Source organism: Pseudomonas sp. ITEM 17296, assembly GCF_028895205.1.
GTDB classification, from domain to species: Bacteria; Pseudomonadota; Gammaproteobacteria; order Pseudomonadales; family Pseudomonadaceae; genus Aquipseudomonas; species Aquipseudomonas kermanshahensis.
The window spans coordinates 1-57,671 of record NZ_WJRS01000030.1 but is presented as its reverse complement, the minus strand read 5'-3'; the positions used below and the strand labels follow the sequence as shown (position 1 = coordinate 57,671).

Genomic DNA, 57,671 nt, shown 5'->3' with positions numbered 1-57,671 from the left:
TGAGCACCACGCCAGCTACACGTGCGCGTACTTCCGCAGTCCGCGGTGCCAGGATACGGCCGCTGAGTTCGCTACTGATGGCCAGCGGCTGCAGTTGCAGGGTTTCGACGCGCACCTGCGGGGTGGGCTCTTTTTCGTCCTGCTCGGCGCTGTCGCCACAGCCGGCCAGGGATATGCTCAGAAACGCCAGAAGCGCCACGGGGCGCAGGCGAGGGGGGAGGCTAGTAGGCATACGGATCTTCCGATGATGACGCGGTGTATGCTACGGCAGGCGTTCCCTTGGTGGCTGTTAATACCTGTAGGGCGAGTGTGAAAAAGTGTGAAGAAGCGTCCTGCCTCGGCGTAGGATTCTATATCCTGCCTGGACTTCCTCTTGTGTCAAAGCGCTTATGCCAAACCTTTTATTGGTCGAAGACGACAGTGCCTTGTCCGAACTGATCGCCAGCTACCTGCAACGCAATGATTTCCATGTCCAGGTGATCGCCCGCGGCGACCACGTGCTGGACGCGTTTCGCCGGCAAAAGCCTGACCTGGTGATCCTCGACCTGATGCTGCCCGGCATCGATGGCTTGCAACTGTGCCGCTTGCTGCGCCAGGAATCGCAGAGCCTGCCGATCCTTATGCTGACCGCCCGTGACGACAGCCACGATCAAGTGCTGGGCCTGGAAATGGGCGCGGACGATTACGTGACCAAGCCCTGCGAGCCCCGTGTGCTGCTGGCCCGTGTGCGCACGTTGTTGCGCCGCAGCAGCGTCAATGAGCCGCGCCTGGACAGCGATTTGATCCAGATCGGCGGCCTGCGCATCGACCTGGCCGAGCGCACCGTCAGCTGGCGCGGCGAAGAGGTGGAGCTGTCCAGCGGCGAGTACAACTTGCTGGTGGTGCTGGCGCGCAACGCGGGCGAAGTGCTGAACCGCGACCGCATCCTGCAGCAACTGCGCGGCATCGAGTTCAACGGCACCGACCGTTCGGTGGACGTCGCCATCTCCAAGCTGCGCCGCAAGTTCGACGACAGTGCTGGCGAGGCGCGCAAGATCAAGACCGTGTGGGGCAAAGGCTACCTGTTCAGCCGTGTCGAGTGGGAGTGCTGACCGAGCATGCTGAAGATCCTGGTGCGCCTGTACCTGCTGATCATCGTCGCCTACGCTGGTGCGCTGCTGTTCATCCCTGACTCCATCGTCGGCCTGTTCCATGAACGCTTCATGGCGTACAACCTGGACCAGACCAAAGGCGTGCAGTCGCTGATCGTCCGCCAGTTCCACCAAGCCCCGCAAGAGCAGTGGCCAGCGGTGGAGCGAGACCTGGCCAATGCCTTCGCACCGCTTGAGGTCAAGCTGCTGCGCATGGACCAGGCCGACCTCAGCGCGGATGAACAGGCCCGGCTGGAACATGGCTTGTACGCCGTGCGCATCGCAGACTGGGGTTATTACGAGACGGTGCTGGCACCGCTCGACAAGGACTGGCTGGTGCGCCTGCATGCGCCGCCTGATCCACTGGACATCAACGTGCTGTCCTGGGGCGTGACGGTGTTGATCGGTGCAGCCATGCTAGGCTGCCTGCTGCTGTGGGTGTGGCCGCACTGGCGTGACCTGGAGCGGCTCAAGGAAACCGCTCGACGCCTGGGTCAGGGGCAGATGGCAGAACGTACGCACATCTCGCCGCACTCGAACATCGGTGAGCTGGCCGGGGTGTTCGACACCATGGCCAGCGACCTGGAACGCCACGTCAACCAGCAGCGCGAGCTGCTCAATGCCGTGTCCCACGAACTGCGCACCCCACTGACCCGCCTGGACTTCGGCCTGGTGCTGCTGTTCGACGAAGTGCCGGCTGCCAGCCGCAAGCGGCTGTTGGAGCTGGTCGGCCATGTGCGTGAACTGGATGAGCTGGTGCTGGAGCTGTTGTCCTACAGCCGTTTGTACAACGCCGACCAGGCGCGCGAGCGGGTCGAGGTATCGCTGCTGGAGCTGGTAGACAGCGTGCTGGGCAGTTTTGCCGAAGAGCTCGACAGCCGTGGCATCCAATGGGAAGTGCGGGCCGAGCGTGAACTGCCACGCTTTGTGCTCGACCCCCGGTTGACCGCGCGGGCCGTACAGAACCTGGTGCGCAACGCGATGCGTTATTGCGACGAAAGCCTGTTGCTGAGGTTGCGGCTCGAGGATGACGGTGCCTGCCTGCTGACGGTCGAGGATGACGGGATTGGTATCCCGGTCGAGGAGCGTGAGCGGATTTTCCAACCGTTCTACCGGTTGGACCGTAGCCGTGATCGCAATACCGGCGGGTTTGGCTTGGGGCTTGCAATCAGTCGACGGGCCATCGAAGGGCAGGGCGGGACATTGACGGTGGCGCAATCGGCGCTGGGTGGGGCGCAGTTCAGGATTCGTTTGCCGGCGGGTGGGTAGATTGGCTGTGCCGGCCCGCGAAAGGGCCTAGCCTGCTAGCTGCTGCTTTCGGCGAAACGACTCGTCCACAGCACGAACCGATCCTTGCCGCTAGCCTCACGCCCATGCGCCGCAGTGCCGGTTTGCCCGCGCGCATCGCACTGGTACTCTTGTGGGCCAAATCTTGTCGTTTGGCAGATCGTATTTCAGGGAGTTGAACATGCAAGGCAAGGCCCGCAAGATCGTCCAGGCCATTCTTTACGAAGCCATCGCCGTTGCCTGCGTGGCACCCGCGCTGGAACTGGCGTTTGGCGCCGGGATGGCTCAGTCGGCGGTGTTGTCCGTCCTGATGTCGGGGATCGCCATGAGCTGGAACATGGCATTCAACTGGGGTTTCGAGCGTTGGGAGGCGCATCAGCCGCAACGCGCACGCACCTTCATGCGCCGGGTCTTGCATGCCTTGGGCTTTGAAGGCGGGCTGGTGGTGATTTTGTTGCCGCTGGTGGCGTGGTGGCTCGATGTCAGCCTGTGGGCGGCCTTCTTGACCAACCTGGCCCTGTTCGTGTTCTTCTTCGTGTATGCGTTCGTTTTCCAGTGGGGGTTCGACAAGGTGTTCGATGTGCCGCTTTCGGCGCAGCAGGCAAAGTGTTGACTTGCTGCCCTGCGGCGGGATAAGTTCCTACCCCATGAATACCTTCCCGCACGTGAACGCCATTATTATTACCGCCATTATCAGTTTGGCGGGCTAGCGCTTACGTGCACCTAACCCGCCCTGGAGGCGGGTTTTTACTCTCTGACTCCTGGGCAACGTGAAAATAGCCAAGGAGTCATCGATGACCAGCTTCAGCGCCAACCTGCGTACCCCTGTCACGCCACAGCAACTGCTGTCGGAGCAGGTACGGCGTATTCTCGCCGCACCGGTGTACGACCTGGCCATCGAAACGCCGCTGCAGGCAGCGCCAGCACTGTCCGCCAGCCTGGGCAACCAAGTGTTGCTCAAGCGTGAAGACCTGCAACCCACCTTCTCATTCAAGATCCGCGGTGCCTACACCCGCCTGTCACGGCTGACGCCCGCCCAGCGCGAACGCGGGGTGATCACCGCGTCCGCCGGCAACCATGCCCAAGGCGTGGCGCTGGCGGCTTCGCACCTGGGGCTGAAAGCCACCATCGTCATGCCAACCACCACGCCCTCGTTGAAAGTGGAGGGCGTGCGCTCGCGTGGTGGCCATGTGGTGCTGCACGGTGAGAGCTTCCCCCATGCACTGGCCCACGCCCTGCAATTGGCCGACAGCGAAGGTGCCACCTTCGTACCGCCGTTCGATGACCCAGACGTGATCGCCGGTCAAGGCACCGTGGCCATGGAGATCCTGCGTCAGCGCCCAGGTGCACTGGATGCGATCTTCGTCCCAGTGGGCGGTGGTGGGTTGGTGGCGGGCATTGCGGCCTACGTGAAATACCTGCGGCCCGAGGTCAAGGTGATCGGCGTCGAGCCGGAGGACTCCAATTGCCTGCAGGCGGCCTTGGCCGCGGGCGAGCGGGTGATCCTGCCGCAAGTCGGCACCTTTGCCGATGGCGTGGCGGTGGCGCAGGTCGGTGCTCACTGTTTTGAGCTGTGCAGGCACTTCGTCGATGAAGTGATCACCGTTAACAGCGACGAACTGTGCGCAGCAATCAAGGACATCTACGACGACACCCGCTCGATCACTGAACCTTCCGGTGCCCTGGCTGTGGCCGGCATCAAGAAATACGTGGCCCGCGAAGGCGTGCAGGGGCAGACCTTGGTGGCGATCGACTCTGGTGCCAATGTCAATTTCGACCGCCTGCGCCATGTGGCGGAGCGGGCCGAGCTGGGTGAACAGCGTGAGGCGATCATCGCCGTGACGATCCCTGAGCAGCCAGGCAGTTTCCGCGCATTTTGCCAGGCACTGGGCAAACGCCAGATCACCGAGTTCAACTACCGCTATTACCCGGGCAAAGAAGCGCGTTTGTTTGTCGGGGTGCAGACACACCCGCTGCACGACCCTCGGGAAAACCTGCTGACCAACCTCGCCGAGCAGGGTTACAGCGTGCTCGACCTGACCGACAACGAACTGGCCAAGCTGCATGTACGCCACACTGTAGGCGGGCATGCGGCGCCGGGAGCGGATGAGCGTGTGCTGCGCTTCGAGTTCCCGGAGCGGCCAGGGGCGCTGTTGGGGTTCCTGGAGCGGTTGGGCAAACGCTGGAACATCAGCCTGTTCCATTACCGTAATCATGGTGCAGCGGAGGCGCGCGTATTTGCTGCGCTGGAAGTGCCAGGGGATGAGCTGGCGACGTTGCCGCAGACGCTGGATGAGATGGGCTACCGTTATTGGGATGAGACCGAAAACCCAGCGTACAAGCTGTTTCTGGGGTGACCTGTAGGAGCAGCCTTGCGCTGCGAAGAGGCCGGTGAAGACACCATTAATCTTCGCTGCTGCCACTGGCCTCTCCGCAGCGCAAGGCTGCTCCTACAGGTTGCGCGTAGCGCTGGGGTGCTTAGCGCTCACGCATAAAGAAGCCCGCCACATACTTGCGGAAGGTTTCCAGGCTCTTGAAGTCGGCATAGCGCTTGAAGTTCTCGGCATCCGGCTCCGGGCCAATTGGCTGCTCCAGTAGCGACACCGAAAGCACCCGGTCCTGATCCGAGGTCAGCACCAGCTCATCCATCACCTGCCCGCCGATCACCGGTCGACGCATCTGGACCTTCACGCCTTTGCTGGCCATCCAGTCGATCAGCGACACCAACGCCTTGAGTGGCTCACGCTCTTCGTCGCGGTACACCGGGAACAGGTGGGCGCGTGACAGCACGGGCACGCTGGCGACATGGATCAGCTCGTAAAAGTGGCTGCCAGCACTAGCAGGCGAATACAGCGCCAACGCCAAGAGCGGCCCGGCTGCACGGCTGCCTCCCCAATACAGGTGGTGGCCCTGGAAGTCGAACCCGTCTTCGCTGCGGCTATTGAACAGCTTGCGCCCTTTGATCTGGTCGACGCAGTCCAGCATCAGGCCATGCCGACGATGATTGCCGAACACCGTCGCCTCGCGCAGGCGGGCCTTGAGCATCATCATGTGCTTCATGTCCAGCCGGGTTTCCAGGTAGTTGCTGGCCGGTACCCGCTCCAGCAGCGGGTAGCGGCTGGCAACGCTGCGCAGCTCGGCAAACTGCCCGGTGAGGTCTTTTTTCAGGTGGGTGGCGTAGAGGTTCAAGCCGCTGATCTCGATCCAGGTCAGCAGCAGCGACAACAGCCGTTGTTGTTCGCGCCGGTCAGTGCCCTCACTGCCACTGTTGTCCTGGGCCGGGCGAAAGTCACCGATCAGGCGCAATGGCGTATCGGGTGGCAGCCAGGCCGCAGGCGGGGCAGGGTCGTCTTCGCGTTCTGCGGCTTCACGCTCGTCCTTGGTGAACGGGCAACCAGGCGCATGCTCGGCAGTGCCTGGGTTGTTTTTCAGGAACAGCGTGCCGGTGTTGCCGTTGAGGGTCACGTTCAGCACCGGCAGCGCGTCCTTGCGGCAGTCGCAGGCAAGCCATTGGTTGGCGTTACGCACCTTCATCAGCAACTGGTTGGCCTGCAGCAGGCGAGGGCCAGCGAGCGTGCCTGTGTTGAAACCGACCAGCAGCTCTTCTTCAGCGGGGGTCAGGCTGCGGACCTGCGCGGCGGTCTTATCGATGATTCGCATTAAGGGGCAGCTCCAAGCTACGAGCTTCAAGCTTCAAGCAAAGTTGAGCCGCTTTCAACCAGTTAAGTCATGTTTGCTAGTCTGGCTGGCGTCGCGGTGGACGTTCCTTTGGCCGGAGCTCCTCGCAATAGCAGTCCAGTGTCGCTTGACTAAAGTCAGAATTGGGTACTGTCAATTCTGCCAGTTGAAGATGAGCAGGTGCTGCTCCAGCATACAGCCTAAGCAAACGAACTAATCAGAGACGTTTGCGATGCTCCGATTGGACGATAAACGAACGTTATGATAGGCGCATGGCCAAATGAAAAGAACAGCAATGTTTGCATTAGATCAGCACTTATCCATCCTCATGACCCGCGGTATCCAGTCAGATGGCCCATTTTGCTACACACTTTATGGAGGGCTTTGGCCATCTGTAGATCTTTTACTGGCTTACAACGGTGAACGCTTGGACCCCGTGACGGAAAGTTATCCCCTGGGAAACGGCTACCGAAACTACAACCCTCGGATTATGCGGTTTACAAGCCCCGACGGGCTCAGCCCTTTTGGCAAAGGGGGGAGAAACGCCTATGCATACTGCGAGGGAGACCCAATGAACAACGTTGATCCGTCGGGACACTCCATTGTGGGAATACTGATGCAATTTCATCGCTTTACAGCCTGGGTAGCTGGCGCTTTAGGTTATAGGGCTATTACTAGTGGTATCAACCCCTCCGCTGTGAGCTACGGTGCTCTATCTATTGCGGCCGCAGCGGCGGCGGAAATAGCAGATGTTAATCCTCTGACGCAAACTACCTTGCGAGCTGTAGCAGTCGTTAGCGGTGCTTTAGCTAAATATAATGAGAACGTCGTACCAACGATAAGGGAGGACCTCGGTCGCATACGCGACACTATGGCTGCTGCAGCGCCTGTTGCCGAACAGCTTGGGCAATCGATGAGGGCTGTCCGTGATGTACTCGGTTAACGATGTGGTTGGCCGATCAGAAGGGTACTGAAAGTAGAAGTGTTTAGCTGTTCGCCTGTATCCGGTGAGGGCAAAAGGCCCTCCGCCGGATGTTTCCCGCAGGCGCATCACAAGACAGAGGCGCGCCCAATCAGAGCGGGTACAAAACGCGCCGCTCAGTTACCACTGAACATCTGCGCGGCGCGGGCGCGAATCTCGTCAGGGCTGAGGTCCTCCTTGTGGGTCGAGACGAACCAGATATTGCCGAACGGGTCCTTGAGGGTGCCGCTGCGGTCGCCATAGAACTGGTCCGTCACTTCGCGCAGCTGGGTGGCGCCGCAGGCCAGGGCCTGGGCATAGACCTTGTCGCAGTCTTCGACATACAGGTGCAGGCCTACAGCCGCGCCCGCGAGTTTCTGGCTGGCGGTAAGGCCACCTTCCATGTCGCAGGGGTCGCCGAGCATCAGCGACGAATCGCCGATTTTCAATTCAGCATGCCCCACGCGACCGCCCGGTGCGTCGAGGCGGAACATCTCGACCGCGCCAAAGGCTTTCTTGTAGAACTCGATGGCCTTGGCGGCGTCGTTGATGCCCAAGTAGGGCGTGATGCTGTGCTGGCCTTCGGGGATGGGTTTGGCTGCCATGTTCGCTCTCCTTTGAAACGGGCGCCGGTTGGCGCCCTTTTGCTTAGAGTCGTTTGCACAGATGGAAAATCGACAGCGGCGCTAGACCGATTTTCTATAACGGCGGCCGTCAGAAGATGTAATCGGTGGTCAGGAAGCTCGATTGGCGATTGCGGATGATCTCGCTGATCAGCGTCTTGTTGGCCTCCTGGAACTTGGTCGCCACCAACGTGCGGATCGAGAACACGCGCAGGGCGTCATGCACCGACAAGGTACCTTCGGCACTGTTCTTGCGGCCGTTGAACGGGTAGGTGTCTGGCCCGCGTTGGCACTGGGCGTTGATATTGATGCGGCCGACCTGGTTGGCAAAGGTGTCCACCAGGCTGCCGATGGTCGCCGGGTCGTTGCCGAACAGGCTCAGTTGCTGGCCGTAGTCGGAGTCGAGCACGTAGTCAATGACGGTTTCCAGGTCGCGATAGGGCACCACCGGCACCACTGGGCCGAACTGCTCCTCGTGGTACACGCGCATGTCATGGCTCACCGGGTACAGCAGGGCGGGGTAGAAGAACGACCCGCGGCTTTGCCCACCGCCTTCGTTGATGACCCGTGCCCCCTTGGCTGTGGCATCGGCCACCAGGCCATCGAGGTAGTCGACCTTGCCCGGTTCCGGCAGTGGTGTCAGCGCCACACCGGGTTCCCATGGCATGCCAGGTTTGAGCGCGGCGAGTTTGCGCTGGAATTTTTCCAGGAAGGCGTCGATCACATCTTCATGGACGAACAGTACCTTCAGCGCCGTACAGCGCTGGCCGTTGAATGACAGGGCACCTGTCACGGCCTCTTCGACCGCGTTATCCAGGTCGACCTGGGGCAGCACGATGCCGGGGTTCTTGGCGTCCAGGCCCAAGGCCGCGCGCAGGCGGTGTGGGCGCGGGTGCAGTTTTTTCAGGTCGCTGGCGGCCTTGTGGGTGCCGATGAAGGCGAACACATCGACCAGGCCGCTGGCCATCAGCGCGCTGACGGTTTCGCGGCCGCGGCCATAAATGACGTTGATCACCCCCGGTGGGAAGCTGTCGCGGAAGGCTTCGAGCAACGGGCGGATCAGCAATACGCCAAACTTGGCCGGTTTGAACACCACGGTGTTGCCCATGATCAGCGCCGGGATCAACGTGGTGAACGTTTCGTTCAGGGGATAGTTGTAGGGCCCCATGCACAATGCCACGCCCAGCGGTGCACGGCGGATCTGGCCGAGGGTGCCCTGTTCGAGCTCGAAGCGGCTGGAGCGGCGGTCGAGGTCTTTGAGCGCATTGATGGTGTCGACGATGTAGTCGCAGGTGCGGTCGAACTCTTTTTCCGAGTCCTTGAGGTTCTTGCCGATCTCCCACATCAGCAACTTGACCACGGCCTGGCGCTGCTCGCGCATGCGCGCCAGGAAGCTTTCGACGTGCTGTATGCGTTCGGCAACGCGCATCGTCGGCCAGGCGCCACGGCCCTTGTCGTAGGCCTGCACGGCAGCGTCGAGCGCGGTGAGGGCGGTGTCGGCGTCAAGCAGCGGGGCACTGCCGAGAATGACCTGGCGCTCGCCGTCGGCTTCCTTCAGCCAGACCGGGCTGCGCACCGTGGCCAGAGGGCCGTCCCAGCGCCTGAGCTGGCCGTTCACCAAATAGTCGCGTTGTTCCAGGGGAGCTTCCAGGCGCCAGGTGTCGGGGATGTTCTCGGCGGTCGGGAAAAGTGAATCGAGCAGACGGTCCATGGGTACTGCACCTCACATATCTGAGCGGAGTTCGTGCCAGGTGAAACGCTTCAGCTTCGAGCATGCACCGGTCACAGGAAAAACACCAGTCTGGCTCAACATTGCCTGCACTGCGCCGATACAGAGCTAACCCAGTGCGTCAGCAGGCCTATGATCACTTTCATTCCCCCAAGCGACGATACACAGACGGCCGCACTGCTGGCTTCGCCCTTGTTCTGGTTGGCGTTGGCCGCCATCGGCCTGCTCGGCCTCTGTGTCGTGCGGCTCAACGGCAAGCAGCGCCAGCTGCAGCTGCATAACCACGAACTGCGCCGGTCACAGGCACAGTTCGAACGCCTGGCGCACTACGACACCATTACCGGGTTGCCTAACCGGGTGCTGTTCCAGCGGCAACTGGCCGAGGCCATCGACAAGGGGCATGGCCTGGCCGTGCTGATGCTCGATATCGACGGGTTCAAACAGGTCAATGACAGCCTTGGCCACGCGATGGGCGACCTGCTGCTGCAGCAAGCGACCGCGCGCTTCCTGCAGGAGCTGGACCTGCACGACCGCGTCTGCCGCCTGGGCGGTGACGAGTTCGTGTTCATGCTCCAGGGCACACAGGGCCAGGTAACCCACCAGTTGCGCCATGTGCTGCGGTGCCTGCAGCGGCCGTTCGACCTCAAAGGTAACGCTGCATTGGTTACCGGCAGCATTGGCCTGGCCTGGTGCCCGCAGCATGGCGAGGATGTCGACAACCTGCTGCGCCACGCCGATACCGCCATGTACGCCGCCAAGGAAAGCGGGCGCAACACCTGGCGGGCGTATCACCCGGACATGACTGCGCGCTTGCAGCAACGCCTGGAATTGGAGCGCAACCTGCGGCGTGCGCTCAACAATGATGAATTCGAACTTTGGTACCAGCCCAAGGTGGACCTTTTCAGCGGCAAGCTGGAAGGTGTCGAGGCGCTGCTGCGCTGGCGCGACCCGCAAGCAGGCCTGGTGTCACCGGCCGAGTTCATCCCCTTGGCAGAGCGTACCGGGTTGATCATTCCCTTGGGCGAGCGCGTGCTGGAGCTGGCCTGTGCGCAGCTGGCAACCTGGCGTCGGGATGACTGCCTGCCCGGGCCGTTGGCGATCAATGTCGCGGCATTGCAGATCGAGCGCAGCGACTATGTATCGAGCCTGGCGATGGCCCTGGAGCGTCATGGCCTGGCCGCCAATCTGCTGGAGGTGGAGATTACTGAAAGCCTGTTGATGGAAAGCCAGCAGCAGGCCTGCGCGGTACTCGCGCAACTGCAGGCCATGGGCGTGGCCACTGCGGTGGATGACTTCGGCACCGGTTATTCGTCGCTGGCCTACCTGCGTGCGCTGCCTATCGACCACCTGAAGATCGACCGCGCGTTCATCAAGGACCTGCCCGCAGACGATGATGCGGTGGCCATTGCCCGTGCCATCATCGACCTGGGGCATGCCTTGGGTTATCGCATAACTGCCGAAGGCATCGAAACTCAGGAGCAGTACGATTTTCTGCGCAATGCCGGCTGCGATCAGGGGCAGGGCTACCTGATGGGGCGGCCGATGCCGGCCGCCGAGTTGCAAGGCTGGATAGCGCGTAACCCGCGTAGGCAGCGCCTGTCACCTGGGTAACAGACGCTTTTTCGCCGCTCTCTACAGGGGTAGGCGGAACAGATTGTGCGGCGGGTGCATCAACCACTCCTGGCGTAGCACGGGGTCAGCATCGATGGCTGCCAGACGCCGCCAGAACTCCGCGCGGGCTTGTTGCGGGCGGGCTATGAAGAAATCGTTTTCAAGCAGCGGCCTGAGGTCGCGGCGGTACTGAAGTGGCAAACGCTGCCACAGCGCAGCCTGTTCCGGGCCCGTTCCCTCGAAAAACTCTGCATAGTCCCCCTCGCACACCAGCAAATCGACTTCATGGGCGACATTGTAAGCATCGACCTGGGCGAGCATGCCTTCGCTCAGCCACTCACTTTCCAGGCACAGGGCTTCGGCGGACGGGCCGGGGAGGTTGAAATCCACCCGCAGCCGCTGGAACTGGTTGCCAGACAGGTCCAGGACGAGAGGCTCGGCAACGACGTCCAGGCCTAAGGGCAGTTCGACCAGCCCACACTCGGACAGGAACAGGGTTTTCAGGTGGTCAAGCCCGTGCAGGTCTGGCGCCTCCAGCAGCGGGTTGCCCGACAGGTCCAACACGATAAGCCCGGCGCACTGGTTCAGCGCTACCTGGTTGCGGTTGTCCCAGGTGATGCGGTTGTTGTCCAGATCAAGCCAGGTCAATCGATCGGGGTTGGCCACATACGGCAGGGCGTCGAACCGGCAATTGGACAGTAACAAGCGTTTCAATTTGGGAAAGCGCTCCAGGAACTCTGCAGGGAGCTGGCTGAGTGAAGGGTTGCTGTGCAGCGATATGTGCTCCACATGGGTGAAGTCGTCCGGCAGGGCCAGGCTGGCCAGGTCCTGGTTTTCCAGTTCGAGGCCGGAGAGGTCGAGGCTGGCGATCCGGCCACCGCCTGCGAGTGGCACGCTCGAGAGGCGCCGCCAGGCGTTGATGATTGGGCGGATCGCCCGCTGGCGTTGGTGCGGGCGTTGAGGGTCGGGGCGGGCCCATTCCTGCAGGTTGCGGCGCAAGGTATCCAGGCGTTGTTGCAGGTCGCGCAGCCTTTGTGTCGGTGAGCGAAGGTCATTGTCTTCAGGGTCGCTTCCGAGTACATCTTCGATTTCCGAATCAGTGGCATCGGGGTACAGGCGGCGATAGGCGCCGGCCAGTGAACCTGTGTGGCGCGGGTGCGGGGCTTGTGGGGCGAGTGGGCGACCTCCACGCAGCTGGACTGGGCGGGCGCGACGCCTGGCGCGTGGCCCCCACAGCCGTTGTGCAAGGTCATCTCGGTTGTCGTTGACCCAAGCCAGGACGCGCTGGCGTAACGTACGCCCATCGGCCTGGACAATCGCCAGCGCGTCGCGCTGGATGTGCGGCAGTGCCTGCTCCACAGCGCGGCACAGGTCCATGTCCCGCGTGGTGGGGGCAGGGCGCTGCCCCAGGTCCGCCTCATAGCCTTCTGCGCTTTTGATCACCCGGCAGACACGGCCTGCTGAGCTGCTGCCGATATGTTCAAGCAGAGGGCCTTCGGGGCTACCCGCACGCAGCTCCAGGCGCACATCGCGCGGCCAGTCGGGCAAGCCATCGAGGGCACTGAACAGCAAACGTTCGCTATCGGCACCGGCCCGAGCGGGAACGAGCACGCCTTCCACGGCACGTACCAGAGGCAGTTCGCTGTGCGTGTGTTCAACCTGCTGACGCAGCCAGGCCGGTAACACCGCGTCGTTTTCCCAGGCGAGGGATTGCGCGGCGCTTAGGGGCGCCAGTAGACGCCTGGCGAGTACGGCCGACAGGCGAGGGTAGGCTTCCAGCAATCTGCGTGTTGCCGGTTCGATGGGCGCATCGCCGTTATACAACCGTTCGAACAGGTTGCCCGGCGCGTCGTTGCCCAGCGCAACCACCTTCGCTTGCGCGGCCATACGTTGCAGGGTGTCGAGCAGCAAAGCCGGTGGCGGCTGCCCTTCGAGGTGCACGCGGCGCAGGTACGCGGCGTCGGTCCCACACATGCGGCCAGCCAGCTCAAGTTGTTCGGGTGTGAACGCTGCGTAGTTTTCCCCCAAGCGGCGAGCCAGTATTGCGAAGGACCACTGTGATGGCTGTTCATGGCTGGCGCGCCAGGCACCCTGTTGATTGTGCTCCAGAGGCGGCTGCCAAGCGTCCTGCGCGTGTGGGTGCACAAGCCGCCACTGTTGTGTCTGCGTGTCCAGGCGCTGTTCGTAGAGGTGGCCATCCATGCGAATGAAATACCGGCCATCGTGCAGGTACTGGCCTTGAGCATTGGCGTGCACGCTCTGTGGCAAGTCCAGGGGGCTGCGATAGGGTGTGAGGTCTGCCTGCCAGAGCCGGTAGCGGCCATCGGGCTTGCGAACTTCCTGCAGGCTCTCCAGCAGCGGGCTTTTGAACAACTTCGGCACCACGTGGCCAGCGACCACCAGCCCGCCGATCAGGGCCAGGTTCAGGCCGACCGCCTCCAGGTGACGCAATGCCAGGTGGCGGTCACCCTGATGCCAGGCCTCATAGCCTTCGTACACTTCGCCAAGCAGTTGGCACGCCGTCACCGCCAGCATCAGCGTGCCCACGGCGGGGATGAAGAAGCCGGCCAAGTTGAGCGCGTCCATGCCGAGGTCTTCCCACGCTTGCAGGCGGTTTGCCCGCGCCGTGGCGTCGGCTTCGGCGGTCGGCACCGCCAGCTGGCGAGCTTCGCGCTTGAGGCGGTCAAGGTGCAGCGCCTGATAAAAAGCAAAAGGTTCCTCGGTGATTGCCAGCCGTGTGGGGCGCAAGTCCGCCTCAGGGGCCCGCTGCCATGCCTTGTCGTTGGCAGAAGCGCCTGAGGCGTCAAGGTTTTGGTGCAGCAAGTCAAGAAAGTGTTGCTGCTGACCCTGCTCCACGTACGCCATGAACGCCTGCCGGTCGGTGGGTTCCAGCAGCAGGGCCGCCAGTGCCTCGTGTACAGCCTCAAGGTCGGCGCATTGACGCAGGGCCTGGTCGTGGCCTGGCAAATAGAGCAGCAGCCCGCTGATGCCGGTGTCGATCAGCATCACCTCATGCAAGGTGATACCGAACAGTGCCAGTTGCCAGCAAGGCATCTCGTTGCCCTGCAGAAACAGGTCGACTTGGTCGCGCGCGGTGCCGGTGAGCACATGCCGTAGGTAAGCCAGGTCGGCCGCCAGGCGCAGCCTATCCTTGTACACGGCGATCGCCTGTTCGCGTACGTGTGGCTTAGCGAAGTGGTGCTGCAGATGGGCCTGGTATTGCTGCCCCAAATCGAGCGAACGGCACAGTGCGGCGAAGCCAGCGGGTGTGAGCGGCAGCCGCTCCACCTGGTAGCGCTCCGACACCAGCGGGAAGTGCGCTGGGGGTGTTTGCGGGCCCAGTACTGCGGTGCCCCGTACCTGAACGGGTGTGACCTGGATCGTGTGGCTTGGTGCAATGGCGCTCTGGGCGCTGAAGCGTTCGTCATCGGTGAAGTTCTGCAGCGCGGCCTGCAGCAGCGTGTCACGACGATGACTGTTCAGGTAACGCATGCCTGCCCAATGCCAGGTGCTTTCTACCCGAAGCAGTTCGGTGCCACGAAGCGGGGCGCTGCACCCGTGTTCGGCAAGGCGTGCCGTCAGCCGGGGCTCAGCGAACGCAGTGATTTGCTCAAGCCCCTCAAGGGCCCGGGCCAAGGTGCTTTGCGAGCGCAGCAGGCGCGACTGGCTACGGTGCACGGCCTGGCGAAGATCGGGGGCGGCGTTGGCAAACCAGGCCTGCGTGTAATAGGCCGGTAGTTGGCTTTGCCTCAAACTGTGCCATTGAGGCGGGGCTATTGAGTGTGCCCAGGTGGGCAATTGTGTTTCCAATAGCGTTTGATGCGGTTCGAGCGTTGAAAGGGTTGGCATGTCGATGCTCCTTTATGAGGAGAGAGCATCAAACGGTATTGGTTAATAACCAGGTGGTAACCCGGTATTGCCTGCAACTCAACAGGCGTCATGTGTTAGCGTCACACGATCATCAAAATAAAAGCGTTTTTTGACGTCATAAAATAGATTGGCATGCTGTCAAAGTGCCGCTTGCCAAACCGTTGCCTGGCATCTTAAATTGTTACTGAATGTGAGAGTGAAGTTTCGATAGTAATCTTTTGTATATCAGTGCGTTGGGTGTGTTTATTACAGCTAATTATGATCTTGTTCTGATCTGCCCATAGACAACATCAAAGGACGTCGAAGAAGAATGAAACAGCACTTGGCAGCGGTGGCACGAAAACTCATCTCTCCTTCGACGCGCTACGAGATCAGGCTGCTTGCCAGCCAAGTCCGCGAAGTGCTTGGCCGAGCCTGTGTCTGGCGGTGGGAGGTCGCCAGGTTCAGGCTGCAGCAGGAAAGCCCCTACGAAATCCTCTACATCGGGCGCAAGCAGCAGCGCGAGATGGCCAAGCTGCTGATTGGTGGCAAGGCTCCGGGCAATGCTCCGGTTGCCGGCAGCAGTGCAGAGCCAGACGCGTCGAACCATGTGGTGGTGGTAAGTGAAATGCCCACCACAGGGGCGTTGTCCGTGCCGCACTACCTGAGTGCCGTGGTACCACTGGGGCGAACGCTGGATGACATTACCGCCCGCTACGACAGCGAGTTGCGCCGTAGCATTCGCAAGAACCGGCCGCTTTATCAGATGAGGCAGACGCTGTCGGATGAAGAAATCGCAATGGCTGACAGCCAGTTACTGCGCCCCTATGCCACGGCCAGGCAGGGTATTCATGCTGCGCAGTTTCCCACGGACGATGTGTTCCGCATTGCCAAGAGCGTTGGGCGCCTGGACCTCATCACCTTGGGCGACGAAGTGATCGGTTGCCACCTGGGTTGTGAAGTCACGCGCGGTGGCAAGCGCTACTGGAGCACCCTGCGTTTTGGTTATAGCGAAGCGGTGTTTTCAGATGCGAAAAAACTGCGTGAGGTGAACTCCATCACCACCTTCATGGCGCTGGAGTGGGCGTTGCAACATGGCTTCGATTATTACGACATTGGCCTGTGCCTGGCGCGGCCGGATGACGGTTTGCTGAAGTGGAAAAGAAGGCGCGGTGGCGACATTGATTCGTTGGGCAACCACGCCTACCTGTTCGTGCGGCTACCCAAGACCGGGACGGCGAAATTTCTATGGGAAACGCCAATGTTCGCGGTTGAAGGCGACAAATTGACACTGCACCTGGGCTTGCCGGACGGGCCGAGCGATGAAGAGGTCGCCAGCCGGTACCACGAGATGGTCTTTGGCGGCCTGCACAAGATCTACCTCTATGGTGACCAACGTTCGGGCGAGTCGTTTATCGAGTCCTTGCGCACGCGTTACGCCAATTTACAGTCGCCGCCGACGATGGAAAGGATCACATCCAACTGAGTCGTTCAAAGGCTTGTGACCACGCCACCCCGGGGAGCACTTCATGGGCAGCGATATCTCCAAATTCAGCGCACCGTCTGCCGGTAAACGGCATAAGTGGACCCTTGCCGCGTACAAATACATGGCGCGCAAGCGGCTCGCACGTAATTCTGCCATCGACCTGAAAAGCATCGCGTCAAAAAGCTGGGATATCGCGCCTGGTGAAACAACGGTTTCCCCGCCCGCCTTCTATTTGCCCAATCAGCTGGAGCGGGTGACGGGGTGGGAGGCAAAGCGCTTCTACCCCTACGTGCATCCCGCCCGCACGATGGAGGGTGGGCTCAGCGTGGCGCAGGGCCCTACACGTGGGTACCTGATCAAGGACGTATGGTTGGTCGATGGCGCGCTCTACAAAGGCAAGGCCAGCCACTGGTTATCCTTGAAACCGAGCACCTTCCCGCGGGTTGTGGTGGAGCACGAGATCGAGCGCGCGGCCATCTACTGCACGCAAAATGGCAACTCCTGGTTTGGCACCTGGTTGATGGAAGACTGCGTCACCTATGCCCTGGCCTGCAACGAGGGCGTACCGGTGACCACTGCGCCCTCTGCGCGCTACCCACTGTTTACCCAGGCGCCGGCTTATGAAGACTGGCTGGGCATGAAGCCCCTTCGTTTGCGCAGTGCGTTTTTCCGTGAGCTGGTGCTGTTCGACGACCAGAGCAACAACCAAAGCCGCCACTTGCGCTACCGAGCCATGGGCGAAAAGCTGCTGTCGCATGTGCCCCACGAACCACACCCCGGTGTGTTCATATTGCGTGGTGGCGACGGCGACTTGCGCTTCCTGCGCAATGAAATGGCCGTAGCAGAGCACTTGCGCACGCACTGGGGCTTTCGCATTGTCGACCCGCTGAAAACCGACGTGCCGAGCATTATCGCGGCGTGCGCCGGTGCCAGGGTGGTGGCCGGGGTCGAAGGTAGCCAGCTGGTTCATGGCGTGAACGTGCTGCAGGCCGGTGGCTCAGTATTGACGTTGCAGCCACCGAACCGTTTTGTCAGTTATTACAAATACCTGACAGACCGCGACCAGCAGCACTTTGGCTTTGTGGTGGGCATGCCGGAAGGCGACGGGTTCAGGATCGACATCGATGAGGTGGAGCGCACCCTGGATTTGATGCCGGTGTAGCTACCGGCCAAGCCTCAGGTAAACGCGCCAGATTTCGGTTCGGAAGGCCAACCATTAGCATTTGGTTTCTCAGCGATGAAACGCAAGGGCTTGCCTCCTTCACATCTTCGATTGATGAGCAATCACGATAGCGTCAGCCGCCGGGGTCTCCTGTGCGGCTTCTATCGCAGAAAAGTTCGCTATATCAGCGCCTTACACTTAATTGACCATTATTTAGCAGTACCGAGAAATGCCTGCAGTTTATGTGTGACGGCATTTTGACGAAGCCACCCCTTGCTCATTGAATTTTATTATGGTGTCGGATCATTGACGTAGTGTCATTGTGCCCATAAGCTCAAATCAACAGCGAGGAAGTCTCCCGCTAAACCCACCAATAAATATTTTTATTATCCTCTTTATAGGAGGGGGTTATGCGCTCGACACTGTTCATTAAATCAATCTTCTTGTTGGTGCTTTTAAGTGGCGCGGCGCGCGCTGCTGATTCGTATGTCAATCAAAACAGTGTCATTCCTGTCGCAACGGCAGGGTGGTTCTTCGCCTTTGCAGTCATCGGTTTTGTTGCCGTTGCCAATAGAAGAAAGATTTAAACGTTCTCGCGTGGCAAAGGTAATAGGGGGCTTTAACAGTTGATCAATTACGGGGCTTTTTTGGGCTGTCGGTAAATTGACGTCTGAGGTTTGTTGTTGATGGCTTCGCAGCCGCTGACAGCTTGTCAATTTTCCAACTGTTGCTATATTCCAGTGGCGACTCATCGCCATTAGCCGTAGGGTGTCGCAGCGGACGGGTCAGGCAGGGTGTCGAGGTGTCAAGGTACAGGGCCTCCAGGAAGGTTGAGGCCATCGCAGCAGGCAGTGCGGTTGCGAAGTGGAGCGAGAGTTGGTGTGCCGTTCTCATTTAGTGCTCTTTGTCAGGCCAGTAGGCCGGAGGGACCCTCATGGTACGTTCATTGTGTTCCGCTTTTTGCGTGCTGATGCTGTGGTCTGGTACCGGCAACGCGGTCGAAAATAGCGCAGCTTATCGGCTCAGCCCTGGCGATGTGGTGATGGTGTCCGTCTGGCAAGAGGAGAGCCTGCGTCAAGAAGCCACCGTGCTACCCGATGGCAGTATCACCTTCCCCTTGGCAGGGCGGATCGATGTCGCCGGCCTTGATGCCACGGCCGTTGAAAAACAGGTCGCTGCCAAACTCGAAAAATTCCTCCCCGACCCGAACGTCAGCGTTGTCGTCAAAAGCATCGCCGGCAACCTTGTGTACGTGCAGGGCAAAGTGATCAAGCCTGGGCCCGTACAAATGGCGGGGCCCACGGCCGTATTGCAGGCGTTGAGCATGTCGGGTGGTTTGGACAAATTCGCTGACGAAAGCGACATCAAGGTGGTTCGCGGCCAGGGGGCTTCCCAACGGATTCTGCCCGTGAGATATAAGGACCTGGTTTCCGGGCGTGACATGTCCACCAACATTCAACTTCAGGCTGGCGATACGCTGGTCGTTCCTTGATCTTGCCTTAATAAGAACACTTAATGCCTCTTCTTAGAACAACTAGCATTGCAACGGCAATCATGGTCTTGCCGTTTACGGACGCGGTCCAGGCAGCAAATTGGCAGTCATCGGTGGTGGTACCGACCTCGGTCGAATACGACAGCAACCCGTTGTTGCTGTCGTCTGAAGAAAAGGGTGTGACGCGCACCATCATTGCGCCCGACTACACCCTTGTCGGTACCTTCGACCGCGACGAATTACGGTTGGGTCTTGGCATGCACGTGTTGCGTTCTTCAGACACGGACATCGTCGACGACCGCGAAGACCCCAATGTAAGCCTGGGCTGGCAACGCGACACCGAGAAAGGGCGTTTTGGCCTGGTGGCTCAGTACAACGAAAGCTCTACGTTGTCCGGCATTGTCCAGGACACCGGTGTGGTAACCACCGACGGCACGCAGAAGCTGTATACGCTGGCAGGCAATTGGAGCAGCGCCATCACCGCCCGCAGCACGTTGTCCAACGAAACCAAGTACAGCCGAGCGCGATACGACATCAACACGCTGACCGGCTACAACGAGCTGGGCAACGTGACAACCTGGACCTACGCCTGGAACGAGCGGGCCGATGTGTATACCCGGTTTGGGGTGAGGCGCTATGAGCCCGAACAGGACCTTACTGCGACCGCCTCTAACAGCTACACCCCTGCAGTTGGGGTGAAGTATCAGTTCTCCGAGCGCCTGAGTGCCGATGCGCACGTTGGCGTCAACCAGGTGTCCGGCTCTGAAGGCGGTCGGCGCGGGGAGGGCGGGGCCTCGCTGCTGTATACCGGGGTGCGTTCCGACCTCAGCTTGAGTGCCGAACGCAGCACGGTCGCCAGCGCGGAGGGTGGTTTTGCCGAGCTCGACATGGTGCGCGGTATCTACAGTTACGCGGTCAACGAGCTGACCCGCGTCGGCGCCGATGCCACTTGGCAAGACAGCAAAGGGCAAACACCCAACACACTGCAAATGTACAGTGTCTGGGCCAGCCGGGAATTTTCGCCTTTTTGGGATCTGCGCCTATCGTTGATGTACAAGGAGCGGCGGCAGGACGATGCACCCACTGCGGACGCAACAATTGTTGGTTTGACGTTGACGTATAGGTACCCCGACCTCTGAACTTCAGCCTGGTGGCCTTTATGAAGTCTGACTACGAGCTTTCCCTTAAAGATTACATCGCCATCATCAAGGATAGGGCCCTGTTATTAGGGATCAGTATCGTAGTCATTCTTGCCGCGACCGTGGTGGTCGCGGTCAGCGTGCCACCGATCTATCAGTCCACCGGGACCATTCTGGTGGAGTCGCAACAGATCTCCCCCGAGCTGGTATCGGCGAACAACAACAGCTTTGCCGATGAGCGCATCGAGGTCATTCGCCAGCGCGTCATGACCCGCGAGAACCTGCTGCGGATCATCGACAAGTACAGCCTGTTCGCTGACAAGCGGCTCAGCGAAAGCGACAAGATCGACCAGATGCGCAATGCCATCGTGGTCGCTACCCTCAGCACGTTCGTCAGAGGGCGGGGTGAGGCCACAGTCGCATTCAATGTGTCCTTCGAGCACAAGCAAGCGCAGGTGGCCAAGGATGTCGCCAACGAACTGGTAACGCTGTTCCTCAACGAAAACCTCAAGCAGCGCACCGAGCGCGCCAACGAAACCACCGAATTCCTGACCCAGGAAGCCAACAAGCTGGGTGCCGAGCTTGCCAGCCTGGAAAACCAGCTGGCGGACTTCAAGCAAGCCCACGCCAATGCCTTGCCTGAGCACCAGTCGCTGCGCATGAGCATGTTGTCGCGTTCGGAGCTGGAGTTCAGGGAGGTCGACCGCGATTACAAGACCGCGCAAGAGGAACTGCGTTACCTGGAGCTTGAATTGTCGGCGGCCAATGCCGGCTTGACCACCAAGGCTGACGGTACCCGGCCGTCCAGTGTCGACCAGCCACAAGACCTGCCCAGCCTCAAGGCCGAGTACGCCCGGCTGCTGACCAAATACAAGGACGCGCACCCGGACGTAGTTGCGGTCAAGCGCAAGATCGATGCCCTGCAGGCCAGCGGCGGCGGCAGCAAGGCTGCGTCGTCGGTCAGCCTGGATGTGGCGCGGGTGCGTGCGCGGATTGGCGCGGCCCAGGAGCGCATCACCTCACTGGCGGAGCAAAAGCGTGAGCTGGTGAAGAAAATGGAAGGCTACGAGGCGGAGATTCTTGAAGCCCCGCAAGTGGAGCGTGGCCTGGTCACCTTGATGCGCGACCACGACAACGCGCGCAAGAAGTACGAAGAAATCCGTGCCAAGGAAATGGGCGCGAAAATTACCGAAAGCCTGGAACAGGAAAACAAGGCAGAGCGTTTTGTGCTGCTGGAGCCACCGCTGCTGCCTGAGAAGCCGATCAAACCCAACCGCAAGAAAATCGCCGCCCTGGGCCTGGTGCTGGCACCGGCAGGCGGTGGCGCGTTGGTGATGCTGCTGGAAATGCTCAATCAGCGGGTACGGGGGGTAGGGGCGTTGGAGAGCGTGTTGGGCAAGCGTGTGCTGGTGACGGTGCCCTTCATCACCACCCAGGCGGAACTGGCAAAGCGTAAACGCTGGCGCAACCTGCTGATCCTGGCGGTGCTTGTGCTGATTGCTATGATGGTAGTGCTGGTGCACGTGTTCTACATGCCGTTGGATGTGTTGCTGTTCAAGGCTATGGCGCGGTTTGAATAGGGAAAGCAGTGATGGACAGGATCAAGCCGGTAGTTGGCAATGGTATTCATCAAGTTTCTCCAGGTGCTGCCCAGGCACCGCAAACCGCCCACGGGGCGGAGCCTCCAGAAGTGCCAGGGCAATTCGATTACGTGAAGACCAAGGTGGTGCCGTTGCGTGCGGAGCACCTTGAGCGCAATCGGATTGTCGCGTTCAACAAGAACTCGAACATGAGTGGGCCGATCGACCTGTTGCGCACGCAGGTGCTGCAGGCGATGGAGGAAAACGGCTGGCGTACCTTGGCCATCACCTCGCCAACGCCCGAGGCGGGCAAGACGGTGCTGGCGATCAACCTGGCCATGAGCATCGCGCACCATACGACCAAGACGGCGCTGCTGGTGGACTTCGACCTGCGTCGCCCCAAGGTCGGCAGCAGCCTGGGCTTGCCGATGGAAAAGGCCCTCAACGAGTTGCTGTCTGACCAGGCCGGGCTGGAAGAGGTGCTGGTCAACCCGACGTTGCCGCGTTTTGTCGTGCTGCCGACGCGGGTGCCTATTCCGATGTCTACCGAAATGCTGTCCTCCCCCCGGGTGAACAACCTGATCAGCGACTTGCGCAGCCGCTATGAGTCGCGCATCTGCATTTTCGATTTGCCGCCATTGTTGAGCTCAGACGATGCAATCACCGTGATGCCCAAGTTCGACTGTGTGTTGTTGGTCGTCGGCAACGGCATGAACAGCAAGCAAGAGATCGAGGAATGCCTGCACCACCTGGCGACTGTCAACCTGATTGGTACGGTGTTGAACAAGGCGGATGAAAAGCCGCGCACCTATTACTGACTATTCACTATCGAGTGGAGCAGCCTTGTGCTGCGAAAGGGCCGGTGACAGCAGCGAAGATTCGCTGTGTTTTCACCGGCCTCTTCGCAGCACAAGGCTGCTCCTACACCCGATAGTGAATAGCCGCATGATTACGGCCGAGGCCACGGCTACTGCAATTCCCCCCAGGCATGCGCCACGATCTGCTCCGCGGTATCGATCACTTGCTGCACTGAAAAGCTCAGGCCATTGCCCAGGTTGAACGCCATGCTGGGGCCGCCAGCGACCAGGCACGGTGTTGAACAAGGCGGATAAAAAGCCGCGCACCTATTACTGACTATTCACTATCGAGTGTAGGAGCAGCCTTGTGCTGCGAAGAGGCCGGTGACAGCAGCGAAGATTCGCTGTGTTTTCACCGGCCTCTTCGCAGCACAAGGCTGCTCCTACACCCGATAGTGAATAGCCGCATGATTACGGCCGAGGCCACGGCTACTGCAATTCCCCCCAGGCATGCGCCACGATCTGCTCCGCGGTATCGATCACTTGCTGCACTGAAAAGCTCAGGCCATTGCCCAGGTTGAACGCCGTGCTGGGGCCGCCAGCGACCAGGCACGGTGTTGAACAAGGCGGATGAAAAGCCGCGCACCTATTACTGAGCTATTCACTATCGGGGTAGGAGCAGCCTTGTGCTGCGAAGAGGCCGGTGACAGCAGCGAAGACTCGCTGTGTTTTCACCGGCCTCTTCGCAGCACAAGGCTGCTCCTACCCCCGAGAGTGAATAGCTGAATGATTACGGCCGATGCCACGGGTACTGCAACTCTCCCCCAGGCATGCGCCACGACGTGCTCCGCGGTATCGATCACTTGCTGCACTGAAAAGCCCAGGCCATTGCTCAGGTTGAACGCCGTGCTGGGGCCGCCAGCGACCAGGCACGGTGTTGAACAAGGCGGATGAAAAGCCGCACACCTATTACTGACTATTCACTATCGGGGTAGGAGCAGCCTTGTGCTGCGAAGAGGCCGGTGACAGCAGCGAAGATTCGCTGAGTTTTCACCGGCCTCTTCGCAGCACAAGGCTGCTCCTACCCCCGATAGTGAATAGCCGCATGATTACGGCCGATGCCACGGGTACTGCAACTCCCACCCCCAGGCATGCGCCACGATCTGCTCCAGCGATGCATACGCTGGCCGCCAGCCCAACACACTCAGCGCTTTGCCTGCATCCGCCACCAACCTGGGCGGGTCACCCGCGCGGCGGGGTGCATCGAGTGTGTGGATCTGCCGGCCCGTCACTGTGCGGGCGGTATCGATCACTTGCTGCACTGAAAAGCCCAGGCCATTGCCCAGGTTGAACGCCGTGCTGGGGCCGCCAGCGACCAGGTAGTCGACCGCCAACGCATGTGCCGAAGCCAGGTCGGCGACATGCACATAATCACGAATACAGGTGCCATCGGCGGTGTCGTAATCCCGGCCAAACACCGTGACCGCCTCACGCCTGCCAGCGGCCGCCTGGAGGATCAACGGTATCAGGTGGGTTTCCGGCTCATGGCGCTCGCCCAGCTCCCCGTCAGGGTCAGCCCCTGCGGCGTTGAAGTAGCGCAGGCACACTGACTTCAGCCCGTATGCACGGTCGAAGTCCTCGAGAATTTGCTCGACCATCCACTTGCTGAGCCCATAGGGGTTGATCGGTGCCTTGCCATGCGCCTCGTCGATGGGCACGTACAGCGGGTTGCCGTAAACGGCTGCGCTGGAGGAAAACACCAGCCGCTTGATGCCCGCATTCACCATCGCCTGCAGCAATGTCAGGGTGGCCGCTACGTTGTTCTGGTAGTACTTGCCAGGGGCGCAAACCGACTCGCCCACCTGAATGAACGATGCGAAGTGAAAAACCGCATCGAAGTGGCACTCGGCGAACAGCACATCCAGCGCCGGCTCGTCGGCAATGTCGAGCTTGGCCCATTGCACCCCAGGCCCTGGCGACACAAGGTCCGCCACCACCACATCATGGCCCGCGGCCAGCAAGTGCTTGACCATGTGCGAGCCGATATAACCTGCGCCACCGACAACCAGAAACTTCATCCGTGCCTCCTGGACTCTGCTGTTGTACAGACGCCGCGGGTCGTCCCTGAATCGAACAGGTGGGAGTATCAGCTACAGGTCTCTTGAGACTGTAGATGGCCAAATGCCCTATTTCAAGAACAGCCAGTTGGACATGTACTGGCCATCGAACGTGATCACATAGCGCCCGTTCTGGTACGCCACTGGCAATTCCTTGAGTTGCGCTTGTGCATCGCGCGCGAACAGTTTCAGGCCGGCCGCTGCCTTGATGGCCAGCGTGCCTTCGAAGGGCTCGACATTGAACGGCGTCTTGTCGTCGGCCTTGGGCACAGCCCGGGTGCCCAGTGAGATCAGCAGGCTGCGAGCCTGGCCCAGCGGTTTGGCATCCAGGCTCTGCACGACGACACTGGCATAAGGCGTCTTTGCCTGTACCTCGACCTGCCCAAGGTTGAGGGTTCGACCGCCCAGCCAGCCGGTCGCCGCCTGGGTCAGGGGGGTATCGATGGTGTAGAGGCCTTGTTGCCAGTTGCGCTTGAGCTCCCCGGTATCGGTTACCGACTCGGTGGCGTCAGGGGGCAGCAACGATTGGGCAGGGTCACGCAGCACTTGGGCATCGGCCGGGATGATGCTGGGTTTCAGCCAGGGCAACTCCGGCGTCTGCGGCATGGCGATCTGCAGCCTGCCTTTTTCCATGGCGGTGCGCAGCAGCAGCGAGTTGCGCGGCGTGATGTCCTGGTTGAACAAGGTGGCGGGTGTTGGCGCGAAGACGTAACGGGTGGTGGCTTGCTGCACGTCCGCACGGCGGTAGAGCAGGGCAGCCGCGGGGAGCGTGGCCAGCATGGCCGGGTCGTTGTACGCGTGCCAGTTGTCTGCCGTGCGCCAACCGCTGTTGAAGGCCTGCTGGCTATAGGCATATTGCATCATGGCGTCCCAGCCTTGGTGGCTGGCCGTGCCCGCCACATACAGGGGCAGCGAATGGCGGTCGGGCAGGGGGAAGGGTTCAGCGTTCCATTCGGTGACCGTCAGGGGCAGGCCGACGACCTGGGCCGCGGCAATCCAGTTGATCATCCCGTCGCTGGTCAGCGGGTTCTTCTCGAGCTGGCCGATGGCGCCGTAGCTGTGCGCATCGATCACATCGCCCGAGGTCAGCGCGGGCAGCGCGCTCAGGCCATTGCCGCCCCAGGTGCTGGTGGTGGCAATGGGTACCTTGACCCCCAGACTGCGCAGGTGCGCAATCATGTCGACATCGAAACGGCGTTCCAGATCATTCAAGAAGAGCTTCGACGGGCCATGTTCCCAGGCGCGCCAGGTGCGGTCTGCAGGCAGGTCATTGCGCTTGGCGAAGGCGTCTGCCTGTTCCTGGTAAAGCTTGGTATGTGCGGGGACTTTTTTGTCCGGCATCAGGGCGTTGCCGTAGTGCTGGGTGATGTCGTTCTCGTTGGTGATCAAAACCGCAGCAATGGCCGGGTCGTCTTTGTAGGCAAGGCCGGTGTAGGGGTTCACATGGGTCATGTACTGCTCAATAAAGCGTTTCATGGCCTGTTGAATGCTCTGGTTCACATAGGCGTAGCCTTTAAGGTCGACCCTGGGCTCGCCCTTGGCCAGCTCATCGAAATCTTCGATGTTGTCATTGGCGGTAAGGGCGCGCTGTACGTGCATGTCGAGCCAGACGTAGATGCCCTCGTCCTTGAGGCTTTTGACCCACAGGTCGATCTTGCGCAGCGACTCGGCATTGAGCTGCTGGGTATCGCGAATCAAGGTGCCGTCGCCAAACACGTTCGGGCTGACCCACGGGGAGTCGTGGTGGTGCAGCCGGACGAGGTTGAAACCCAGTGCCGACAGGCGTTTGGCCTGTTTGATGATTTCCTCGTCTGGCGTCTTGAACAGCGAGTACGCAGATAGGTTGGTGCCCCAGAAACGCACGGGGGTGTTGTCCTCGAACGCCAGTTGCTCGCCGGAGGCCTTTACAAAGCCGCGCTTGCCTGCTGGTTTCTCGGGTGCGTTGAGAAAAGACAGGTCGACCGGCGAGGTTTGCCAGTCAAGCTGGTCGTCGGGCCACTGCGCGGGGTCTTGCAGGCCAAAGCGCTCGGTGGGGGTTGGGCCCAGCTCGATATCGCCCGTCACGTTCAACGTCGCCTTGATCTGCTGCTGGCCGGCGCTGATGGGGTCTTTGTAGAAGAACGCGCGGATCTCGGCATTGCTACCCGGTTCGAAGTACACCTTTGCCAGTGCAGGTTCGAAGCGCATCTCGATGCGCCTGCCTTGCGCATCTTTGCCCCAGGACCAGCCACGGTTGTCGGGCAACAGCACGGGCGCGCCCATCTCCCCATTGAACAGGGCCGGGTCGAACTGGAAAACGATGCCGCCGCCCATCACGTTGGACTGCCTGCTGTGTGCGGTCAGGTCGAACGCCCAGGTCAAGGTTTGTGTTTGCGGCTTGCGGATATCCGCCGTCAGGTCGAAGTCCAACTGCTTGTTCTTGCCCTGCAGGGTGTAGCTGTAGGGCGCATTGACCTTCATGGCGGTGTAGAAACCAGTCCAGCTCCAGTTAGCCGCCCAGAAGTCGAACTTGGCTTTCATCACCTGCCCGCCACCGCGTGTCACGCTGGGCAGGCCGTTTTGTTCTTCGACGCTGACGACCCACCCGGAGGCCCAGCCAGCCTGGGACATGACGGCCAGGCCAACGAACAGGGATGCCCGCATGAAGGGGCGCAAAGGGAAACGGCTCATGGGCATCACCTGGTTTGAAGGCCGGCAGCGGGAAGGTCGCTGGCCTGGCTGGAACGGAGCCTGCGCACCCGCTGTATGTAGGCCACCCCAAGCCCTGCGACCGACCAGTACACGGTGGGGATGATAGTGATGCTGCTGACGGTGAAGATGATCACCAAGATCCCCACCAGCGTCGCCAACAGCGCCCGGCCCAGTTGCCGTTGCTCGTCATCCTTGTCGGGGAACGCGCGCATGGCTTTGCGGATGCCCAGCAACACGGTGACGAAAAACGCCACGAACAGCGCGAGCCCGACCAACCCGACCCGCAGGGCCAGGCTGACGTAGGTGTTGACGATGTCGATAATGCCTTCCCCCTGAATCATCGACTGCATTTCAGGGGTGTTACGGAAGTCGAACGATCCGAACAAGGGGTTACGTTGGATCACGATCCAGGAGTTGTCGATCAAGCGTTCCCGGTAGGTGATGTTCTCTTTTTCGATATTGCCGATGAAAGGCAACAGGTCCAGCACCTTGTCGCCCCCAGGTAGCACAGTCAGCAGCGGCAGAGCCAGTACGCCGGCAAGGGCAAGCACAGTCAGGCGCTTAATGGCGCCTTTGCCCATGGCAATGAACACCACGACGATGACCACGGCGCCAATCCAGGGGCCGCGGGACAACGGCGCGAAAAGCCCGGCAGCCAGCAGCAGGGCGCCGAGCACCCGCTGCAGCTGGCTGCGCACATAGCCCTGGACGAACAGGTACAGGCCGATGGCCACACTCATCACGTAGCCCAGTGCAATTGCCTGCCCGGTGGTGGCGCTGGCGCGCAATGAGCCGCCACGGCTCAGGTAGCCGGACATGCTCCACTGCACGCCCATGGCATCGATCAGGGCGTTGTACAGCAGCCAGTGGCGGACGAACTCGGCAACGCCGATCAGTGCCAGGACGAAGGATGCCAGCACGAATGCCAGCATGGCGTCCTTGAAATCACTGATCTCCCTGAGCCCTCGGCTGGCGACGTAGTAGGGCAAGAACACATCGACATACAGGTAGAGCGCCTGGCGCAAGGTGTCGGTCAAGGTAGTTTCACGCAGGTACAGCACACTCATCAGCACCAGGCTGGCCGCCAGCAGCTTGTCGGGCCAGGTGCGGCCAAAGCGCAGGGTATCGCTTTGCCTGCTCAGGGCCAGCGCTGCCGGCAGCAACACGCACAGCGTCAGCAGGCGAACATGGTTGAGGTCGACCAGGTAGTTGACCACGCCAAACCCAGGTATTTGCACTGAGGCCGGCGGAATCAGGAACAGCAACATGAAAAACAGCGCCATGGCATTGCGTTCGCGCCGCCCGGCGATGTACATGATCAGCCCGGCAGCGGCCACGTACACCCAGAAGCTGTGGGAGGCGAAGGCCACCAGCGTCAGGACGAACCACAGGTTACGCCGGCGCTTGAAGTCGCTGTAGGGGATGAGGTCTGTCGCCGGGCGGCGCGCCATGACAAAAACGACGCCTGCCAGAAACAGAATGACGATCAACGCACGAAAATGTTCAGGCATTGGCTAAGGACACCTTTCCCTTGGTGGGCACGGCTAGCATCATGGCTAATTGAAACTATAGTGACTTTTAGCCAATCAGTCAGAGATTGAAGTCATGCCGTCGATTGATGTGTCAGCCTCCGCGAGCCTGCGCAAGCGCGCACTGAAGGCCGGGTCATGGAACCTGGTGTCGCTGGTGGCGTCACAGGTCATGCGCCTGGGCGGCAACCTGATCATGGCCCGTTTGCTGCTGCCGGAAATGTTCGGTGTGATGGTCATCGCCACCACGGTTTCGGTACTCCTGCACTTGCTGTCCGATGTTGGCCTGCGCCAGAACATCATCCAGAGCCACCGGGGCGACGACCCCGAGTTTCTCAATACCGCCTGGACCGTCCAGATCATCCGCGGCTTCGTCCTGTTTGCCCTGACCTTGCTGCTGGCCGCTGCCTCCTGGTTCGCGCAGCTGGCCAACCTGTGGCCGGCGGACTCCACTTACGCCGCCCCTGAGCTGCCGATGGTGCTGGCGGCGACCGGCCTTTCGGCCATCATCTGGGGATTCCAATCGACCAAGATAGATGTCGCCGTACGAACTTTCCAACAGAAGCGCGTGGTATTGGTGGACCTGGCCTCGCAAGTGGTCGGTTTGATCGCGATGCTGGTGATCGGTTATTTCACCCGGTCGATCTGGTCGCTGGTGATCGCCGGCCTGGTCAGCGCCCTGGCGGGTACCTTGCTGGGGCACCTGGCGCTGGAAGGGCCGAACAACCGCCTGCAGTGGGACCGAAGCGCGCTGAACGAGCTGATTGTGTTTGGCCGCTGGATCCTGCTGTCGTCGATGGTCGGCGTACTGGCCATGTACGGTGACCGGATCTGGTTTGGTGCGAGCATGACAGCGGGGCAGTTGGGGGTGTACTCGATTGCCGTGCTGATCCTCGGGTCCGTGCAGACCGGGTTGCTGAAACTGGTGGGCTCGGTGGCGCTGCCCGCGTTCAGCGAAGCCGCTCGGGAAGGTGACAAGGCACGCCTGAAGGCGCTGTACTACCGTTTCAGGTTGCTGGTCGACCTTGTGATGCTGTTCGCCTGCGGGGTGTTCCTGACCGCCAGCCCGTTGTTGATCGGCTGGATGTACGACGCGCGCTACACCGAGGCGGGGACGATTCTTGCGATTCTTTCGCTGTCGTTCTTCACGCTGCGCTATACCTTGGCACATCAGATATGGATTGCCCTGGGCCTGACGAAATACCAGGCCATGGACAACATCATCCGGCTAGTCTCGTTATGGGGGTTGTTGCCACTGCTGCTGGCCATTGGCGGTGTTGACTACGCAATCTGGGGGGTGGCCCTGCATACCTTCCCGACGTTGCTGTTGATCGTCTACGTTAACTGCAAGCTGGATATCTTCAGTGTCAAACGCGAGTTGGTGGTACTGCCGATGGTGGCCGTGGGGGCACTCTGTGGGCTGTTGGCGACCCGTTTCTTCGAGTGGCTGTGATGAGGCCAGAGGCGGGCGATGGTGCAATGTGGGGGCGGTCGAGTGACTGATTGTTAACACTTCATCGAGATAGGTCTGGGGATCATGGGGAAGCTTACGTTGTGTACTCCGCAGTTGGGTCGTAGGGGTTTTCTCCAGAGCTGTGTCCTGCTGGGCGTTGGCGGCGCGGTGTTTGGGGTGGCCGCAGACGTTGCACGCAAACCCGTCGAAAAAACCGGGTTCGTGGTGATCAACGGCTGGGTGTTGCCTTCTCAGTACTTCCGGAACGAGCCAGCATGATCAAGGACTATCAGCAGCAGAAAACGCTGCGTGACGACTATGATTTTTGCATCATCGGGGCCGGCCCCGCTGGCATTACCCTGGGCCTGCGGCTGGCAGCTGCGGGTTGGAACGTGCTGCTGGCCGAGGGCGGTGGGCGTGAGTATTCACCGCACTCGCAAGGGCTGTACACGTGCGCCTCGACGGGGCTCGAACTGTACGCCGCAGAAACACGCCTGCGTTACCTGGGCGGCACGTCCAACCACTGGGCAGGGCGCTGCCGGCCGTTCACCCCCTCAGACTTCGCCATGGCGCCGCCCGGCGACTTGCCCGGCTGGCCGATCCCCTACTCGGAGATCGAGGGCTACCTGGCTGCGGCCATGGACATCGTCGATTTGCCGCCAGGCTCGGAGTTTCACGCGATGAACACCGGGCTTGCGGGTGATGACTTCGAACCCGACCGCTTCCTGCTGAGCCCCCCAACGCGCTTTGCGCAGAAGTACGCGACTGCACTGAACGAAACCCACGGGCTGGACGTATTCATCAATTGCAACTGCGTCGACCTGGAGTTCGACAAAGCGTCGGGCCATGTGGTGGCTGCGGTGGTGTCCGATTACGACCGTCATCGTCAGCGCGTGGTGGCCAGAAACTTCATCCTGGCGACGGGTGCCATCGAGAATGCCCGGCAGTTATTGAACAGTGAATCCCTGTTGGCCGCGGGTATCGTCAACAAGGAAGGGCTGACCGGGTGTTGCTTCATGGAGCACCTGAATATCGACATGGGCACGTTCATCCTGAAGTCGGACCAGGACACCCAGATGCGTCAGTACTACACCACCGACGCCTTTGTTGAGGAATACCAGGCCGGTAAAGGCAATATCACCGCTGCACTGCTCTCGGATGTGCAGACGTATGGCCGCACGGCCGAGGTCAAACACTTTCTGGAAAACCTTGCCTGTGACATGGGCGTTGCCGACAAGATCGCCTTGGTCGCCAAGTTCAGTTGCCCGGGCGACGGTGTGATCGGCACCATGATCGAGCAGTTTCCCAACCGGCAAAGCCGCATTTCATTGCTGAATGAGAAAGACGAGCTGGGGGTGGCCAAGGTCAACGTGCATTGGGCACTGAGCGAAAGTGACAGGCACACCATCAAGTGCATCGGCACCGAACTGGCCAAGCAATTTGCCGACATGGACTTGGGCTTCGTCAAGCTCAACGACTTCGTCTACGACACATCGGTGCCGTTGAAGATGGCGCCACATGCCCATCACATGGGCACCACGCGCATGGCTGCGTCACCTGAGTTCGGTGTGGTCGACGCCAATTGCAAAGTGTTCGGCACCCAGAATCTCTATGTGGCGGGAAGCAGTATCTTTGCCAAGGGCGGCGCGTCCAACCCGACCATGCCGTTGTTGCAGTTTGCCGTCAGGTTGGCGGACCACCTCAATGAAAAGTTGAAATCGGCTACGGGTGCCGCGGTGTAACGCACGTTGTAAACGGGTTGAGTGCGAGGCGGTCAGCACCAAGAAGAATGAGACCGAAGTCGCCTCAGGGACAGTTCAGAATCGCTTTGATTGTGAGGCTCGCAGAATGAATGGATGGATACGGAGTGCACTGACGCGTTATGTCAACTCGACCGGGCGGGGAAGCTCGACGTACAAGAAGTTGTGTAATCCAACGGGGCGAGAGTGGGGGAGCTATCTAACCCGTTGGGGTAAGTTTCATTCGGTAGGGGCCAACTTTCATATGAACCCAGGGTGCAACGTGACCGACCCTGCGCTGGTGCGCATCGGTAACAACGTCGGCCTGTCGGATTGCACACTGATCGGCCACGACGGCGTGGTGGCATTGATCGAGCTCTGCTACGGGAAACACCTCGATTCGGTCGGCTATATCGACATCAAGGACAACTGCTTCATCGGCCATGGCGCGATTGTGATGCCCCGCGTGACCATCGGGCCCGATGCGATCGTCGCTGCCGGTGCGGTCGTCACCAAGGACGTGCTGCCGGGCACCGTGGTGGGTGGCAACCCGGCCAAATTCATCTGCACCACCGAAGCACTGATCAAGAGGGTGGAGGAGCGCTGCGAAAGCTACCCGTGGATAGAACTGGTCAAACAGCGCAAAGGTGCCTTTGACCCGACCGTGGAGCCTGCCCTTGCCGCGCAACGACGGCAGTACTTCTTCGGGGACGGTAACAATGGATAGAAAACCCGTCGATGTGATGGTGGTCAATTTCAATACTGCGTCTTTGCTGCAGCCCATGTTCGATGCGCTGCGCCAGGCCGACAGCGAAAAGCTTGCCAGTTACCTGGTCGTCGACAATGCCTCGGTCGATGATTCTGTGGAACGCATGGCCAAGGTGTGCCCCGAGGCGCTGTTGCTGAGCAACAAGAAGAACGTCGGTTTCGGGCGCGCCAACAATCAACTGCTGGCGCACTTGAAGGGCAAGTACGCACTGCTGCTGAATACCGATGCCTTCGTGGCGGCCGATTCACTGGCCAAGACCCTCGAGTACATGGACAACCACCCCGAGTGCGGCGTGCTGGGCGTGCGCCTGGAGGGCCGCGATGGCGACCTGCAACCCAGTTGCCGCTACTTCCCGACACCCCTGAACGTGTTTGTCGGCCGTACCGGGCTTGGCCGTTTCTTCCCAGGCTTGAAAATGGTCGATGAGATGACCTGGGACCATGGCTCGGTACGTGAATGCGATTGGCTGCCCGGTTGTTTCTACCTGGTGCGTCGCGAAGTGCTGGACCAGGTAGGCCTGTTCGATCCGCGCTACTTCCTCTATTACGAGGAGGTTGACCATTGTAAGCGGGTCAAGGAAGCGGGCTGGAAGGTCGTCTTCTATCCCCATACCACGGTGGTGCATATCGGCGGCGAAAGCTCCAAGTCGGTCAGCGAACTGGAAGCGGCCAGCCGGCAGATTTCCAGCTACCAGATCGAAAGCGAACTGCTGTACTTCCGCAAGCACCACGGCGTTGCCGGGCTGGCGCTGCACATGCTGCTGGTGTGTGTGGGTGACCTGGTACTGGCACTCAAGGCACTGCTGAAGGGGCGAGGTCGCGAGGCGATCCGGGCGTGCTGGCGGCACTGCCAGACTACCTGGTCGCTGTTGTTCAAGACACGGTTCGCAAGCCAACCCACACGGTAGGTGACGTCATGTTCGAGAATATCCGCGCCGACTTGCGTGCACACGGTGGTGATTGGGGCGCCCAGGGGTTTTGGGTATTGCTGGTGTATCGCTTCGGGCGCTGGCGCTATAGCGTGCGCCCGGCACTGTTGCGCAAACTGTTCTCCATCCTCTACAAGATCCTGTTCAAGTTCGTGCAGATCATCACGGGTGTTGAATTGCCCTGCGAGGTCGTGATCGGCCGCAACTTCGTCATCGACCATTTCGGCGGTATCGTAATCAGCGGTTATGCCCGCTTTGGCGATGACTGCCGGATTCGCAACGGCGTGGTGGTGGGGCTGAAGAATGTCAGCGAGCCGATTGCGCCGGTGTTCGGCAATAACGTCGATATTGGCACAGGGGCCAAGGTGCTGGGCAACATCCGCATCGGCAACAACGTGGTCATCGGCGCCAATGCCGTGGTGCTGGTGGACGTGCCAGACAACGCGTTGGCGGTCGGCGTGCCTGCGACCATCAAACTGCGCAACCCCACCGAGGCGGCGCAGTGCACGGTCGAGTGAGGCCCATGGAGACAGGTATCGGCGTTGTAGTGATTGGACGCAACGAGGGCCTGCGCCTGGAGCGCTGCCTGCGTTCGTTGGCGCACGGTGCGGACCGGGTGGTGTACGTGGACTCAGGCTCCACCGACGGTTCCGTGCAGATGGCACAGGCCCAAGGGGTCGAAGTGCTGGCGCTCGACATGAGCCGGCCGTTTACCGCAGCTCGGGCCCGCAACGAGGGCTTCACCCGCCTGCAACGCCTGTTGCCGTCGATGCGCTACGTGCAGTTTGTCGACGGCGATTGCGAGGTGGATGCGGCCTGGCTGGGCAATGCCCAGGCCTTTCTTGATGCACGCCCAGACGTAGCGGTGGTGTGCGGGCGGCGCCGTGAGCGGTTCCCGCAACGCTCGGTGTACAACCTGCTGTGTGACCTGGAGTGGGACACGCCCATCGGGGAAGCCAAGGCCTGTGGGGGGGATGCGTTGATGCGCGTCGATGCCTTCACGCAAGTGAGCGGCTTTCGCCCGGACCTGATCGCCGGCGAAGAGCCGGAGCTGTGCGTTCGCTTGCGCGCGAAGGGGTGGAAAATCTGGCGCCTGGCCGCTGAGATGACCTTGCACGACGCTGCCATGACGCGTTTCAGCCAGTGGTGGCGGCGCAGCTTGCGCGCCGGCCATGCCTATGCCGAGGGTGCCTTTTTGCATGGGCGAGCGCCAGAGCGCCATTGGTTGCGAGAGTCCCGCCGCGCTTGGCTCTGGGGCTTGGGCATCCCCTTGGCGATCGTGTTTGCCAGTGGCCTGCTGGGTGTGTGGGCGCTGCTGCTGTTGCTGATCTACCCGCTGCAAGCGGTGCGCCTGGCGCGTCGCGCTGGCAAGCCGACACGCGAGCGCTGGCTGCAGGCGGTGTTTTTGGTGCTCGGCAAATTCCCTGAAATGCTTGGGCAGGTAAAGTTCCTGATGAACAGGTTCTCTGCCGGCAAAGCCGTGCTGATCGAGTACAAATGAGATTCCTATGATTGCCAGATCGATAGTGAAAAGTGTGCTCACCCTGCAGCCCGGCTACTCGCTGCGGGCCTTGAACAACAAGGTCAAGCTGACGCGGCAGATCACCCGCGAGTGGCCCGCGCTGAAGGCCTTCATGCAGCGCATGTCGACGGCGCTGGGTGATGACCGGTTTGCAAGGCTTGGGGTCGATTGCATTGGCGTCGTGCAGTGGCCCTACATCAGCAAGGGCTGGGAGGCGCAGGAGCGGCTCGGTGTGGTGGCGTCGCATTTTGAGGTGGTTGCCCGGCAGTTTCCCACGTTGCTGCTGCTCGGTCGCGACGAGCGCCTGACCCTGTGCGACCTGTCGGCCTATTCGAAGGGCTGCGCCCTGGTGCTGGACCGGCCGATCTGGTTCAAGCGCGAAGGGGAGCTGGTGCTGAACCTGTTCCAAGGGGATTTGCGCGTGGCATCGCTGGCGTTCAGCCTGTGCCGCCAGCACGGTGAGCTGTGCTTGTTCATCGGCGCCGTGCAGGGCATTCACAAAGGCATCGACAGCGAAACTTCGCTGAACATCTACCGTGACCTGACCAAGGACTTCGAGGGCCTGCGCCCGCGCAGCTTCCTGCTGGAGGCCTTCAAGTGCATCGCCAGAACGCTGGGGGTGGTGCGCATCTACGCAGTTGGCGATGCGCACCGGCATCATCGCCATCCTTACTTTGGCGCTGACAAGGCACACGACCTGGCCGCCCATTACGATGCCATCTGGCTGGAAAACGGCGCCACGCCTTCGGAGCGCGACGACTTCTTCAGCCTGCCGCTGGCCGCTGCCAAACGCGCCGCAGACGACATCGCGCCCAAGAAACGTGCGATGTACCGCCGGCGGCATGCCTTGCTGGATGAGGTATTCGCGCGCGTTGAAGCGGCTTTATCAGGCAGCGAGCCCGTCCATGGGCTACAAGGGATGAAGGGGGATGTGCTTGAACGTGCATCGGCAGGGAGCCCGCCGCCGGCGATCGACAGCCTGAAGTAACGGGTTGCAGTTGGTAAGGCTCATTACGCAGGCATTGATCTGGATTTATATGCGCATTGCTTACTTCATCAATCAGTACCCGAAAGTCAGCCATAGCTTCATTCGACGCGAAATTCTGGCGTTGGAGCGCCAGGGCATGGAGATCCAGCGCATTGCCTTGCGGGGTTGGGATGCCGAACTGCAGGATGACGAGGACATCGCCGAGCGGGGCAAGACCCGCTACGTGTTGCAGCACGGCCTGAAGGGGTTGTTGGCGCCCACGCTGCAGGTGCTGCGTGCCGAGCCACGACGCTTTTTCGCCACCCTGTGGTTGGCCCTGCGCCTGGGCCAGCGGGCGGATCGCGCCTGGCCCTATCACCTGGTGTACCTGGCCGAGGCCTGTCAGGTACTGCTCTGGTTACAGGCCTTTGGCGCGAAGCATGTTCATGCGCATTTTGGCACCAACTCCACCGAGGTGGTGATGCTGGCCCATGCCCTTGGCGGGCCTGCCTACAGCTTTACCGTGCACGGGCCGGAAGAATTCGACAAACCACAGTTTCTGCACGTGGGCGAAAAAGTCCGGCGCGCCGCGTTTGTGGCGGCGGTCAGCTCGTATGGGCGCAGCCAGTTGTTCCGTTGGGTGGCGCACGAACACTGGGAGAAGGTGAAGGTCGTGCATTGCGGCCTGGAGCGCGACTTCCACGCGGTTGCCGCCGTTGCCGCACCGTCGGCGCCACGCCTGGTGTGCGTCGGGCGCCTGTGCGAGCAGAAGGGCCAACTGTTGCTGATCGAGGCGGCCCACCTGCTGGCCACCCAAGCCATTGCATTCGAGCTGGTGTTGGCGGGTGATGGCGAAATGCGCGAGCAGATCGAGGCCTTGGTCACTCGGTATGGTCTGCAGGCGCAGGTACGCATCACCGGCTGGATCAGCAGCGCCCAGGTGCGGGAGGAAATCCTCGCTGCCCGTGCGTTGGTGCTGCCGAGTTTCGCCGAAGGCCTGCCGGTGGTGATCATGGAGGCCATGGCATTGCGCCGGCCGGTGCTGACCACCTACGTGGCCGGCATCCCGGAGTTGGTGCGCCAGGGCGAAAACGGCTGGTTGTTCCCCGCCGGCACGGTAGAGGAGTTGGCTGAGGCAATGGCCGACTGCCTGTCGCAACCGGCCGACGTGTTGCAGCGCATGGGTGAAGCCGCTTACCAGCGGGTGCTGCAACGCCACGATATCGACACCGAGGCCGCCAAGCTGGCCCGCTACTTCAAGGCATCCGCATGATCAGCATCGTGGCGTGGTTATTGAGCCTGGTGGCGTTTTGCATCTTCGTGCCCGCGCTGGTGCTGTTTGCGCAGGTACTGCTGGCGTGCCTGCCGGTGCGATCACGACCTGGGGCGGATGGCAGGCGCCCGCGCGTGGCGGTGCTGGTGCCCGCGCACAACGAGGCCTTGATCATTCGGTCGACCCTGGCCAGTGTCGGCCCGCAAATGCTGGCGCATGACCGCTTGCTGGTGGTGGCGGACAACTGCACCGACGACACCGCGCAGTTGGCACGCAGCGCGGGCGCTGAGGTGGTGGAGCGCGACAGCGACCTGTTGCGCGGCAAGGGGTATGCGCTGGATTTCGGTGTACGGCATCTGGCGCAGCGTCCACCCGAGGTGGTCATTATCGTTGACGCCGATTGCCAGGTGGGCGAGGGCGCCATTGACCTGCTGGCACGCCGTTGCCTCGAAGCTTCACGGCCGGTGCAGGCGCTGTACCTGATGCGCGCGCCCGCCGGCGCGGGCCTGAAGGTGCAAATCGCGGAATTTGCCTGGCGGGTCAAAAACCTCGTTCGCCCGCGTGGTTGGGCACGCCTGGGCTTGCCCTGCCAGCTGATGGGCGCGGGTATGGCCTTCAGTTGGCGCGACCTGGTTGCGGTCGACCTGGCCAATGGGCACCTCGTCGAAGACTTGAAGCTTGGCCTGGACTTTTGCCGAATCGGCAAACCGCCGCTGTTTTGCCCGGATGCGCAGGTCACCAGCCAGTTTCCGCTTAGCCAGGAAGGCTTGAGCAGCCAGCGCACCCGCTGGGAGCATGGCCACCTGGGGGTGATCCTGGCCGAGGTGCCCAAGCTGCTGGTGAGCGCGGTCACTCGGCGTAACGCGCCCTTGCTGGCCATGACCCTGGACCTGCTGGTGCCGCCATTGGCGTTGCTGGTCATGGCCCTGGTAGGGGTTGCATGTGTTGCCTGGCTGGCCGCGCTGCTGTTCGGTATCACTGCACCTGCATGGGTCGCCACGGGTGCCCTGGTCATGCTGGGTGTTGCAGTTCTGCTGGCGTGGGGCCGGTTTTCTCGTGAATTGATCCCCTTTTCGGTCTTGCTTTACGCCCCGTTCTACGCCGCGAGGAAGATACCCCTGTACCTGGGGTTCTTGATCAAGCGACAGGTGGAGTGGGTGCGCTCGAAACGGGATGACAGCTAATGGGCGAATGGCAAAGCAGCTGGAAAGCGATTATCGGCAAACTTCAGACCGTGAGTGACCCTGCACACGAGCAGCGCTTGCTCGAGGCCCTGTGCCAACCTGAGGCGCCCACGGTGCTGGGTTTCGTTAACGCCCACGCCATGAACCTGGTCGCGAGCAATGCCAATTACTGCCAATCGCTGGCCTCGGCCGATGTGCTGCTGCGCGATGGTGCCGGCATGTCAATCCTGTATCGCCGCCTGGGGCTGGCTCCTGGGCTGAACATGAATGGCACGGATTTCATCCCCAAGCTGCTGGCGGCCTTCAAGGGGCGGCGGGTGGCATTCTGGGGCACTCAGGAGCCGTTCTTGAGCCGGGCCGTAGCGTGCAGTGAGGCGCGGTTTGGCGTGTTGCCGGTGTCGGTTCACGACGGGTTTGCTGAAATGGCCACCTACCTGGAGCTTGCGCGGGTAACGCAGCCAGAGCTGATCGTGCTGGGCATGGGGATGCCCAAGCAAGAGGCGGTTGCTGCCCGCCTGGCTGCCAGTGGGGGACCGTGCCTGATCGTGTGTGGCGGGGCGATTCTGGATTTTCTCGGCGGCAAGGTCAGCCGGGCACCGCAATGGCTACGGCGATTGGGCGGGGAGTGGGTCTACCGCTTGCTGAGGGAGCCCAGGCGCTTGTTCATGCGCTACGTGGTGGGCAACCCGCTGTTCCTGTTACGCACCCTGTTGTGCACCAAGGCAATGACGCTCGAGGCCCGAAACACCCCAAGGCGCATCTGATGATTCTGCCACCTGAATCGTCTGAAACGGCCAAAAGCCAGGGCAGGGGTGATTCTGCCCGCTGCGTGGGCGGGCGACTGCTACAGTAATAGCAAGCGCCCAGGGGGGCGGCGAAGACCATTCAGTGTACAGGATTATATTTTAAAGGCTGGTATTGATTGACTGAATAAGCTGCCGGGCATTTGCTACGCGCTAATTAATGAGGTCTGAAATGGTTCTCGAACCCAGAAGCAGTCGTTCCTTACTTCAACGAAGAAGCAGCGTAAGTAACGCCATTCAAGCCGGCCTTGATGGGATTGCAGTCACCGGTGTCGCCTGGTACTTGATCTACGATCAGTTTGGTCACATTACTTCGGATTATGTGATCATGCTGCTCTTGTTGATTGGGGCGCTGGCCGTTATTTATGATCATTATGCGATCTATCGGACCAACGTTGGCTTGTCCATCAAGGCGTTCAGGTTATTCAAGGCCTGGTCAGCAACGTTTTGTTTTCTGGTGGTCATGGCGTTTTTGACCAAACAGAGCGAAACCTATTCGCGGTTGTTGGTGGTGCAGTTGTTTGTCATTGGTTATGTCGTGCAGTTGTTTTTGCATTTTGCAGTGCGTGAACTGCAAAAACGGTTTACCGCGCACGCCCGGCTGGACAACGCACTGATTATTGGCGCCGGCGACCTGGCCAACTTCCTGCACCAGAAGATCAGCAACAACCCGTGGTTCGGTGAGCGTGTGCTGGGGTGTGTGCTGATAGACGATGTGGCTGAACAGGGCGCGCCTGATGCAAAGCAACGCCTGCCTGTGCTGGGCCACGTCGCTGACCTTGACGAGATCGTTGCCAAACATGCCATTCGCACGGTGTACTTGGTGACGCCATTAGGCGGCTCGGCGGTCATTAACGAAGTGTATTTGAAGTTGCTCGACAAGTGCATTGCAGTGAACTGGGTGCCGGATATCTTCTCGCTGCGTTTGATCAACCACAGCGTCCGCGAAATTGCCGGTATCCCGGTATTGACGTTGTCAGAAACGCCGTTGACCGGCATGAGCCTGTTCCTTAAAAACCTCGAAGACCGAGTACTCGCCGCACTGATATTGCTGTGTGCATCGCCGGTGCTGTTGGCAGTGGCCATTGCAATCAAACTAGACAGTCGCGGCCCGGTATTCTTCAGGCAAGAACGCATGGGCTGGACCGGTGAATCGTTCCGCATCTGGAAGTTCCGCAGCATGCATGTTCACCAACCGGAAAACGGTGTGGTCAAACAGGCCCAGAAGAACGACCCGCGGCTGACCCGCGTTGGGGCTTTTATTCGCAAGACCAGCCTGGATGAACTGCCGCAGTTGTTTAATGTATTGACCGGCGAAATGTCGTTAGTGGGGCCGCGCCCGCATGCGCTTCAGCACGACACGCTGTATTCGCAGGATATTGTCGACTACTTCGCGCGACACAACATCAAGCCTGGCATGACAGGCCTGGCACAGGTCAGGGGGTTCCGGGGTGAAACCAAGGACATCGAGCAGATGATCCAACGGGTCGACTCGGACATCGAGTACATCAACAACTGGTCCTTGTGGCTCGATTTCGTCATTTTGGTGCGCACGCTGAATGCTTTTACCGGCAAGCAGGCCTATTAGCCGGGGCCGACCAGCGGCCCCGTGGCAGGCACTCAACCCAGCGGGTGCAATTCCCTGAACCCGCGGGCCTCTTCCACCAGCCAGTCATGCACCGCGCGGGCACCGGGCTGGGTCAGCCCGCCCGGCGGGTAATGCACCACGTAGCGTTTGTGGTTGGCGATCGCCACGCCGAACGGCACGATCAGCGCCCCCCGTTCCAGTTCATCGTTGAGCAAGGTCCGCCGCGCGATTGCCACGCCAACCCCGGCAATCGCCGCTTCGATGGTCAAGTGGTTACGGTTGAAGGTGTGGCCCCTGCGCACGTCCAGGCCGCCTGCGCCGATGCCTTCCAGGTAGAACTCCCATTCAGCGTACTCCGAGGCCCCTCGCCAGGCGGTGATGTCGTGCAGCAGCGGGTAATGCGCCAGGTCAGCCGGCCCGTGCAGCGGCGGGCGACCGCGCAGCAGGGTGGGGGAACACACGGGAAAGATCTGCTCGTCCAGCAATGGCGTCGACAACATGCCAGGGTAACTGCCGTCGTTCAGGTCGATGGCCAGGTCGAAGTCGCCCGGGTGCAAAGCTTGCGCACTGTCTTCGGCCACCAGCCGCAACTCGATGTCCGGATACCGCTGTTGAAAGCGCGGCAGGCGCGGCGTCAACCATTTGGCCAGGAAGGAGGGGATCGAGCGCAGGCGCAGGGTGCCGCGGATCTCGCCGGCGTCCAGGCGCAGCAGCTCGGCCTCGATGCTGCCATAGGCCTCTGAAACCGTTTGCGCCAGGCGTTGGCCTTCAGCGCTCAGCTCAACCCCACGGGCGCGGCGCAGGAACACGCGATAGCCCAGCCGTTCTTCCAGCTGGCGCATTTGCTGGCTGACGGCGCCAGGGGTGATGTGCAGTTCTTCGGCGCAGCGGGTAAATGACAAATGCCGGGCCGCACAGGAGAACACATGCAACCAGACGAACATTTGGCCATTGAGTTGTCGTCGCATCGTTTAGTACCACTAAAGGCTTGCTTAGGAAGTTTCGTTGGTCATCCACGCGGGAGCAGGTCAGTATCGCTCAAGTTCGCAGTAGTGTTCAATTTCCCCAGAGAACCGCGCATTGGCGATTCTGCCCAACGCGGTCAGGCATTAGTATGGCTATCAGTGTTTTCGACCTCTTCAAAATCGGCATCGGCCCTTCCAGCTCTCACACCGTAGGCCCGATGCGTGCAGCGGCAACCTTTGCCCAGGCCCTGCGTGAGCGTGGCTTGCTGGCCCAGGTCAGCAGCGTCGAAGTGCGTCTGTATGGCTCGCTTTCGGCCACGGGGGTCGGCCACGCCACCGATCGTGCCTGCTTGCTTGGCCTGATGGGGCAGTGGCCCGACCGGATCGACCCGGCCACGATCGAGCCACGCATCGGCCAGGTGATGCAGGAGCAATGCCTGATGCTCGATGGCAGCCATCCCCTGGCGTTCAATTACACCCGCGACATGCTGCTGCTTGAGCAAAGCCTGCCGTACCACCCGAACGCCATGAGCCTGGAAGCACTGGACGGGCAGGGCAGCCTGTTCAGCCAAACCTACTATTCGGTGGGCGGTGGTTTCATCGTCGAGCAGCAAGAAATCGATGCCCCCCAAGGCGAGGCGAATGCGGTCGAACAGCCGTATCCGTTTGCCAGTGCGGCTGAGCTGTTGGCGCTGTGCAAGGCGCACGGAATGGGCGTGGCGCAGCTGATGATGGCCAACGAATGCGTCTGGCGCCCGGAAGCCGAGGTGCGCGAAGGCTTGATGCGCATCTGGGCGGCGATGCGTGAATGCGTCGACAATGGCCTGCGCAATGAGGGCATCCTGCCGGGCGGGCTCAAGGTCAAGCGCCGGGCTGCACGTTTGCACCGCAGCCTGCAGGAGTTGGGCAAACCAAACGTGATCGGCTCGACCCTGAGCGCCATGGAATGGGTCAACTTGTTTGCCCTGGCGGTCAACGAAGAAAACGCCGCCGGCGGGCGCATGGTGACAGCGCCCACCAACGGTGCGGCGGGGATCATCCCGGCCGTGCTGCACTACTACATGAAGTTCAACCCGGATGCCTGCGACGACGATGTGGTGAGGTTCCTGCTGGCGGCGGCCGCAGTCGGCATCCTGTGCAAGACCAACGCGTCGATCTCCGGTGCTGAAGTGGGTTGCCAGGGTGAAGTGGGCTCGGCGTGCTCGATGGCAGCCGCTGGCCTGGCCGAAGTGCTCGGTGCTACGCCGCCGCAACTGGAAAATGCCGCGGAAATCGCCCTGGAGCACAACCTGGGGCTGACCTGCGACCCGGTGGGTGGCCTGGTGCAGGTGCCGTGCATCGAGCGTAATGCGATTGCCGCGGTCAAGGCGATTAACGCCGTGCAAATGGCCCTGCGCGGTGATGGCGAGCATTTCATCTCGCTCGATCAGGTTATCCGCACCCTGCGCGACACCGGTGCGGACATGCATTCCAACTACAAAGAAACCTCGCGCGGCGGCCTGGCCGTCGCCTTTGTCGAGTGCTGATTCGCAGCCCGAGGTTTATTCAGGGGCATTGACACGCTACCCGGTAGGAGCAGCCTTGTGCTGCGAAGAGGCCAGTGGCAGCAGCGAAGATTGATGAGGTGTTCACTGGCCTCTTCGCAGCACAAGGCTGCTCCTACACGGTCAACGGCTCTTCTGTTTCAGTGTCAGGAAGCTCGCGCGCATGTCTTTGGCCCAGCCGTCGAGCACCGGTTTGACGTCATTGAGGGTGAGTTTCTGGGTGTCGTTCTCCAGCTCCTTACCCGCGCCCTTGCGCACCACCTGAGCGAGCACTTTCTGACTGGCACCGTCCAGGAAGGCCGCCTCTACGCCAACATCTACTTCCTGGTCACGGCCGCCCATGGCGGTATTGACCCCCGCCGAGATCAGCGCAATAGGGATGACCTCATAAGGCTTTAGGCCTTCGTTGCTGGTAGACACCGCGGTGATCGCCGGGCGTACCACGATGGTGCCTGGGCCGGGAGCCTTGGCCAGGGTCAGCACGCTGCCCAATTCACGTCGCATGGCCTCGTTGAAGTAACGGGTAATCTCCTGCAGCGTCTGCGCCGAAATAACCGCTGTCGGTTGCGGCTTGGGGTAGAACTGGCTGGGCTCGATGAACACCTGGCTGTATTGATTGACGTTGACCTTGGGGTCGATCCAGCGCATCACCGGCGCGCCGGATGGGCTTTCAGCGGGCTGCAAGCGGCTGTAGTCCTTCAGGAAACCGGAGTAGTCACTGGGGTCCACGCGGTTGCTGGAGCAGGCGGATACGGCAAGCAAGGCTGCGCACAACAAGGTGATGCGGGGCATTGATTTCATGATCGTGATGCATCCATGAGAGGTCGGCCAGAACAACGCTAGCAGGTGCAGGGCAGTTGGCCAGTGGGCAGTGTATTTCTTGGCGGTGTAGGCGGTAGGCTGCGATGGGTACGGCGGTGGATTTTTAGCGCCTTTGAGTCGAGCGCTACCCCAGCACCTCGCGCAACCGGTACCACAACATCCCCAACGCCAGCAGCGGTGAGCGCAATGCCTTGCCGCCCGGGAAGGTCAGGTGGGGTACCGCACTGAACACGTCCAGCCCTTGGCTGTGGCCCACGGAAATACCCTCGGCCAGCAGCTTGGCTGTCCAGTGGGTCACGTTCAGCCCGTGCCCCGAATAGCCTTGGGCGTAGTAAACGTTAGGGTGCTGGTGCAGCCGCCCGACCTGCGGGAAGCGGTTGGCCGTGATGCCGATCATGCCGCCCCATTGGTAGTCGATGCGTACTTCGGCCAACTGCGGGAACACCTTGAGCACTTTCGGCCGCATGTACGCGGCGATGTCCTTGGGGTCGCGCCCGGAATAGTGGCAGGCACCGCCGAACAGCAAACGACGGTCGGCAGTGAGGCGGTAGTAGTCCAGGCCGACCTTCTGGTCGCAAAGCGCCATGTTTTGGGGGATCAGGCTATTGGCGAGCGCCTCAGGCAGTGGCTGGGTGGCCACCACGTAACTGCCGGCCGGCAGCACCTTGCCGCTCAGGCGCGGCTCCAGTTCATCGAGGTGCGCGTTGCAGCCAAGCACCAGGCTCTGTGCCCTGACCTTGCCGTGGGCGGTATGCAGGGTCACGGTGGGGCCGTGCTCGATGCGCAGCACCGGGCTCTGCTCGAAAATGCGCACGCCAAGGGCAGCGGCCGCACGTGCTTCGCCTTGTACCAGGTCCAGTGGGTGCAGATGGCCCGAGCCCATGTCGACCAGGCCACCGGCGTACTGGTCGCTGGCAACGATCTGGTGCATGTGCTCGGGGCTGACCAGGCGGGTTTCGTGGCGATAACCCAGCGCGGCCAGGTCCTCCTGTTCTGCCTTGAAGGCGGCAAACTGGGCGGGGGTGTTGGCCAGTTCGCAGAAGCCCCACCGCAGGTCGCAGGCAATGCCGTATTGCTCGATGCGCCTGGCCACCAACGCCACCGAATCGATGCCGGCCTGTTGCAGGTAGCGCACGCCGTCCTGGCCGACATAGCGCGCAAAACCACTGACGTCATGGCCGATACCGCGGATCAGTTGGCCGCCATTGCGCCCACTGGCACCCCAGCCGATGCGCCTGGCTTCCAGCACGATCACCGAAAGGCCGCGCTCGGCAAGCTCCAGTGCGGTATTGACCCCGGTCAGGCCACCGCCGACCACGCACACATCGGCGCTCAGTTCGCCGTCCAGGCTGGGGTAGGGCGCCGCGTCGCGTGCCGTGGCAGCGTAGTACGAAGCAGTGTGCAGGGTATCGAAAGGCATGGTGCGTTCTCGGCTCAACGGTTGGACTTGATCTTGCTCCAGGAGCGGGTCATCACGCGCATGATCTTGGGGCTTGGCGTGCTGGAGATGTACAGCTTGTCCAGCACTTGCTGGGGTGGATAGACCTCGGGGTTGTTCACCAGAGACGCATCCATGTAGGCCTGGGCGTCGGGGTTGGCGTTGGCATAGCCGACCGTGGCACTGACTTTAGCGATTACTTGAGGCTCAAGCAGGTAGTTGATGAACGCCAGTGCCTGGTCCGGGTTGCTGGCGTCCTTCGGGATGGCCAGCAGGTCGAACCACAGGTTGCTGCCTTCCTTGGGAATGCTGTAGGCAACCTTGACGCCGTTCTTGGCTTCCACTGCGCGGTTGGCAGCCTGGAACACGTCGCCGGAGTAGCCGAAGGCCACGCAGACATCGCCGTTGGCCAGGTCCGAGACATATTTGGAAGAATGGAAGTAGGTGATGTAGGGCCGCAGTTCGAGCAGGCGGGCTTCAGCCTTGGCATAGTCTTCGGGCTTTTCGCTGCGTGGGTCCATGCCCAGGTAGTTGAGAATGGCCGGGAACAGCTCGTCGGGCGAGTCCATGAAGGCCACGCCACACTGCTTGAGTTTTTTCAGGTTCTCGGGCTCGAACAGCACCGCCCAGGAGTCGATGTGGTCCACGCCCAGCGCGGCCTTGACCTTGTCGACGTTGTAGCCGATGCCATTGGTGCCCCACAGGTAGGGCACCGCGTACTGGTTGCCGGGGTCGTTCTGCTCAAGCTGTTTGAGCAGTTTAGGGTCCAGGTGCTTCCAGTTGGGTAGCTTGCTGCGGTCCAGCGGCAAAAACGCACCGGCCTGGGCCTGGCGGGCGAGGAAGTGGTTCGAGGGCACGACCACATCGTAGCCAGTGCGGCCGGCCAGCAGCTTGCCCTCCAGGGTTTCGTTGGAATCGAACACGTCATAGACCACCTTGATCCCACTGCTGGCCTGGAAGTCGGCCAGTGTCGTGGCACCGATGTAGTCGGTCCAGTTGTACACGCTGACGGTCGGAGCGGCCTGGGCAGCTGCGCCGAACAGTAAGGTGAATGCAGCGGGAACCAGGGATTGCAGATGACGCATGTCGACACCTCGTTGGTCTTGTTCTTGGGTTCGGTGTATTGGGGGCTGCGTTGCAGCCCTTTCGCGACGCAAGGCCGCCCCACAGGAAAGCGTGGCCTTGCGTCATCGCACGGGCAGTGCCCTTGGGTTTAAACGCTGAGCATCAGGAATTCACGTTCCCAGGAACTGATCACCCGTTTGTAGTTCTCGTGCTCGGCACGCTTGACCGCTACATAGCCTTGGACGAACTGCTTGCCCAGGTACTGCTGCACCGTTTCGCAGTCTTCCATGTGCTGCAGGGCATCTTCGATGGTGATGGGCAGGCGCAGGTTGCGTCGCTCATAAGCCCGGCCCTGCACCGGCGCACTCGGGTTGATCTTCTCGACCATGCCCAGGTAGCCACACAGCAGGCTGGCAGCAATGGCCAGGTAAGGGTTGGCATCGGCGCCCGGCAGGCGGTTTTCCACGCGCATTGCGTCGGGGCTGGAGGTCGGCACACGCAGGCCGGCGGTGCGGTTTTCTTCACCCCACTCGACGTTGACCGGTGCCGACGTGTCCGGCAAGAAGCGGCGGAACGAGTTGACGTTAGGTGCGAACATCGGCAGCAGCTTGGGGATGTACTTCTGCAGCCCGCCGATGTGGTGCAGGAACAGCTCGCTCATGCTGCCGTCTTCATTGGCGAACACCGGCTTGCCGGTCGCGATGTCGACCACGCTCTGGTGCAGGTGCATGGCACTGCCAGGTTCGTCAGTGATCGGCTTGGCCATGAAGGTGGCCGCCACGTTGTGCTTGAGCGCGGCTTCACGCATGGTGCGCTTGAACACGGTGATCTGGTCGGCCAGGTCCAGGGCGTCGCCGTGGCGGAAGTTGATCTCCATCTGCGCCGGGCCGTCTTCATGGATCAGGGTGTCCAGGTCAAGGCCCTGCAGTTCGCACCAGTCATAGACGTCTTCGAACAGCGGGTCGAATTCGTTGGCGGCATCGATCGAAAACGACTGGCGACCGCTTTCTGCGCGGCCCGAGCGCCCCAGGGGTACCTGCAGCGGCAGGTCTGGGTCTTCGCAACGCTTGGTCAGGTAGAACTCCATCTCCGGTGCGACAATCGGCTGCCAGCCTTTGTCGGCGTACAGCTTCAGCACCTTCTTCAACACGTTGCGCGGCGACAGCTCGATCGGGTTGCCTTGCTTGTCGAAGGTGTCGTGAATCACGATCGCGGTCGGCTCGATTGCCCAGGGGATCTGGTACACCGCAGTCGGGTCAGGGCGGCAGACCATGTCGATGTCGGCGGCATCGAGCAGGCTGTAGTAGATGTCGTCGTCAACGTAGTCGCCAGTGACCGTTTGCAACAGCACGCTCTCGGGCAGACGCATGCCACGTTCGTGCAGGAATTTGGCGGTCGGTGCGATCTTGCCGCGGGCGATGCCGGTCAGGTCGCTGATCACGCATTCGACTTCGGTGATCCGGTGTTCTTTCAGCCACGTGGACAGCTGATCGAAGGGGGCGTTCATACAGACCTCTTGGTTGGGTTTTTGTGTGCGCGGCGGGAGCGGGTGGCTTCCCAGGTGACGCGCTGGAGACTATCTTGGTCGCAGCCCCCTGGGGCGATCTATCCACTTTCTACGCTAATCAATGCACCAAAAGAGTGCATACAGGACAATGCGTGACAACGCTCAACGCCTTGCAGGTTCAGGCTTTCCACACCACCGACGTCACCGAGCAGGTGCGTGCCACCCCTGGCTGGCAACAGCAATACCGGCAAATGTCGCCCGGGCATTTCAGCGGCGAACTGCGTTGCCTGGGGCTCGATGGCGTGGAGGTTTATGAAGAGCGGCTCAATACCCGTGTCGAGCAGTTCTTTCGCCCCCCCAGTGGATCGCTGGCGTTCTGTTTCGACCGCAGCGAAAACAGCCTGTACCTGCTCAACGAGCAGAGCCGCAATATCTGGATCACCCCGGAGAACTACGAAGAGGTGGCCGTGGTGTTCGACCAGGCGTTTCTGGCCCGTCATGGCCTGGATACGCAGCGCCTGGAAGGCTTGTTCATGGTGCCATTGGGCAGTGGCCAGAACGCCTTGTTCGGCAGTTGGCTGAGCGCCACCCTGACTCGTCTGGGCAACGCCGATTGCCCGCTGCAGGGGCAGGCGCTGGCGGAGCAGTTGCTGGAAGACTGCCTGTTCATCCTCGACAGTGCCTGCCAGCGGCTGGACAGCGGTGCGCTGGGCAGGCGCAGTGAAGAGCGCTCGATCATGCGCCGGGTCAGTGAATGGGCGGCGGACTGCCCCGAAGAAACCCTCAACCTAGTGGCACTGGCTGACGTGGCCGGAGTTTCGCTGCGCCAGTTGCAGCAGGCGTTCAAGGCCTTTACCGGTATGCCGCCGGGGACCTGGCTGCGGTTACGCCGGCTAAACGGGGCGCGACGGGACCTGTTGCGCGGTGGCGAGGTAACGGTAGCGGAAGTCGCCATGCGCTGGTCGTTCTGGCACCTAGGGCGGTTTTCCGAGAGTTACCGGCAGCTGTTCAAGGAGTTGCCGAGCGAGACCCTGAAGCGGCGCAGGGGCTGAGGGCCGGCAGCCGGCACATTGAACCCAGCACCCCCCACGGAAAGTTGCTATCGTGCCGACCTGTTTCCACCCGAGGTCCCGATGTTCTACCTGCCATTGCCCAGCGACCAAGCCGACCGCCTTGCCAGCGAACCCACCGCCAGCGACTTTTTCCCGACTGCCAGTTTGCTGGAGGCCGCAGCGGTGCTGTTCGTGCAAAACCTGCCACGCCAGCCCGCCACTGCAACGGCCGACGCGCAGGAGCGGCGTTTTGCCGAAATCGTGCGCATCGCCATCGAGGTCGAAACGGCCGCGCCTGGGCGCTTTCAAGGCCAGGTGGCGCAGCACTTCGACCGCGAGGCATTCGCCATGGGCCTTGGCATGCTGGGTGAGAATGGCATCGGTTTGCTGTCCGCCGAGGTCCAATACGACGTCGAGGACCTGCACGATGACCAAGGCCAGTGGAGCTTCCAATTTGCCGATACCTACCGCCAACAGGTCACGCCGCTGCATCCCGTCTATCTGCCATCGCTGGCCAGCGACCTGCTGCTGAGCGATCAACAAAACCGCCTGCTGCGCGAGTTTCTGTCAGGTGTTGACGAGTCGGTGGCGGTGCAAGGCTTTGCCGGCACCGGCAAGACGTTCCTGATTCACCAGTTCGCCCGTTTGCTCGACCCCCAGCGCACGCTGCTGCTGGCCTTGACCGAGGGCCAGCTGCGCGCGTTGCAGGCACGCGTCAAGGACGCCCAAGCCTACACCGCACTGACCTTCGGCCAACTGGCAGACGAGCTTCTCAACCGAGACCTCACCAGCAACGGTTGGCGCTTGCGTGATCCGTACCGCACTAAATTGTCCTGGCGCCCGCAGGAGGCGCAGGTGGTGAAGTGGCTGAATATCCCCGATATCGGCCCGCTCGCGGCCCGCGACGTGGTTGCCTTGTGCATCAAGGCCGTGCGCAGTTTCTGCCGCAGCGGCGATGCAGAGGTCCAGCTTCACCATTTGCCCTGGGCCGGGCCGGGCACCTCGCCACTGGACCAGGAAGTGCTGCTGGAAAAGGCCCGGCTGTACTGGCAGGAGCTGATTCGCCCCTCAGCGCGGGAGATTCAACTGCCGGTGCGTGATTACCACCGGGTCAAACTGCTGTCGCTGACCGCTGACATGATCGACAGTCGGTACACCCACGTCATCGTCGACGAGGCCCACGAGCTGTCGGCACCGATGCTCGCCGTGCTGGACCGCAGCCCGCAGTCGATCATCACCCTGGGCGACGAGCTGCAGAACCTCAATGGCCTGAGCCCGCACCACGGTGGCTTCATCCGCCAGCGTTACATCGACCATTCGCTGCGCGCCGGGCCCGCCATGGATAACGTCCTCAACCCGCTGATCCAGGCGCATCCGGCCAAGATCCAGGCGGCATTCAGCGGCAGTGCCGAGCACTACACCCGGGTCAGTTTCTTCGACACGGTCACGGTGCCAGAGCAGCCCACGGCACTGATTGTCGATGACGAGTGGGGCCTGTTTGGCTGGTTCCAGCGCCTTACGCACCAAGGGGTGCCGTTCGTGTTGTTGAAGAGTGCGCGCAAGGATTTCGAGCTGTTCGTCGAAGATTGCATCGAGCTGTACCGCTACGGCACCCGGCCGCGTCACCCCATGCTGTTCCGCTACGCCAGTTGGCAGGCGCTGGAGCAGGACAAGGGCGACGACAAAGCCTTCGTGGCGGTCGCCAACATGCTGCGCAAGGGCTATACGCCAGAGCATTTCGCCAAGGCCAAGAGTCGTTATCGCTGGGACAAGGCGCCCAAGCTGTTCCTGGGGCGGGTGCGGGACGTGAAGAACATGGAATTCGCCCGGGTGATGGTGTCACCGGAGCTGATGGTCGCGCCCGTGGCGGCGGGCAATCGCAACGAACGGGCGCGGATGCTGGCGGGCCTGTATACCGCCTGTTCGCGGGCACGGCATGAACTGATCGTGCCGGGGGGGATGCTGGACTGGGTGAAGGACCAGGTCAGGGACTGAGGAAATCGGGGCCGCCAGGCGGCCCCGATTGTCCCGTCAGTTACGGTCCAGCCACACCGTTTGCGCGTTGGTGAATTCCCGCACACCAAAGTGCGACAATTCGCGGCCAAAACCACTCTTCTTCACGCCGCCAAAGGCGACGCGGGGGTCTGATGCGCAGTAGCCGTTGATGAACACGCCACCGGTATCCAGTGCTGCGGTCATGCGTTCAGCCAGCGCATAGTCGGCGGTGTAAATGGTCGACGCCAGGCCGAATTCGCTATCGTTGGCCAATGCCACGGCATGGTCGGCATCCCGCGCAGTGATGATCGCCGCCACTGGCCCGAACAGTTCCTGCTTGAACGCGGTCATTTCCGGGGTGACGTTGGCAAACACGGTCGGTGCGTAGAAGTTGCCCACGCCTTCGATCTTGTTGCCGCCCAGCAGCAAAGTAGCGCCTTCGGCGAGTGTCGCCTGAACCTGCCCATCGAGTTCATCGCGCAGGTCGTAGCGGGCCATCGGGCCGATGTAGGTGTCGTCTTCCAGCGGGTTGCCAACCTTCAGCTGGCGCGTTGCTTCAACAAATTTTTGGGTGAACGCTTCAACGATGCTTTCTTCGATGATCAGGCGTTTGGCCGCCGCGCAAACCTGGCCGGTGTTCTGGTAGCGACCGATGACGGCCGCCTTGACTGCGGCATCCAGGTCGGCATCGGCCAGTACGATGAACGGGTCCGAACCGCCCAGCTCCAGCACGCACTTCTTCAGCGCGGCGCCGGCTTGCGCACCGATCGCCATGCCAGCGCGCACGCTGCCGGTCAGGGTCACGGCGGCAATGCGAGGGTCGTTGATGGCGCGGGTGACACCGTCCGGCGTGACGTTCAGTACTTCAAAGACGCCTTCCGGCAGGCCGGCATCCTTGAACAGCTCGCCCAGCAAGTAGGCGCTGCCCATGACGTTCGGGGCGTGCTTGAGCACGTAGGTATTACCCGCCAGAATCGCCGGCACAGCACCGCGCAGCACTTGCCAGATCGGGAAGTTCCACGGCATCACGGCCAGGATCGGGCCCAGCGGGCGGTACTCGATGCGCGCTTTTTCGACCTGGGTCGGTTCCGCTGCCAGCATGGCAGGGCCGTGCTCGGCGTACCAACGGCACAACCCGACACACTTGCTCACTTCGCCCCGGGCCTGGGTGATCGGCTTGCCGATTTCACGGCTGATCATTTGCGCGAACGCTTCGGCCTTGGTTTCCAGCGTGTTGGCCAGGGCGAGCAACCACTCACTGCGCTGACCCAGCGACACCTGGCGCCATTGGCCATAGCCCACCTTGGCGCGTTGCAGCGCCGCTTCCAGTGCGGCGTCGGTATCGAACGGGTAGGCGCCAATCTGCTCGCCGCTGTGCGGGTCGAGGGAGATGGCGTGGGTCAGGCTGCTGATCGCGCTCATGGTGGAAACTCTCGCTGTTGTTGATCCGTGACGCCAGACTAGTGGTGTAGGGATTTAATGAAAACTGAATAATAATGAGCGAAACATTCACGTTTGGAGAATGACTGTGGACCTGGTGCAACTGGAAATCTTCAAGGCAGTGGCCGAGCAAGGCAGCATCAGTGCCGCCGCGCAGCATATCCATCGGGTGCCCTCGAACCTGACCACGCGTATCAAACAGCTGGAGGAAGACCTGGGCGTCGAGTTGTTCATCCGCGAGAAAAGCCGCCTGCGCCTGTCGCCAGCGGGCTGGAACTTTCTCGAATACACCCGGCGCATTCTCGACCTGGTGCACGAGGCGCGGCTAACGGTGGCCGGCGAAGACCCGCAGGGCACCTTTGCCTTAGGTTCGCTGGAAAGCACCGCAGCCGTGCGGATCCCGGCCTTGCTGGCGGCCTATAACCAGCGCTACCCCAAAGTCGACCTGGACCTCTCGACCGGGCCGTCGGGGACGATGCTCGAAGGGGTGCTGTCTGGGCGATTGGTCGCGGCCTTTGTCGATGGGCCGGTGTTGCACCCGACGCTGGAAGGCATGCCGGTGTTCGAGGAAGAGATGATGGTCATCTCGCCCCTCAACCATGCGCCGGTAACCCGCGCCCAAGACGTCAACGGCGAGAACATTTACGCATTTAGGGCCAACTGCTCGTACCGCCACCACTTCGAGAACTGGTTTGTGCAGGATCAGGCCGTGCCGGGCAAGATCCACGAGATGGAGTCGTATCACGGCATGCTGGCATGCGTAAGTGCTGGTGCCGGGTTGGCCATGATGCCGCGCAGCATGCTCGACAACATGCCGGGGTGCAGCACGGTGAGCGCCTGGCCGATGTCGGAGGATTTCCGGTATTTGAAGACCTGGTTGGTGTGGCGGCGGGGGGCGGTTTCGCGCAGTTTGAGTATGTTTGTGAAGTTGTTGGAAGAGCGGCAGGGGAGTTTAGGTATGGCTGTAGATACCGTATAGAGCAACCTTCGAGAGCAGGGGCGTAGCTACCGGCGCTTGCCACGACCCGAAGGCTCATATACTCATGTTTGTTATTGATTTCGTCGGGAGGAATTTTGTGTGGAATCAATTGGCTCCAATATTTTTCATGGCTGCGGGTGGATATAATGTATTCGACGCATTCGGATGTATCTGATTTGATTTTGGGTCCAAGCCCCTCAAGTATTAAGTGCATTAAATTAAATAGTCTTGACCTATATAATTTGTCATATGTTTGAAAGTTGCTCAGCTCGTCATCTGTCATTGAGGTAAGTGGGTAGTATAAGTAGTGGATGTGGTTTGTATTAATGGTTTTCATTTTGGTTTTGGAGTCGATTAGGTAGGCTTAGATGCTTGTGCTTTTAATTTTGCACGACCATTAAAATCTGTAAGGCCCTGGCATGTTGTGATCGATTTAGGGTGTGATGCTGTTTCAGCTTGCAGTTTAGGTAGCGCGATTTTAAAGCGCCCAAGCCTCGCGCTTTATTAGGTTTAATGGTTTGCGAGACTTGGTATTTTGGGGTTGTTGGAATTATTGCGTATTGTTAAGATTTGCTTGTGTTTTTTAGTTTGGCTCTAGCTTTCTGGGATAATGATTAGGTCCGTAACAAGAATCCAAGGACTATTTGGTGCTTCATTGTGGCAGCTGAGTCCAAGTTCAGGAATGCTTGTTGAAAACTCGACTAAAACTCGAGTGCCCAGCTTATGTTTGGGAAGGCCGGCTTCGCCTTCTTGAGCGATCACAGTTCCAGTTTGCCCAATAAGCTTCCAGTAGTTTTCGGAGGCTCGTGTCGGTTTTTCCGAAGTGCTTGTGCCGGAGAAAGTGCATAGCTTTACTTTTTCCCCATTTTCTATCTTCATTTCTGTCCTTGCTTTTGTTCTGCTAGTCCACAAGCCCTATAAAATCCGCTCCAATGTAACTTCCCCATATACATCCGTAAGCTCCATGGGGGTGCCCAGCTGATCGCACTGGTACCACGCAAATGCATCAACCGATTTTGGTACAGGCTTGTACTGCCACACGGGATCCCGATCAATGCTGTAAAGGTCCCCATAGCTGGGCTGTGGTGGAAGCTCAAGCGTTGTGTCCCTGACAGCTTGAACTACCTAAATGAACGTCCCAGGCTCGAATACGTAGTGGGTGGTACTGCCATCCCGTTCCTCATCGTGACGACGTTCTCGGCGCCGCGTTTTTTAAAGTGCTGATCAGGGTCATCATAGGTGTGATGATTCGAGGTACCAGTTGGCTGGGTCGAGCGCCTTGAGGAAATGATTGTGGCTGCGGATGTCCGTTCGACTCTCGACCTGATGTAAATGTCGTAGTGGGTTTTAAAAGAACAATGTGTTAGTTTGCGTAATTTTTAGGTTTTCGCTGTCATTTGCTAGTTATTTATCAAGTTTTTCGCTAAATAGTAAGTCGCCATGGTCATTCTCCGCGAGAATCCATGTTAGCTCTTTGTTGACTATGTAGTATTCGAAGTATCTGCAGTCTTCAAGTATATTTGGCACCTTTTCTAGCGGTGCGCTAAAAATTAATTTGCTCTCGTTGTCTTCGTCGACTATGAGCCAGATATCCTTCGTGTTGGCTGGGGCTAGTTCACTTAAGTGCAGGTGTCCAGAGTTATCATCAAAAACCTGAATTATTGGTGTTTTTGAAAATGATAACCACCAGGCTCTGGGGTTGCCTTTGACGAATGTTGATTTAATTTTCGATAATATTGTATCTTTATTTTCTGGCTCTTTGCATGGCAGATGTTGCTTGCTAAAGGCTAGAGATAGCTCGTCCACTAATGATAAATTATTCGTATTCATTTCTTCCTCACTTTTTATCAGGGCGATGGGGGTGCTGAGGGCCAGAGTATGTAATGTTCCCTCTATCACCACATCCACATTTATTTCGTTTTTCTGCCGTTTTCCTGCCGTTTGCCAGGCAATATGGGGCTTGTCATGGCCGCTCTTTGGGTCCATGTCTGTATGGGGAGCGTCATATGCAATCTTACTCCCGCCTGCTCCTTTGAACTCTACTGCAGTGCCAGTTTTATTGGACTGCAGTTTGATCAGGCCTCAATCGTAAGTTGGAAATGGCGGCAACAGACATACTGCCGGGATGTCTGTTGTTCGCCTATTCCACTTTGACCGGTTGACTCAGCGATGGACGCTGCCGTGTGACGCGCTGGCGATCAGGCTTGCGCCGCACGCGGTCTTCATGCCGTCGAGTGCGACGGGGATGCCATTGACGCGGTAGGTGTCACTGCCTTCGATGATTGGGAACTCGCCTTTGCATAGAGGGCAGAAGACCATGTTGCCTTTGCCTGCCATGGGTTTGCCGTTGAGGTTGGTGTACGCTATTGAGTTGATAACTGTACCACCATGGTTTGTGGAATCGCCAAGTCGTACTATTGCTGTCATTTTCTTACCTCTACTGATAAATATTTTTATCGGTTAGTGCCCCTGCGTTGGCCATGTTTATGGTCTCTGAAAAAGATAATTTTAGGTGGTTGATTTTGGAAGTGTCGATATCGCCTAGGTCAAATGTGCAAATTGTTGGCGGGGTGGTTGTGTAGTCTAGTGCTATGCATGTAGAACCTCCATCCGTACCTATTCCGATGTGTTTTGATCCCAGGTATTTAGCTATCTGGTACTCCTGGTTAAGCTTGTTTATGGCACCTGTCGGCCAAAGATCAATATAGATGTTCTTAAACTTGCAGTTGCCTCCGTTTGACCATTGTAGAAAAGACCTTAGGTCGGCAGGTAGCCTTTGATGGATGGATGCTTCAAGGCTATCAATGTCCAGGGTTGGGGCGCCTAATTGTTTTTGCCACTTTGAAGTAATTGCCTTGATTGTTTTACTAATGTCCATGCTATTCACCATAAAAATATCTGTACGCCTGTTTGATTGCTTTGCGCTTGCAGTGTTCGCTGACTCCAGCTGCTCCTAAATCCCTGTAGGCGTTGTTGAACTCATCTGTTAAAGATGTTCCCCATCGCGGCTGGCCTGCCGATAGCCGTTCATCCCTTCTTGCATTTTGTCTGGTGGTTACCGTGGCGTGTTGAGGTGATGCAGTCAGGAGTATAGATGGTGCGGTCTGTTTACCTCCATTGGCATAGCCAGGGATGTTCTCTGTCGCCCAAGCATTTTGAATGATGTGGTGTGACTGCTTCCCTCCCGGCCTTGGGGAAGGTTGGCTGCCGTGGCCCGTTACCTCGCAGGGGTCGCACCGGCATTTTCTAAGTCCTAAGGGGTCTATCCACGATACTGGATTGGGAGTGTACTGGTATAGATTGATAGATCCAGAGAATCCGATGGGGTCTTTTCCAATGAATCTAGTGGAGCGAGGGTCGTAGTATCGATGCCTGTTGTAGTGTAGTTCGGTTTCTGCGTCGTAATATTGTCCTTGGAAGCGTAGTGTGTGTTGAAATTTTGTTTTCGATATTCTTTTTTGGATGACTGCTTTATCACTTTGTCCCCAGGCTTTATAGGTACCCCTCCATATAAGCTTCCCATCTGCGTCCGTAAGTTCCATGGGGGTGCCCAACTGATCACACTGATACCAAGCTAAAGCCTCAATCGGCGTTGCTGTCGGCGTATGCAGCCAGACCGGGTCCCGGTCGATGCTGTAATGATCGCCATAGCCGGGCTGTGGCAGAAGCTCCAGCGTTGTGTCGCTGACAGCCTGAGCTACCGGAATGAACGTCCCCGGCTCGAACACGTAGTGAGTTGTACTCCCACCCCGTTCCTCTCGATCACGACACTCAGTG

Annotated in this window: 47 protein-coding genes and 1 pseudogene (1 of these 48 running past the window's edge); 29 read left to right on the top strand and 19 right to left on the bottom strand. The window is 60.3% G+C overall.

Annotated elements, in window-relative coordinates; translation table 11 throughout:
* On the bottom strand, window positions 1–232 hold the beginning of the coding sequence (locus tag GIB19_RS24355) for an efflux RND transporter periplasmic adaptor subunit (protein ID WP_099429461.1). It extends 956 nt beyond the left edge of the window; 232 of the gene's 1,188 nt are visible here — the first part of the coding sequence; the start codon lies at window positions 230–232; its stop codon lies beyond the left edge, outside the window.
* Window positions 233–389: 157 nt separating this feature from the next.
* Between GIB19_RS24355 and GIB19_RS24350 the strand changes: the two genes are divergently transcribed.
* The 4 genes from GIB19_RS24350 (at window position 390) to ilvA (ending at window position 4,774) form a co-directional block, all read left to right on the top strand.
* On the top strand, window positions 390–1,091 hold the full coding sequence (locus GIB19_RS24350; RefSeq protein ID WP_027596751.1) for a response regulator transcription factor: 702 nt from the start codon (window positions 390–392) through the stop codon (window positions 1,089–1,091).
* Window positions 1,092–1,097: 6 nt separating this feature from the next.
* Window positions 1,098–2,399 (top strand): ATP-binding protein, encoded by a 1,302-nt coding sequence (locus GIB19_RS24345; protein ID WP_238211772.1) that lies wholly within the window; start codon window positions 1,098–1,100, stop codon window positions 2,397–2,399.
* A gap of 199 nt (window positions 2,400–2,598) precedes the next feature.
* Window positions 2,599–3,030 (top strand): PACE efflux transporter, encoded by a 432-nt coding sequence (locus GIB19_RS24340; protein WP_099429459.1) that lies wholly within the window; start codon window positions 2,599–2,601, stop codon window positions 3,028–3,030.
* A 181-nt stretch (window positions 3,031–3,211) separates the two neighbouring features.
* On the top strand, window positions 3,212–4,774 hold the full coding sequence (ilvA, locus tag GIB19_RS24335) for a threonine ammonia-lyase, biosynthetic (RefSeq protein WP_027596754.1): 1,563 nt from the start codon (window positions 3,212–3,214) through the stop codon (window positions 4,772–4,774).
* A 121-nt stretch (window positions 4,775–4,895) separates the two neighbouring features.
* Here ilvA and GIB19_RS24330 read toward each other — a convergent pair whose 3' ends face one another.
* On the bottom strand, window positions 4,896–6,077 hold the full coding sequence (locus tag GIB19_RS24330; RefSeq protein WP_027596755.1) for a hypothetical protein: 1,182 nt from the start codon (window positions 6,075–6,077) through the stop codon (window positions 4,896–4,898).
* 298 nt (window positions 6,078–6,375) lie between these two features.
* On the opposite strand from GIB19_RS24330, the pseudogene GIB19_RS24325 reads away from it, so the two are divergent.
* A pseudogene (locus GIB19_RS24325) lies at window positions 6,376–6,633 on the top strand (RHS repeat-associated core domain-containing protein); the annotation flags it as partial.
* Window positions 6,634–6,666: 33 nt separating this feature from the next.
* A complete protein-coding gene (locus GIB19_RS24320; RefSeq protein WP_225876743.1) occupies window positions 6,667–7,038 on the top strand; it encodes a hypothetical protein in 372 nt (123 codons plus the stop codon).
* 155 nt (window positions 7,039–7,193) lie between these two features.
* On the opposite strand, the gene GIB19_RS24315 is transcribed toward GIB19_RS24320, so the two are convergent.
* Window positions 7,194–7,661 carry a VOC family protein gene (locus tag GIB19_RS24315; protein WP_099429457.1) on the bottom strand — a complete coding sequence of 156 codons (468 nt, stop codon included), beginning with the start codon at window positions 7,659–7,661 and terminating at the stop codon, window positions 7,194–7,196.
* Window positions 7,662–7,770: 109 nt separating this feature from the next.
* Entirely contained in the window at window positions 7,771–9,390 is a 1,620-nt protein-coding gene (locus GIB19_RS24310; protein ID WP_099429456.1) for an NADP-dependent glyceraldehyde-3-phosphate dehydrogenase, read from the bottom strand.
* Between the two features lie 150 nt (window positions 9,391–9,540).
* On the opposite strand from GIB19_RS24310, the gene GIB19_RS24305 reads away from it, so the two are divergent.
* The gene (locus tag GIB19_RS24305; RefSeq protein ID WP_274888328.1) at window positions 9,541–11,019 is read left to right on the top strand and encodes a putative bifunctional diguanylate cyclase/phosphodiesterase; all 1,479 of its coding nucleotides are present in this window, start codon (window positions 9,541–9,543) and stop codon (window positions 11,017–11,019) included.
* Window positions 11,020–11,040: 21 nt separating this feature from the next.
* Here GIB19_RS24305 and GIB19_RS24300 read toward each other — a convergent pair whose 3' ends face one another.
* Entirely contained in the window at window positions 11,041–14,772 is a 3,732-nt protein-coding gene (locus GIB19_RS24300; protein WP_274888326.1) for a dermonecrotic toxin domain-containing protein, read from the bottom strand.
* A gap of 427 nt (window positions 14,773–15,199) precedes the next feature.
* Here GIB19_RS24300 and GIB19_RS24295 point away from each other — a divergent pair, with 427 nt between their 5' ends.
* The 7 genes from GIB19_RS24295 to GIB19_RS24265 all read left to right on the top strand — a co-directional run bounded on the left by GIB19_RS24295 (window position 15,200) and on the right by GIB19_RS24265 (window position 22,545).
* A complete protein-coding gene (locus tag GIB19_RS24295) occupies window positions 15,200–16,354 on the top strand; it encodes a hypothetical protein (RefSeq protein ID WP_274888325.1) in 1,155 nt (384 codons plus the stop codon).
* A gap of 43 nt (window positions 16,355–16,397) precedes the next feature.
* Window positions 16,398–17,516: a glycosyltransferase 61 family protein gene (locus tag GIB19_RS24290; protein ID WP_085273385.1), complete on the top strand. Its 1,119-nt coding sequence runs from the start codon at window positions 16,398–16,400 to the stop codon at window positions 17,514–17,516.
* A gap of 410 nt (window positions 17,517–17,926) precedes the next feature.
* Window positions 17,927–18,103, top strand: a complete 177-nt coding sequence (gene eppA / locus GIB19_RS24285) for an EPS-associated small membrane protein EppA (protein ID WP_077068395.1) — start codon at window positions 17,927–17,929, stop codon at window positions 18,101–18,103.
* Window positions 18,104–18,450: 347 nt separating this feature from the next.
* Window positions 18,451–19,008 carry a polysaccharide biosynthesis/export family protein gene (locus tag GIB19_RS24280; RefSeq protein WP_274888324.1) on the top strand — a complete coding sequence of 186 codons (558 nt, stop codon included), beginning with the start codon at window positions 18,451–18,453 and terminating at the stop codon, window positions 19,006–19,008.
* Window positions 19,009–19,031: 23 nt separating this feature from the next.
* On the top strand, window positions 19,032–20,147 hold the full coding sequence (locus tag GIB19_RS24275; protein ID WP_085273383.1) for a hypothetical protein: 1,116 nt from the start codon (window positions 19,032–19,034) through the stop codon (window positions 20,145–20,147).
* A 20-nt stretch (window positions 20,148–20,167) separates the two neighbouring features.
* Window positions 20,168–21,727 carry a GumC family protein gene (locus GIB19_RS24270; RefSeq protein ID WP_085273382.1) on the top strand — a complete coding sequence of 520 codons (1,560 nt, stop codon included), beginning with the start codon at window positions 20,168–20,170 and terminating at the stop codon, window positions 21,725–21,727.
* 11 nt (window positions 21,728–21,738) lie between these two features.
* Window positions 21,739–22,545 (top strand): CpsD/CapB family tyrosine-protein kinase, encoded by an 807-nt coding sequence (locus GIB19_RS24265; RefSeq protein ID WP_027596764.1) that lies wholly within the window; start codon window positions 21,739–21,741, stop codon window positions 22,543–22,545.
* A gap of 1,088 nt (window positions 22,546–23,633) precedes the next feature.
* On the opposite strand, the gene galE is transcribed toward GIB19_RS24265, so the two are convergent.
* The 3 genes from galE to GIB19_RS24245 form a co-directional block, all read right to left on the bottom strand.
* Window positions 23,634–24,602: a UDP-glucose 4-epimerase GalE gene (galE, locus tag GIB19_RS24255; protein ID WP_099429452.1), complete on the bottom strand. Its 969-nt coding sequence runs from the start codon at window positions 24,600–24,602 to the stop codon at window positions 23,634–23,636.
* 108 nt (window positions 24,603–24,710) lie between these two features.
* Window positions 24,711–27,317 carry a cellulase family glycosylhydrolase gene (locus tag GIB19_RS24250; RefSeq protein ID WP_446731408.1) on the bottom strand — a complete coding sequence of 869 codons (2,607 nt, stop codon included), beginning with the start codon at window positions 27,315–27,317 and terminating at the stop codon, window positions 24,711–24,713.
* A complete protein-coding gene (locus GIB19_RS24245; protein ID WP_274888320.1) occupies window positions 27,317–28,843 on the bottom strand; it encodes an O-antigen ligase family protein in 1,527 nt (508 codons plus the stop codon). The genes GIB19_RS24250 and GIB19_RS24245 overlap by 1 nt, the downstream gene beginning before the upstream one ends.
* Window positions 28,844–28,937: 94 nt before the next feature.
* Between GIB19_RS24245 and GIB19_RS24240 the strand changes: the two genes are divergently transcribed.
* The 11 genes from GIB19_RS24240 to GIB19_RS24190 all read left to right on the top strand — a co-directional run bounded on the left by GIB19_RS24240 (window position 28,938) and on the right by GIB19_RS24190 (window position 41,087).
* The gene (locus tag GIB19_RS24240) at window positions 28,938–30,314 is read left to right on the top strand and encodes an oligosaccharide flippase family protein (RefSeq protein WP_238211729.1); all 1,377 of its coding nucleotides are present in this window, start codon (window positions 28,938–28,940) and stop codon (window positions 30,312–30,314) included.
* 275 nt (window positions 30,315–30,589) lie between these two features.
* A complete protein-coding gene (locus GIB19_RS24235) occupies window positions 30,590–32,056 on the top strand; it encodes an FAD-dependent oxidoreductase (protein ID WP_099429447.1) in 1,467 nt (488 codons plus the stop codon).
* Window positions 32,057–32,162: 106 nt separating this feature from the next.
* Window positions 32,163–32,780, top strand: a complete 618-nt coding sequence (locus GIB19_RS24230; RefSeq protein WP_099429446.1) for an acyltransferase — start codon at window positions 32,163–32,165, stop codon at window positions 32,778–32,780.
* Window positions 32,773–33,729 (top strand): glycosyltransferase family 2 protein, encoded by a 957-nt coding sequence (locus GIB19_RS24225; protein WP_274888318.1) that lies wholly within the window; start codon window positions 32,773–32,775, stop codon window positions 33,727–33,729. Before GIB19_RS24230 ends, GIB19_RS24225 begins: the two co-directional genes overlap by 8 nt.
* Window positions 33,730–33,737: 8 nt before the next feature.
* Entirely contained in the window at window positions 33,738–34,268 is a 531-nt protein-coding gene (locus tag GIB19_RS24220; RefSeq protein WP_027596772.1) for a serine O-acetyltransferase, read from the top strand.
* 5 nt (window positions 34,269–34,273) lie between these two features.
* On the top strand, window positions 34,274–35,251 hold the full coding sequence (locus GIB19_RS24215; RefSeq protein ID WP_274888317.1) for a glycosyltransferase family 2 protein: 978 nt from the start codon (window positions 34,274–34,276) through the stop codon (window positions 35,249–35,251).
* Window positions 35,252–35,258: 7 nt separating this feature from the next.
* Window positions 35,259–36,260, top strand: coding sequence for a VirK/YbjX family protein (locus GIB19_RS24210; RefSeq protein WP_099429444.1), 1,002 nt, complete (start codon window positions 35,259–35,261; stop codon window positions 36,258–36,260).
* A gap of 49 nt (window positions 36,261–36,309) precedes the next feature.
* On the top strand, window positions 36,310–37,512 hold the full coding sequence (locus GIB19_RS24205; RefSeq protein WP_099429443.1) for a glycosyltransferase: 1,203 nt from the start codon (window positions 36,310–36,312) through the stop codon (window positions 37,510–37,512).
* Window positions 37,509–38,696 carry a glycosyltransferase family 2 protein gene (locus tag GIB19_RS24200; protein WP_099429442.1) on the top strand — a complete coding sequence of 396 codons (1,188 nt, stop codon included), beginning with the start codon at window positions 37,509–37,511 and terminating at the stop codon, window positions 38,694–38,696. The genes GIB19_RS24205 and GIB19_RS24200 overlap by 4 nt, the downstream gene beginning before the upstream one ends.
* Window positions 38,696–39,460: a WecB/TagA/CpsF family glycosyltransferase gene (locus tag GIB19_RS24195; RefSeq protein ID WP_099429441.1), complete on the top strand. Its 765-nt coding sequence runs from the start codon at window positions 38,696–38,698 to the stop codon at window positions 39,458–39,460. Before GIB19_RS24200 ends, GIB19_RS24195 begins: the two co-directional genes overlap by 1 nt.
* A 211-nt stretch (window positions 39,461–39,671) precedes the next feature.
* Window positions 39,672–41,087, top strand: a complete 1,416-nt coding sequence (locus tag GIB19_RS24190) for an undecaprenyl-phosphate glucose phosphotransferase (RefSeq protein WP_085273370.1) — start codon at window positions 39,672–39,674, stop codon at window positions 41,085–41,087.
* A gap of 32 nt (window positions 41,088–41,119) precedes the next feature.
* Here the strand turns inward: GIB19_RS24190 and GIB19_RS24185 are convergent, their stop codons facing one another.
* On the bottom strand, window positions 41,120–42,055 hold the full coding sequence (locus GIB19_RS24185) for a LysR substrate-binding domain-containing protein (protein ID WP_099429440.1): 936 nt from the start codon (window positions 42,053–42,055) through the stop codon (window positions 41,120–41,122).
* A 146-nt stretch (window positions 42,056–42,201) separates the two neighbouring features.
* Between GIB19_RS24185 and GIB19_RS24180 the strand changes: the two genes are divergently transcribed.
* A complete protein-coding gene (locus GIB19_RS24180; protein WP_099429439.1) occupies window positions 42,202–43,578 on the top strand; it encodes an L-serine ammonia-lyase in 1,377 nt (458 codons plus the stop codon).
* Between the two features lie 141 nt (window positions 43,579–43,719).
* Here the strand turns inward: GIB19_RS24180 and GIB19_RS24175 are convergent, their stop codons facing one another.
* The 4 genes from GIB19_RS24175 to GIB19_RS24160 all read right to left on the bottom strand — a co-directional run bounded on the left by GIB19_RS24175 (window position 43,720) and on the right by GIB19_RS24160 (window position 48,428).
* Window positions 43,720–44,397, bottom strand: coding sequence for a DUF3313 domain-containing protein (locus GIB19_RS24175; RefSeq protein WP_274888315.1), 678 nt, complete (start codon window positions 44,395–44,397; stop codon window positions 43,720–43,722).
* 145 nt (window positions 44,398–44,542) lie between these two features.
* Window positions 44,543–45,838, bottom strand: coding sequence for an NAD(P)/FAD-dependent oxidoreductase (locus GIB19_RS24170; RefSeq protein WP_274888314.1), 1,296 nt, complete (start codon window positions 45,836–45,838; stop codon window positions 44,543–44,545).
* Between the two features lie 14 nt (window positions 45,839–45,852).
* The gene (locus GIB19_RS24165) at window positions 45,853–46,941 is read right to left on the bottom strand and encodes a polyamine ABC transporter substrate-binding protein (protein WP_099429436.1); all 1,089 of its coding nucleotides are present in this window, start codon (window positions 46,939–46,941) and stop codon (window positions 45,853–45,855) included.
* 128 nt (window positions 46,942–47,069) lie between these two features.
* On the bottom strand, window positions 47,070–48,428 hold the full coding sequence (locus tag GIB19_RS24160; RefSeq protein WP_027596784.1) for a glutamine synthetase family protein: 1,359 nt from the start codon (window positions 48,426–48,428) through the stop codon (window positions 47,070–47,072).
* 152 nt (window positions 48,429–48,580) lie between these two features.
* On the opposite strand from GIB19_RS24160, the gene GIB19_RS24155 reads away from it, so the two are divergent.
* Window positions 48,581–49,480, top strand: a complete 900-nt coding sequence (locus GIB19_RS24155; RefSeq protein WP_099429435.1) for a helix-turn-helix domain-containing protein — start codon at window positions 48,581–48,583, stop codon at window positions 49,478–49,480.
* Between the two features lie 81 nt (window positions 49,481–49,561).
* Entirely contained in the window at window positions 49,562–51,475 is a 1,914-nt protein-coding gene (locus GIB19_RS24150; protein WP_099429434.1) for an AAA family ATPase, read from the top strand.
* A gap of 36 nt (window positions 51,476–51,511) precedes the next feature.
* Here the strand turns inward: GIB19_RS24150 and GIB19_RS24145 are convergent, their stop codons facing one another.
* Entirely contained in the window at window positions 51,512–52,897 is a 1,386-nt protein-coding gene (locus GIB19_RS24145) for an aldehyde dehydrogenase family protein (RefSeq protein WP_027596787.1), read from the bottom strand.
* A gap of 106 nt (window positions 52,898–53,003) precedes the next feature.
* On the opposite strand from GIB19_RS24145, the gene ptrR reads away from it, so the two are divergent.
* On the top strand, window positions 53,004–53,894 hold the full coding sequence (gene ptrR / locus GIB19_RS24140) for a putrescine utilization regulator PtrR (RefSeq protein WP_099430907.1): 891 nt from the start codon (window positions 53,004–53,006) through the stop codon (window positions 53,892–53,894).
* Between the two features lie 594 nt (window positions 53,895–54,488).
* Here the strand turns inward: ptrR and GIB19_RS24135 are convergent.
* From GIB19_RS24135 to GIB19_RS24110, 5 genes are all read right to left on the bottom strand, one after another.
* On the bottom strand, window positions 54,489–54,773 hold the full coding sequence (locus GIB19_RS24135; RefSeq protein ID WP_157765556.1) for a hypothetical protein: 285 nt from the start codon (window positions 54,771–54,773) through the stop codon (window positions 54,489–54,491).
* Window positions 54,774–55,298: 525 nt separating this feature from the next.
* Complete coding sequence (locus tag GIB19_RS24125) at window positions 55,299–55,964, bottom strand: DUF6756 family protein (protein WP_225876727.1); 666 nt, start codon at window positions 55,962–55,964, stop codon at window positions 55,299–55,301.
* A 93-nt stretch (window positions 55,965–56,057) separates the two neighbouring features.
* Window positions 56,058–56,321, bottom strand: a complete 264-nt coding sequence (locus GIB19_RS24120; protein WP_099429433.1) for a PAAR domain-containing protein — start codon at window positions 56,319–56,321, stop codon at window positions 56,058–56,060.
* A gap of 10 nt (window positions 56,322–56,331) precedes the next feature.
* A complete protein-coding gene (locus GIB19_RS24115; protein WP_274888312.1) occupies window positions 56,332–56,772 on the bottom strand; it encodes an SMI1/KNR4 family protein in 441 nt (146 codons plus the stop codon).
* Between the two features lies 1 nt (window position 56,773).
* A partial coding sequence (locus tag GIB19_RS24110) for an RHS repeat-associated core domain-containing protein (protein WP_274888311.1) occupies window positions 56,774–57,671 on the bottom strand: 898 nt, incomplete at its 5' end.

Excerpts from the sequence above, each read along its gene's own strand:
- GIB19_RS24160 (WP_027596784.1), bottom strand. The coding sequence starts at position 48,428 with ATGAACGCCCCCTTCGATCAGCTGTCCACGTGGCTGAAAGAACACCGG.
- GIB19_RS24180 (WP_099429439.1), top strand. The coding sequence starts at position 42,202 with ATGGCTATCAGTGTTTTCGACCTCTTCAAAATCGGCATCGGCCCTTCC.
- GIB19_RS24345 (WP_238211772.1), top strand. The coding sequence starts at position 1,098 with ATGCTGAAGATCCTGGTGCGCCTGTACCTGCTGATCATCGTCGCCTAC.
- GIB19_RS24165 (WP_099429436.1), bottom strand. The coding sequence starts at position 46,941 with ATGCGTCATCTGCAATCCCTGGTTCCCGCTGCATTCACCTTACTGTTC.
- GIB19_RS24150 (WP_099429434.1), top strand. The coding sequence starts at position 49,562 with ATGTTCTACCTGCCATTGCCCAGCGACCAAGCCGACCGCCTTGCCAGC.
- GIB19_RS24295 (WP_274888325.1), top strand. The coding sequence starts at position 15,200 with ATGAAACAGCACTTGGCAGCGGTGGCACGAAAACTCATCTCTCCTTCG.
- GIB19_RS24280 (WP_274888324.1), top strand. The coding sequence starts at position 18,451 with ATGGTACGTTCATTGTGTTCCGCTTTTTGCGTGCTGATGCTGTGGTCT.
- GIB19_RS24220 (WP_027596772.1), top strand. The coding sequence starts at position 33,738 with ATGTTCGAGAATATCCGCGCCGACTTGCGTGCACACGGTGGTGATTGG.
- GIB19_RS24330 (WP_027596755.1), bottom strand. The coding sequence starts at position 6,077 with ATGCGAATCATCGATAAGACCGCCGCGCAGGTCCGCAGCCTGACCCCC.
- GIB19_RS24170 (WP_274888314.1), bottom strand. The coding sequence starts at position 45,838 with ATGCCTTTCGATACCCTGCACACTGCTTCGTACTACGCTGCCACGGCA.
- GIB19_RS24245 (WP_274888320.1), bottom strand. The coding sequence starts at position 28,843 with ATGCCTGAACATTTTCGTGCGTTGATCGTCATTCTGTTTCTGGCAGGC.
- GIB19_RS24310 (WP_099429456.1), bottom strand. The coding sequence starts at position 9,390 with ATGGACCGTCTGCTCGATTCACTTTTCCCGACCGCCGAGAACATCCCC.
- GIB19_RS24290 (WP_085273385.1), top strand. The coding sequence starts at position 16,398 with ATGGGCAGCGATATCTCCAAATTCAGCGCACCGTCTGCCGGTAAACGG.
- GIB19_RS24175 (WP_274888315.1), bottom strand. The coding sequence starts at position 44,397 with ATGAAATCAATGCCCCGCATCACCTTGTTGTGCGCAGCCTTGCTTGCC.
- GIB19_RS24215 (WP_274888317.1), top strand. The coding sequence starts at position 34,274 with ATGGAGACAGGTATCGGCGTTGTAGTGATTGGACGCAACGAGGGCCTG.
- GIB19_RS24275 (WP_085273383.1), top strand. The coding sequence starts at position 19,032 with ATGCCTCTTCTTAGAACAACTAGCATTGCAACGGCAATCATGGTCTTG.
- GIB19_RS24320 (WP_225876743.1), top strand. The coding sequence starts at position 6,667 with ATGAACAACGTTGATCCGTCGGGACACTCCATTGTGGGAATACTGATG.
- GIB19_RS24185 (WP_099429440.1), bottom strand. The coding sequence starts at position 42,055 with ATGCGACGACAACTCAATGGCCAAATGTTCGTCTGGTTGCATGTGTTC.
- GIB19_RS24120 (WP_099429433.1), bottom strand. The coding sequence starts at position 56,321 with ATGACAGCAATAGTACGACTTGGCGATTCCACAAACCATGGTGGTACA.
- GIB19_RS24235 (WP_099429447.1), top strand. The coding sequence starts at position 30,590 with ATGATCAAGGACTATCAGCAGCAGAAAACGCTGCGTGACGACTATGAT.
- GIB19_RS24305 (WP_274888328.1), top strand. The coding sequence starts at position 9,541 with ATGATCACTTTCATTCCCCCAAGCGACGATACACAGACGGCCGCACTG.
- GIB19_RS24145 (WP_027596787.1), bottom strand. The coding sequence starts at position 52,897 with ATGAGCGCGATCAGCAGCCTGACCCACGCCATCTCCCTCGACCCGCAC.
- GIB19_RS24270 (WP_085273382.1), top strand. The coding sequence starts at position 20,168 with ATGAAGTCTGACTACGAGCTTTCCCTTAAAGATTACATCGCCATCATC.
- eppA (WP_077068395.1), top strand. The coding sequence starts at position 17,927 with ATGCGCTCGACACTGTTCATTAAATCAATCTTCTTGTTGGTGCTTTTA.
- GIB19_RS24265 (WP_027596764.1), top strand. The coding sequence starts at position 21,739 with ATGGACAGGATCAAGCCGGTAGTTGGCAATGGTATTCATCAAGTTTCT.
- GIB19_RS24250 (WP_446731408.1), bottom strand. The coding sequence starts at position 27,317 with ATGCCCATGAGCCGTTTCCCTTTGCGCCCCTTCATGCGGGCATCCCTG.
- GIB19_RS24340 (WP_099429459.1), top strand. The coding sequence starts at position 2,599 with ATGCAAGGCAAGGCCCGCAAGATCGTCCAGGCCATTCTTTACGAAGCC.
- GIB19_RS24350 (WP_027596751.1), top strand. The coding sequence starts at position 390 with ATGCCAAACCTTTTATTGGTCGAAGACGACAGTGCCTTGTCCGAACTG.
- GIB19_RS24200 (WP_099429442.1), top strand. The coding sequence starts at position 37,509 with ATGATCAGCATCGTGGCGTGGTTATTGAGCCTGGTGGCGTTTTGCATC.
- GIB19_RS24240 (WP_238211729.1), top strand. The coding sequence starts at position 28,938 with ATGCCGTCGATTGATGTGTCAGCCTCCGCGAGCCTGCGCAAGCGCGCA.
- GIB19_RS24135 (WP_157765556.1), bottom strand. The coding sequence starts at position 54,773 with ATGAAGATAGAAAATGGGGAAAAAGTAAAGCTATGCACTTTCTCCGGC.
- ilvA (WP_027596754.1), top strand. The coding sequence starts at position 3,212 with ATGACCAGCTTCAGCGCCAACCTGCGTACCCCTGTCACGCCACAGCAA.
- GIB19_RS24115 (WP_274888312.1), bottom strand. The coding sequence starts at position 56,772 with ATGGACATTAGTAAAACAATCAAGGCAATTACTTCAAAGTGGCAAAAA.
- GIB19_RS24230 (WP_099429446.1), top strand. The coding sequence starts at position 32,163 with ATGAATGGATGGATACGGAGTGCACTGACGCGTTATGTCAACTCGACC.
- GIB19_RS24225 (WP_274888318.1), top strand. The coding sequence starts at position 32,773 with ATGGATAGAAAACCCGTCGATGTGATGGTGGTCAATTTCAATACTGCG.
- GIB19_RS24315 (WP_099429457.1), bottom strand. The coding sequence starts at position 7,661 with ATGGCAGCCAAACCCATCCCCGAAGGCCAGCACAGCATCACGCCCTAC.
- GIB19_RS24195 (WP_099429441.1), top strand. The coding sequence starts at position 38,696 with ATGGGCGAATGGCAAAGCAGCTGGAAAGCGATTATCGGCAAACTTCAG.
- galE (WP_099429452.1), bottom strand. The coding sequence starts at position 24,602 with ATGAAGTTTCTGGTTGTCGGTGGCGCAGGTTATATCGGCTCGCACATG.
- GIB19_RS24205 (WP_099429443.1), top strand. The coding sequence starts at position 36,310 with ATGCGCATTGCTTACTTCATCAATCAGTACCCGAAAGTCAGCCATAGC.
- GIB19_RS24190 (WP_085273370.1), top strand. The coding sequence starts at position 39,672 with ATGGTTCTCGAACCCAGAAGCAGTCGTTCCTTACTTCAACGAAGAAGC.
- GIB19_RS24210 (WP_099429444.1), top strand. The coding sequence starts at position 35,259 with ATGATTGCCAGATCGATAGTGAAAAGTGTGCTCACCCTGCAGCCCGGC.